The sequence below is a fragment of the Amycolatopsis decaplanina DSM 44594 genome (assembly GCF_000342005.1).
GTDB lineage: Bacteria > Actinomycetota > Actinomycetes > Mycobacteriales > Pseudonocardiaceae > Amycolatopsis > Amycolatopsis decaplanina.
This window is the reverse complement of sequence record NZ_AOHO01000076.1, coordinates 1-57,671: the sequence shown is the minus strand read 5'-3', so window position 1 is coordinate 57,671 and position 57,671 is coordinate 1. Positions and strand designations below refer to the sequence as shown.

Genomic DNA, 57,671 nt, shown 5'->3' with positions numbered 1-57,671 from the left:
GTGAGCAGACCTCGCCCGTTCGCCTCGTCCAAGCCACGCAGCAGGTTGGTGGAGTTGCCGCTGGTGGACAGGCCGACCGCGATGTCGAGCGGCTTCGCGAAGGCGGCGATCTGCCGGGCGAACACCACGTCGAAGCCGATGTCGTTGCTCAGCGCGGTGATCACCGCGATGTCGTTGGTGAGGCCGAAGGCGGGCAGCGGGGGAGGGGTACCGCCGGGCCCGCTCGCCGGACTGAGGAAGAGGCTGGCCAAGTCCTGTGCGTCGGTCGAACTGCCACCGTTGCCGAACGCCAGCAGGCGCCCGCCACCGGTGAATCGGCGTGCCATCGCGCCGGCGCACTCCAGCAGCCGGCTCCCGTCGCGAGCGAACATCGACTCCCGCAGCGCGACGATCTCGCGCGCTTTGTCCACAGTGGACCGGCGGATCTGGTCGAGCACGGAGTCGGCGTCGGACGAATCCGAGTACAGGAAAGGGTAGAGCGACCTCACGTCCTCGGCGGGTGGAGGGGAGGCCGTATCGTCGGTCCGCTTCACCGGGTACCCGTCCCCACGACCGCGATCGCTTCGCCGGCGTGCACCAGGATGGTGTCGCCGACCTCGGCGTTGACCAGCGCGACGCTCACTTGTTCTTCGCGGCCGGCGGCCGTGCGGACGACGGCGTAACAGTCGTCCAGCAGGCCGAGAACGGTGACGGGGACCGCGGAGTCGGAACAGGTCACGCAGACGTCGTCACGGCATTCGGGGACGTTCACGCCGTCGCCTCCTGCGCGAGCACACCAGGATGTTCGAAGAAAACGTGAACCAACTCCCAGAGAATGTGGTACATCGTCACGTGCACTTCCTTGACCACCCTGGGGTCCGCCGACGCGGCGATCAGCACGTGGTCGGCGGCTCGGCGGGCCGCGATGGCGCCACCGCGGTCACCGGTCAGCGCCACGGTCAACAGGCCCAGGTCGCGGGCCTGCTCGAGCCCGCGCACCACGTTGACGCAGTCGCCGTCGGTGGACAGACCGAGCGCGATGTCCAGAGGTTCCGCCAGGAACCGGATCTGGTGCGCGAAGACTTCGGCCAGCCCTTCCCGGTTGGCGATCCCGGTGAGCGTGGCGACATCCGACGTCAGGGAAAGGGCGGGTAAGGCCCGTTTGCCGACTATGACGGGGTGCACGAACTCGACCGCGACATGCTGAGCGTCGGTGCTCGGGCCACCGTTGCCGAAGACCAGGAGCTTCCCGCCTCGCTGGAAGCGGGTCGCCATGCTGTGGCAGGTGCGCGCGATGTCCTCGGCATGCTCGGCGAGATCATTCAAGGGTCGGATACGACGATCGGCCAATGCGTCGAGGACATCGGCACCGCCGGAACGCGACAATTCTGTCACGATCGGATTCCTTATGGGGTTTCAGGACAGGCAGTCGGTCATATGTGGTGACGAATTCACCGGTGATGCAGATGTACTTCGCGCCGAAGATCCATTCTTTCGAGACAGATGCACGCCTTAGCTGTCCGCCGCGATGCTGAACGCCCGATCGCCGCGCCGATACGGGCGCGCGATGATCCTCGCCCTCGGAAATACGCTACAGCCTGGCGCCGGCCAATTCACTCGGACACCTTTGTCCAGCGGGAACGAGGCACCAGTGTTCGCTGACCACGGTGATACGTCAATGGTACATCTCGGTGACACGATTCACTGGATCGGGCATTTCTTCGGTCGGTGGATCTTGTAACGGCCGCGGTCGCCGGATCAGCTCAGCGGTGGCTGGCCGAAACGTTCTCGCAGACGGCGCAGGTCACGCATCCGCGGCTCGGTCTCGCCGCCCACCCATCGTCCGACGGTCTTCACCGAGACTCCGAGCTGCCGGGCCGCGGCCTCCTGGGTGAGCCCTTCCCTGCGCAGCACATCGGCCATCCACTCGGAGAAGGTCGCCGACTGTCCGAAAGGTGCCGTCTTCGCCTGTGGTGGTGGCATCGTGGCCTCCAGTTCGGCCACCTCGGCGAGAGTGGGCTCGCCCGGCTGTCCGGACTGCGAATGCAGGACGTCGACCTCGACGTGCTCCGGGAAGATCCGGAAGGAGATCTGGATCGTGCCGGTCGGGCCGGCGGCGTCGAGCAATGCGCGGAAGACCGTCTGGCCCACTTCGCGGTTGTCTTCGTCGGTGAGTGGCGACTCCGCGAGTGAATGACGGACGAATTCACGGATCTCGGGAATCGACGACGGGCGGGCCGGGAAGATCTTGGAGAGCACGACGACCGGAAGCAGCTCAATGGGCGTCTTCAGGTCTGCGAAATCCGAAACTTCCACGTGTAACCCGCCCGTCTGCCGAGTCCGGCCAGCGTACAGGGGCACGGGTACCCGCCAAAAGGCGGACAGGGCAACCGGGTAGGACAGTTATGTCCGGCGGGGTACCCGGGGTGTCCTTGCTGTCGCATAAGGACGGGGGCTACCGTGATACCGGCCGGAAACCGGAAGCCGATCTTTTCAAGGTCGTTATTCCTTGCCGCTTCTCGGGTCGGCATGTCTGTCTTTCACCCTGCCCGCCGGTTGTTCGTCCATTTCGAATGTGGTCGAACCTTTCGCAAGGAGGTAATCATCCATGACCACGGCCGACACGGCAGTGGGAACCCCGGAGCCGGAGTCGGCCGACGAGCAGGTGGTGCACATCCTCTGGATGAACGGCGGTCTCGGTTGTGACGGCGACTCCGTCGCGCTGACCGCCGCGACCCAGCCGAGCATCGAGGACATCATGCTCGGCGCGTTACCCGGTTTGCCCAGGGTCGAGGTGCACTGGCCGCTGATCGATTTCGAATCCGGTCCGGAAACGGGCGCCGACACGTTCATCGAGTGGTGGCACAAGGCCGACCGTGGCGAGCTCGATCCCTTCGTGCTGGTCGTCGAGGGATCGATCCCGAACGAGGCGATCAAGACCGAGGGCTACTGGTGCGGGTTCGGCAACGACCCGGCGACCGGCCAGCCGATGACCACGAGCGAATGGCTGGATCGTCTGGCCCCCAAGGCTTTGGTGGTCCTCGCGGTGGGCACCTGCGCGACCTATGGCGGCATCCATGCGATGGCGGGTAACCCGACCGGCGCGATGGGTGTGCCGGACTACCTCGGGTGGGAGTGGCGGTCCAAGGCGGGGATCCCGATCGTGTGCGTTCCCGGCTGCCCGACTCATCCGGACAACCTCTCGGAGACCATTCTCTACCTGCTGTTCCAGGCCGCCGGGCAGTCGCCGATGATCCCACTCGACGAGGCCTTGCGCCCGAAGTGGCTGTTCGGCGCCACTGTCCACGAGGGCTGCGACAGGGCGGGTTACTACGAGCAGGGCGAATTCGCCACCGATTACGGCTCGTCGAAGTGCCTCGTGAAGCTCGGCTGCTGGGGTCCGGTGGTCAAGTGCAACGTTCCCAAACGCGGCTGGATCAACGGCGTCGGCGGCTGCCCGAACGTCGGCGGCATCTGCATCGCCTGCACCATGCCCGGTTTCCCGGACAAGTTCATGCCGTTCATGGACGAACCGCCCGGGGCGAAGGTGTCCGCCGCGGCGACCACCGCCTACGGGACGGTCATCCGTGCCCTGCGCGGCTTCACGAAGAGGACGGCCGACGAGGAACCGAAATGGCGGCACAAGGGCAATTCACTGACCAGCGGCTACAAATCCAACTGGTGAACGGAGCGAGGACCCATCGATGGCAGACACGCGGAACCCCGGCTTGGTGGAGATGGCGTGGGATCCGATCACCCGGATCGTCGGCAGCCTCGGCATCTACACGAAGATCGACTTCGCGAAGAAGAAGGTCGTCGAGTGTCACAGCACCTCGTCGATCTTCCGGGGCTACAGCATCTTCATGAAGGGCAAGGATCCTCGCGACGCACACTTCATCACCAGCCGGATCTGCGGGATCTGCGGCGACAACCACGCCACCTGCTCGGTCTACACCCAGAACATGGCCTACGGCGTACGCCCGCCGCATCTCGGCGAATGGATCATCAACCTCGGCGAGGCCGCCGAGTACATGTTCGACCACAACATCTTCCAGGAGAACCTGGTCGGGGTTGACTACTGCGAGCGGATGGTCGCCGAGACCAACCCCGGGGTGCTGGAACTGGCCAACCGCACCGAAGCGCCGCACGCCTCGGAACACGGGATGCGCACCATCGGCGACATCATGCGGTCGTTGAACCCGCTGCAGGGCGAGTTCTACCGGGAGGCGCTGCACGTCTCGCGCTACACCAGGGAGATGTTCTGCCTGATGGAGGGGCGGCACGTGCATCCGTCCACGCTGTATCCCGGCGGGGTCGGCACGGTGGCGACGGTGCAGTTGTTCACCGACTACCTGACCCGGCTGATGCGCTATGTCGAGTTCATGAAGAAGGTCGTGCCGATGCACGACGACCTGTTCGACTTCTTCTACGAGGCATTGCCCGGCTACGAAGAGGTCGGCAGGCGGCGCATCCTTCTCGGCTGCTGGGGCAGCCTCAACGATCCTGCCCACTGCGACTTCACCTACGAGAACATGGAGAGCTGGGGCCGGAAGATGTTCGTCACCCCGGGCGTGGTGGTGGACGGCAAGCTCGTCACCACCAGCCTGGTCGACATCAACCTCGGCATCCGCATCCTGCTCGGTCACTCGTTCTACGAGGACTGGGAGGACCAGGAGATGTTCGTCCGGCGCGACCCGCTCGGCAATCCGGTCGACCGGCGCCATCCGTGGAACCAGCACACCATCCCGCGGCCCGCCAAGCGCGACTTCGACGACAAGTATTCGTGGACCATGTCGCCGCGCTGGTTCGACGGCACCGATCATCTGGCACTGGACACCGGCGGCGGACCGCTCGCGAGGCTGTGGGTGACCGCCCTCGCCGGACTGGTCGACACCGACTACGTCAAGTCGACCGGACACAGCGTGCGGATCAATCTGCCGCGAACGTCGCTCAAGCCCGCGGTGAGCTTCGAGTGGAAGATTCCACAGTGGAGCAACGCGCTGGAGCGCAACCGCGCGCGGAGCTACTTCCAGGCCTACGCGGCGGGCCTCGCCCTGCATTTCGCGGAGAAGGCACTGGCGGAGATCCGTGGCGGGAACACCAGCACCTGGGAGAAGTTCACCGTTCCCGACGAGGCGGCCAGCTGCGGGTTCACCGAAGCCGTGCGTGGCGCTCTCTCGCACCACATGGTGATCAAGGGCGGCAAGATCGCCAACTACCACCCGTATCCGCCGACACCGTGGAACGGCAGTGTGCGCGACACCTACGGCACCCCGGGGCCGTACGAGGACGCGGTGCAGAACACCCCGATCTTCGAGGAGAATCCGCCCGAGAATTTCAAGGGCATCGACATCATGCGAGCGGTGCGGAGCTTCGATCCGTGTCTGCCGTGTGGCGTGCACATGTCGGTCGGAACCGGCAAAGAGATCACGAAGTACCACACGCCCCACGCCTTCAACGCCGAATACCAGGAGTGATGACCGGATGTCGAAAACGGCCGACATCGTCGGTGACCGGATGGAAAGAATGCTTCGTGAGCTGCCGGAAGGTCGCGGCAAACAGATCACGGAAGAGCTGATCCGGCTGGTGGTCGGCATGTACGGCGAAGGGCTCGAGCGGGTCGCCGTCCTGCTGGCCGAGCACGACCGCGACACCCTCCTTCGGTTGGCCGACGACGATCTGGTCGGCAGCCTGCTGCTTCTGCACGACCTGCATCCGGTCGACGTCGACACCAGGATCCAGCGGGCGCTGGACCGGGTCCGGCCTTATCTCGGCTCGCATGCGGGCGGGGTCGAATATCTCGGAGTCGACGGCGACGGGGTCGCCCGGCTCCGGCTGGAAGGCAACTGTCAGGGATGCCCATCCTCGTCACTGACGGTCAAGATGGCGATCGAAGGCGCGATCGAGCAGGCCGCGCCCGAGATCACCGGAGTGGAAGTCGCCGGCGTCCCCGCACCGGATCCGGACCCCGTCACGGTGCTCCAGGTCGGCATGGGGCCGCCCGACGGGTGGCACGCACCCGAACCGTCCGGTGGCACCGCGAGCTCCGGCTGGAGTGTCCTGCCCGACCTCGGGCCGCCGGCCGGCCGCCCGGTGAGCGTGCCGGTCGAGGGGCTCACCGTGCTGGTCTGCTCGGTGCGTGGAACCCTCTACGCCTACCGAGATGCTTGCGCCGCCTGTGGATCTTCCCTCGGTGAGTCCACCATAGATGGAGAGGTGCTCAGCTGTGCGGGCTGTGGTGCGCGGTTCGACGTGCGGCTCGCCGGCAAGGGAGTCGACGACGGAGGGCTGCGTCTCGATCCGTTGCCGCTGCTCTCGGACAGCGAAGGAGTGCGGGTCGCGGTGCCGAAGGCGGTGTCGTCGTGACCCGGCGAGCCGGCTTGCGGCGCTTCGTCGGTCCCGCCGAGGTCGCACCGGCGTCGCCGCGCCCGTCGCATCCGGTCCAGGACGGCTGCGAGTTGTGCGCACAGCCGACCGGGGCTTGGCACGGTCATGTCGTGGACACCGAGCATCGCTCGATCCTGTGCACCTGCCGTGCCTGTTTCCTGCTCTTCACCAGCCCGGAAGCAGGTGGTGGCAGATATCGGGCGGTGCCGGACCGCTATCTGCACGACGACGAACGCCCGTTGACCAAAGCCGAATGGGAAGGCCTCGGCATCCCGGTGGGAGCGGCGTTCCTGTTACGCGGCGACGGTGGGACGACGGCGTTCTACCCCAGCCCGGCGGGCGCGACCGAATGCCTGCTGAACCTGGAGGCACTGGCCGAGCTGGCGGCGGCGCATCCCTTGCTGGCCGCGGCCGAACCCGAGGTCGAGGCGATCCTGATCCACGCCACCGAGGATCAGGTCGAGGCCTACCTCGTCCCGGTGGACGTCTGCTACCGCCTGGTCGGCACGGTGCGGATGTACTGGAAGGGCTTCGACGGCGGCCAGGAGGCGCACGAGCACATCGACGGGTTCTTCGCGGGAGTCCGCTCCGCCGCCCGGCGGTTCGGCGTGGAGGGATGAGCCGTGGCTGAGCTGGTCTTCGACTGTATCGGTGCCGAGCCCGAGCGCTACGGTGTCGTACCGAGCCTGACCCTGCGGCTGCGGATCACCGAGACCAGCGGCGAGCGGGTGGAAGCGATCGCGCTGCGCTGCCAGATCCGGATCGAACCGCACCGGCGGCGCTACTCGGCGGAGGAGGCCGAGCAGTTGCGCGACCTGTTCGGGGACACCTCGCGGTGGGCGGAGACGGTGAAGCCGATGCAGTTCATCACGGTGTCCGCCATGGTTCCGCGATTCACCGGGAACACGACGGTCGACCTGCCGGTGCCGGTCACCTACGACCTGGAGATCGCGTCGACCAAGTACTTCAACTCGGTCTCCGACGGCGTGATCCCGTTGCTGTTGCTGTTCAGCGGCACCGTTTTCGGCATCAGTGACGGCCGGTTGTCGGTGCGGCAGGTGCCGTGGAGCAAGGAGGCGTCCTACGAACTGCCGGTGAAGGTCTGGCGGGAGACCGTCGACCTGCATTTCCCCGGCAGCGCTTGGCTGCGTATCGACAGGGAGACACTCGCGGCGTTGCAGCGCTACAAATCGCGGCACGCGCTGCCCACCTGGGACGGCACGGTGGCCGCATTGCTGGACGATGCCGCTCTCGGGCACAAGGAATCGCGGGAGGGGACATGAGAACGCCCACCGGACTGCCGGAAGGCGAAAAGAGGGCGCCGGGCATGACTGTGCTCGGCTACATCTTCATGGCGGTACTGGCGATGACGGCCGCCGTGGCGCTCGTACTCCTGGTGCTCTTCCTCCCGGACATCAGGCGGTACCTGACGATCAGGAAGATGTGATCCCCGCGCGATCCCTCGCGGCGGCGACGGCGGCCTGACCGAGGCTGATGCCGCCGTCGTTCGCCGGCACGCGGGTGTGGGTGAGTACCCGGAAACCGTTCTCGTGCAACAGGTCCACCGTCCGGTCGAGCAGAAGCAGGTTCTGGAAGACGCCACCCGAGATGGCCACCGTGTCCACTCCTGTCCCTTCGCGCAGCGACACGCAGCAGCGCGCGATCACCTCGGCCATCCCGTTGTGGAACCGCGCGGAGACCACCGCCGGGGGAACACCCCGAAGCACGTCCTCGGCGACCGCGCGGACCAGGTCCGCCCCGGCGACCACCAGCGGACCCGCCCCGGATACGCTCACCGGGTAGGCATCCCGTTCGCCCGCGTCCGCCAGTTGTTCCAGTTCGATCGCGGCCTGTCCCTCGTAGTGGACGGTGTCGCGGATACCGAGCACGGCCGATACCGCGTCGAACAGCCGCCCCGCGCTAGAGGTCAGTGGTGACGCCATCCGGCGTCTGGCGAGTGCGATCACGGTGGCCCACGTGGTGGCGTTGCGGCCCGAGACGGCCAAGTTCGTCGGCGGACAGCCGTCGAAGGCCTGGTCGAGGTACGCCGCGGCCATCCGCCACGGCTGCCTGATCGCCGTCGTCCCCCCGGGCATGGGCACCGGCGCCAGGTGGCCGACCCTTGCGTATGTCGTCAGGTCGGCGAGCAGGAATTCCCCGCCCCAGATCGTGCCGTCGTCCCCGAAGCCGGTGCCGTCGAAGGCGACGCCGAGAACCGGTCCCTCTTCGCCGTTGTCGATGAGGCACGACGCGATGTGCGCGTGGTGATGCTGTACCCCGACGAGTTCGACGCCGGAGTGTTCGGCCAGGTCCGAAGCGTGTTTGGTGGAGAGGTATTCCGGGTGCAGGTCGTGCGCGACCAGTGCGGGATCGATGTCGAACAATCGTCTGAAGTGGACTATTCCTTCCGTGAACGACCGTAGTGTCTCGAAGTTCTCCAGATCACCGATGTGCTGGGAGATGACCGCAAAGCGGTCTTTGACCAGGCAGAAGGTGTTCTTCAATTCCGCGCCGCAGGCGAGCAGGGGTCGTGGCGCGGTCCACGGCAACGTCACGGGTTCCGGGACGAATCCGCGAGAGCGCCGCAGCACCGATTCCCGGCCGCGCCATGGCCGCACCACGGAGTCGTCGGTGCGGATATGGATCGGCCGGTCGTGGGTCAGGAACGCGTCGGCGATCCCGCCGAGCCGGGCGAAGGCGTCGGCGTCGGTGTAGGCGATCGGCTCTTCGGAGACGTTGCCGCTGGTGAGCACGATCGGAGCGGCGACCGCCGCGAGCAGGAGATGGTGCAGCGGGGAATAGGGGAGAAGGAGACCGAGCTGCCGGGTCCCCGGCGCGACGGCCGCCGCGACCGGCGCGTCCGCGAGCCGGGGAAGAAGCACGATCGGGCGTCGCCTGCTCGTGAGCGACTCACGCCCGGCGGTGTCCACTTCGCACAAGGTCCTCGCATCGTCCACATCGGACACCATCACGGCGAAAGGCTTGTCCTCACGGTGTTTGCGCTTCCGCAGGAGGGCGGTGGCCCGCTCGTCCGCCGCGAGGACAGCCAGGTGCTGACCGCCGATCCCTTTGATCGCCAGCACCCGACCTTCCCGAAGGAGCGCGGCCGCCGCCGCGATCGGGTCGCCGGGAACCTCGCGCCCGGCCGTGTCCCGCAGCCGCAACCGCGGGCCGCAGTCCGCGCAGCAGGTCGGCTGCGCGTGGAAGCGGCGATCAGCCGGGTCGTGATACTCCGCGGCGCAAACGGTGCACAGTCCGAAACCGGCCATCGTGGTCAGGGGCCGGTCGTAGGGCACGTCGCGCACGATGGTGAAGCGCGGGCCGCAGTTGGTGCAGTTGATGAAGGGGTAGCCGAAGCGGCGGTCGCCGGTGTCGCCCAGTTCGCGGAGGCAGTCGTCGCAGACGGCGCTGTCCGCGGCGACGAGTGCCCGCTTGCCTCCACCGGGGTCGCTGGGCACGATGCTGAATCCACGCCCGTCGTTCGGCGCCGTCTCCACCGAGGTCACCCGTTCGACCGCGGCGAGCGGGGGAGCGTCACGGCGCAGGGCGACCAAGAACGCCTCGATGTCCGCGGCCGGCCCCTCCACCTCGACGAACACGCCGTCGACGTCGTTGCCGACATGACCGGCCAGGCCGAGCCGCGTGGCGAGACCGTGGACGAAGGGCCGGAACCCGACGCCTTGAACGATCCCTTCGATCCGCACGGCACGCCGTGTTCGCGTCTCCACGCCGATCAGTGTTCACCCCGATCGGTGAAGTCGCAGCCGTCTTCACCCGGGTGCCTCACCGCCGCCGCGAACACGGTGTCCTCCCGGTCCGGGCGGCACCGGACAGAACTGTCCGTCGCATGGGACACGAATGGTTCAGGTCCGGAAGCCCCGGTTTTCGCTCCCGGCCCGGCCGGGTTTCTCCGCACCTGTCCCGGCATGGCCAGTTCGATGGTGCAGCCGCCGGGGTCCGAGCTGATGTCGAGCCACTCGCAGACCTGTTCGGCCATCCGCAGGTTGTTGTCCAGCCGATTCGTGTTCCGGTGTCCTGAGTCAGGGAATCGCTGGAGGTCGAGCGGCTGGTCACAGCGCATCGTGCACACCACGCGGCCCGCGACGGGCCGCACCCACACGGCCGCCCGGTCGATGCCGTGGTTGAGCAGGCTGGCGAGCACCGCGCCGACGGCGACGTCGAACATCGCCGAGGTGCTCTCCGTGCGCAGTATCGGGATGGCCTTTTCCAGTACGTATCGCCGCACGGAGACCAGATCCCCTGCGAACCTGAACATGTCGGCGGCGCGGCCCGGCGAAGTCTCGGCCCGGGTGAACTCTTCGGGAACCATGAACTGCGCGGATGGCTTCGCGCTGCATCCCACCACGCATTCCGGATGGACCCGGTGGGCGTCTTCGACTATGCCCGCTTCGACGACCCTGGTGTCGTAGGGGCAGATCATCCAGATCTCGGTGTCGGCCAGTGACATGGTGAGACTCGCCTCCATCCGTAGCCATGCGGCTACTTCTCGTCGGGATCGGCCTCCCCACGCCGGCTCGGCGATGATGCGTACCGGGCCTGGGGGCGCGTCGGACCGGTGGCGTGTCCAGCGGTCGCGGAGTGCGTCTGCCCACTGCGACGGCCGGCGGCCGAAGGTCGCCGCCTCGGTGTACTCGATTCGGTCGGCGTCGACGCCCAGTGCGGCCCGCAGCAGGTCAAGGTTGCCCGCGGTCGTGACGGCCAGCACCGGCTCTCTCCGGCGTAGCCCGTCCTCGGCGAAGGGCACGGCCATGGCGAGGAACTCCGCATCGCTGCCGTAGATGCAGCCCTGGTGCCGAAAAGGTTTCTTCATCGGGCCCCCTTTCTGGGCTGGTCGGCCCGCCCCGTGGTCCGCCCGTAACGGTGGGCGTGCGAGCGAGTGGGCATGAGGTGGCTCTTGAACGTCGATCGCATGGTGTGTCGTCCTCGGTCGGTCCTTCGGGACGAACGGAGACTACCCAGATGGAAGTATTCGAATATGGCATTGGAATCGATTTCACCCGTTCGGCCGACCGAGTCCAATCCGGGTGACCGAATTCGACGTTATCGGCCGGGTCGCGCCGAGGGCGGCCCATTTATGTCCGACGTGTCCGCAGTCGTGATTCTGGTGGTCAAAGACGTTGGGACACCGTTGTTCGTCGCCCTGGAGCTGGGCAAACCCGATTCGTCGCGCCGTAGGGGACAGTCATGGTCCAGTTGTGTCCGGAAGCGGGAATTGTCATGGACACTTCTGTTCTGTGAGAATCGAGTCGGGCGTGGGCTCTTTTGTCTGGCGCAGCCGGTGCCGTCGAATATCGCTTTTGTGTGGCTCGCGGGAAAAGCTGGACGCCGCGCGAAACCAGCGAACCGAAACACTCACGACGCTCGCGCCGGAAACCTTCACCGCAGAGGTGCCGGTCACGACACCTCTGTCCTGCCCCTCGATGACGAGCGACGTGTCCGGCACTTCCCGTCCGAACCGCGACCATGGCGACCGCGGCCCGCGCTCCGGGAGCCGAGCTCGCCGAACGCTCCTGGCTCGGCCGGTGCGAGCGCCCTCGGCAGGGAATCAAATCAGGTCATCGGGCGCTTGCACGTCCTGTGAAGAAGATTGGATTCCTGTCGTTCGGCCACTGGTCGGCGAGCGCGCACTCCGAGACCCGGTCCGCCGCCGACTTCCTGCACCAGTCGATCGATCTGGCGGTCGCGGCCGAGGAGCTCGGCGTGGACGGCGCGTACTTCCGTGTGCACCACTTCGCGCGCCAGGCGGGCAGCCCGTTCCCGTTGCTGTCGGCGATCGGCGCCCGCACCTCGAAGATCGAGATCGGCACCGGCGTGATCGACATGCGCTACGAGAACCCGATGTACATGGCCGAGGAAGCCGGCGCCGCCGACCTCATCTCCGGGGGCAGGCTCCAGCTCGGGGTCAGCAGGGGATCCCCGGAGCAGGTGATCGACGGCTGGCGTTACTTCGGTTACGGCCCGGCCGAGGGACAGACCGCGGCGGACATGGCCCGGCAACGCACCGAGGTCTTCCTCGAGTTGCTCGACGGGAAGGGTTTCGCGCAGCCGAACCCGCGGCCGATGTTCGCCAATCCGCCGGGGCTGCTGAGGCTCGAGCCGTACTCGGAGGGGCTGCGCGAGCGGATCTGGTGGGGTTCCAGTTCGAACGCGACCGCCGTGTGGGCGGCGGAGCAGGGCATGAATCTGCAGAGTTCCACGCTCAAGGACGACGAGACGGGGGAGCCGCTGCACGTCCAGCAGCGCAAGCAGATCGAGGCCTACCGTGAAGCCTGGAAGGAGGCCGGTCACAAGCGTGAGCCGCGGGTGTCGGTCAGCCGCAGCATCTTCGCGTTGATCAACGACCTGGACCGTGCCTATTTCGGCCGCGATCGCGACTCGCGGGACCAGGTCGGCATGATCGACGAGACGACCAGGGCGATCTTCGGGCGTTCGTACGCCGCCGAGCCGGACGAGCTGGTGCGGGCGCTCAAGGAGGACGAGGCGATCGAGGCCGCGGACACAGTGTTGCTGACCATCCCGAACCAGCTCGGTGTCGAGTACAACGCGCACGTGCTGCAAAGCATCCTCACGCACGTGGCGCCGGAGCTCGGGTGGCGCTGAGAATGCGCGATTCGGCGGATGGGCCGGGGCGCCCGGCTGGATAGGATCGGGACGTCCCCGGCCGTCGGAGGGTCCCATGAGACTGCCCCGATCCCGCTTTCTGCCCGGCTTGATCCTGGTGTTCTGCCTGGTTCTGCCGCCGGCCGCGCAGGCAAACGCTCCCGCACCGCTCGGCGGCGGGAGCGTGCTGCAGAGCAGCGCCGCGTCCCGGTGCACGGCCGGATTCGCCGCCGTCGCGGGGAAGATCGGCTACCTGATCGCGAGCTCCGCCTGCGGCGGACCAGGCGACACCGTCCACAGCGCGGGCCGCGTGGTCGGGGTGGTCGTGGCCGCCCAGTTCCCGCCGAACGGCGCCATCGTCATCCGGGTGACCAACACGACCGACTGGCGGCTGGTGGGATCGATCCCGCCCACCGACAGCCGGGTGACGATCACCGGTTCGGTCGAAGCCCCGGTCGGCACGTCGGTGTGCAAGCACGGCGCGACCACCGGCTGGCGGTGCGGGATCATCCAGGCGAAGAATCAGACGATCACCTTTCCCGAGGGAACGCTGACCGGCTTGACCCGGACCTCGGTCTGCGCCGAGCCGGGCGACAACGGCGGGCCGTTCGTCAGTGGGACACAGGCGCAGGGGGTGCTGATCGGAGGCAGCGGGAACTGCTCCAGCGGCGGCTCCACCTACTTCCTCCCGGTCAACCGCGTCCTGTCGGCCTATGGGCTGACGATCCTCACCGGAACCTCCTGACCGGCGTCAGCACGGCAGGACCCTTGGATACGAGGGAAGGTAGTGCCGCGCTCGTGAGTGGTGAGGACGGTTCTAACCGTCCTCACCACTCACGAGGCTTGGGCTAACTGAAGATCACCGAACGCAGGAGAAGTCTGTCCGAGCCTCGGCCGCCGTGGGGGCGAAGCGAATAGTAGGAATCGCTCGAGCAGTCGTCGTCCAAGAACACCACCGCCGTCGAGTCGGTGTCGTTGCGCGGGCGGAACGCGTCGACGTCCCAGTCGGCTATTTCGGGAATCTCGATGCATTCGCCGCTGGGCGGGTCCACCAGGGTGCCGACCTGGATCTCTTCGTCTTCGTCGTAGTAGCGGTAGGTGAATTCGCCTTCGGCCGCGGAGGCTGTCGCAGGGATCGTGAAACACAGGGCGACGGCACTGGCCACGGCGAGAAAAACGGTGCGTGTACGCATGGGACGTGTCCTTTCCGGGTGTCGGGCTCTTCGACGTTAGGACGATGATCAACATGTCCGATAGGTCCCAGGGTCAGGTCCACTCGAGGGAGTGGACCGATCCCGGCCGGTGATCGATAGTGAGGGGCATGTACACCGGCAACCCCGACGTCCCCGACGACGTCTTCGCTGACGTTCTCGGCCAGATCAACGATTTCGTGCGCACTCGTGTGATGCCTCGTGAGCTCGAGATCATGAATACGGACGCCATTCCGGCCGATCTGCGGACACAGGCCGCGGAGATGGGCTTGTTCGGGTACGCGATCCCGCAGGAGTGGGGTGGGCTCGGCCTCGACCTGGTCCAGGACGTCGAGGTCGCGATGGCGCTGGGGTACACGTCACTGGCGTTGCGGTCGATGTTCGGCACGAACAACGGGATCGCCGGGCAGGTGCTGGTCGGGTTCGGGACCAAGGAGCAGCGGGCTCGGTGGTTGCCGGGAATCGCGTCGGGGGAGGTCGTCGCGTCGTTCGCGCTCACCGAGCCCGGCGCGGGATCGAACCCGGCCGGTCTGCGGACCAGCGCGAAGCGGGACGGTGACGGCTGGGTGATCGACGGCGGCAAGCAGTTCATCACCAACGCCACCGAGGCCGGATTGTTCGTCGTGTTCGCCCGTACGAAGCCCGTGTCGGAGGCCGGGACGGGGATCGCGGTGTTCCTCGTGCCCGCCGACGCGCCCGGCATCACAGTCGGGGCGAAGGACGCGAAGATGGGGCAGGAGGGTTCGCGTACCGCGGATGTCACGTTCTCGCAGGTCAGGGTCGGGCCGGAGGCGTTGGTCGGCGGGGACGGCGACGTCGGCTACAAGGCGGCGATGACGTCGCTGGCCCGCGGCCGGATCCACATGGCGGGTCTGGCGGTCGGTGCGGCGCAGCGGGCGTTGGACGAGTCGGTCGCCTACGCCGCCACGGCGACGCAGGGTGGGACACCGATCGGGGATTTCCAGCTGGTGCAGGCGATGCTCGCCGATCAGCAGACCGGCGTGCTCGCCGGACGCGCGCTGGCCCGTGAGGCGGCGCGGTCGTATGTGACGGGGGAGGACAGGCGGATCGCGCCGTCGGCGGCGAAGCTGTTCTGTACCGAGATGGCGGGCAAGGCCGCGGATCTGGCGGTGCAGGTCCACGGAGGAAGCGGCTACCTGCGCGAGGTCGCGGTGGAACGCATCTACCGGGACGTCAGGCTGATGCGGCTGTACGAGGGCACGAGTGAGATCCAGCGCTTGATCATCGGTGGTGGTCTGGTGCGGGCCGAGAAGAAGAAAGCATGACCCGGCCGCTCGAAGGGGTCATCGTCGTCGCCATCGAACAGGCCGTCGCCGCGCCGCTGGCCACTCGCAGCCTCGCCGATCTCGGCGCGCGGGTGATCAAGGTCGAGCGCGTCGACGGCGGGGATTTCGCGCGGTCCTACGACCACGCCGTGCACGGCAGCGGCGCGCATTTCGTCTGGCTCAACCGAGGCAAGGAGTCGCTCGCCGTCGACCTCAAGACCGCCGAGGGCCGTGACGTGGTCCGCCGGCTGGTCGCCAAAGCCGACGTGTTCGTGCAGAACCTCGCGCCCGGCGCGGCGGAGCGGCTCGGTTTCGGTGATCTGCGGGCGGATCACCCGGAGCTGATCGTGGTGAACCTGTCCGGGTTCGGCACCGGTGGGCCGATGGAACAGCGCAAGGCCTACGACATGCTGATCCAGGCCGAGGCCGGGCTCATCGCGATCACCGGTACGCCGGACGCTCCGGCGAAGACCGGGATCCCGGCCGCCGACATCGCCTCGGGCATGTATTGCGCGCAGGCGGTGCTGGCGGGGTTGCTGCGCCGCTGGCGCACCGGCGAGGGCGCGACGATCGAGGTCTCGATGCTGGAGGCCATCGTCGAATGGATGGGGTACGCGCTCAACACCCGGATGTACGCCGGAACAGAGCCCGAGCGGATGGGACTGAGCCACAGTTCGATCGCGCCGTACGACGCCTTCCCCACCCGCGACGGCCAGATGCTCATCGGCGTCCAGAACGACACCGGCTGGCGCACGCTCGTCACCGACGTCCTCGACGCGCCCGAGCTCGCCGACGACCCACGCTTCACCACCAACGTGCAACGCGTGGCCCATCGCGCGGAATGCGACGCGGCCGTCGCCGCCCGGACGTCGCGGTGGTCCGCCAGTGAACTCGACGAACGGCTCGCCGCGGCCGGCGTTCCCGCCGCCCGGCTCAAGGACGTCGGCCAGGTCGCCGATCACCCCCAGTTGCGGGCCCGCGATCGCTGGCGCGAGGTCGGCACCGAATTCGCCCGGATCGACGCGCTGCTGCCGCCGGTGACCTTCGCCGATTTCGAGGCGTGCATGGGCGACGTCCCGGCGCTGGGAGAGCACACGCACGCCTTGCTCGTCGAGTCCGGAGTGGACGCCGACGAATACCTTCGCCGCGGTATCGCCCGCTGAATTCCGGGCGCGCCACTGGAGGAACTCCAGGTTTACGATCAAGATCATGCGATTCGCCATCAAGACTTCGCCGCAGGACACCGTTTGGTCCGACATGCTCGCCGTCTGGCAGGCCGCCGACGAGATCGAACTCTTCGAATCCGGTTGGACCTTCGATCACTTCTATCCCATTTTCTCGGATTCGACCGGTCCGTGCCTGGAAGGGTGGGTGACCCTCACCGCGCTCGCGCAGGCCACGAAACGGCTCCGGCTGGGCACCTTGGTCAGTGGGATCCACTACCGCCACCCCGCGCTCCTCGCGAACATGGCCGCGACACTGGACATCGTTTCCGGCGGCCGCCTGGAGATCGGGATCGGTGCGGGCTGGAACGAAGAGGAATCCGGCGCGTACGGCATGGAACTCGGCACCATCAAGGAACGCAGTGACAGGTTCGAGGAAGCCTGCGAGGTCCTCGTCGGTCTGCTGACCCAGGAGACCACCACCTTCCAGGGCGAGCACTACCGGCTGACCGACGCCCGCTGTGAACCGAAGGGCGTGCAGAAGCCGCATCCGCCGATCTGCATCGGCGGCAGCGGCGAGAAGCGGACCCTGCGCACGGCCGCGAAATACGCCCAGCACTGGAACTTCGTCGGTGGCACGCCGGAGGAGTTCGCGCACAAGCGTGCGGTGCTGCACCGGCACTGCGCGGACATCGGGCGGGACCCGGGCGAGATCACCTTGTCCTCGCATGTGCGCCTCGGCACGGACGGTGACTACGCCAAGGTCGGCGCGGAGGCCGAAGCCCTCGGCGAAGCGGGTCTCGACCTGGCGATCATCTACCTGCCGCCGCCGCACACCCCCGCCGTGCTGGATCCGCTGGCGAAGGCGCTCGAACCGCTGCGCTGAGGTCTCGAAGGCCGGCCGGGGAGCGACGGCCGTTGCGGAACCGGCCGGTCTCGCTATACGGTGACAGAACTAGAACAGGTTACAGTTCTGCACGGTGGGCGGACCGAGGAGCGGACATGGCGAACAGGGCTGCGCGCGGCGACGAGGCCGACTACGTGGTCGTCGGATCGGGCAGCTCGGGGGCCGCGATCGCGGGCAGGCTGGCGGAGTCCGGGGCCAGCGTGATCGTGCTCGAGGCGGGGAAGACCGACGAGCGGCTGCTCGTCAAGAAGCCGGGGCTGGTCGGCCCGATGCACGCGGTGCCCCAGCTCAAGAAGCCCTTCGACTGGGGCTACTACTCGGTGCCGCAGAAACACGTTCTCGATCGCCGGATGCCGGTGCCGCGCGGCAAGGTGGTCGGCGGCTCCAGTTCCATCAACGGCATGGTCTACGTGCGCGGCAACCGCGCCAACTTCGACTCCTGGGCCGCCGAGGGCAACAAGGGCTGGGACGCCGACAGCGTCAACGCCGCGTACAAGCGGTTGGAGGACTTCGAGGACGGCGAGAGCGAGTTCCGGGGCGCGGGCGGGCCGATCCGGGTCACCCGCAACAAGACCCCGCAGGAAGGCACGCTGCAGTTCCTCCAGGCGACCGCCGACGCGATCGGCTGCGAGATCCTCGACGACTACAACGCGGGGTCGCAGGAGGGCGTCAGCCGGATGCAGCAGAACGCCGCCGACGGCCTGCGCTACAGCGCCTCGCGCGGCTACATCCACCATCTCGCGCCCGCCACGCTGCAGGTCCGATCCGGGGTGCTGGCGAAGAAGGTGCTCATCGAGAACGGCCGTGCCGCCGGCGTCGAAGTCGTCGACGCGAACGGGGGACGGCGCATCCTGCGCGCGGGCAAGGAGGTCATCCTCTCGGCGGGCTTCGTCGGCTCCGCGCAGCTGCTGATGCTGTCCGGGATCGGCCACGCCGAGCACCTGAAGGAGCACGGCATCGACGTCGTCGCGGACCTGCCGGTCGGCGACAACCTGCACGACCACATGTTCCACGCGCTGACGTTCCGCGCGTCGTCGAGCAAGAACAAGGGCACGCCGCCGTACTTCGCACGCGGCCTCGTCAGCGAACTGATGCGGCCCGGGACGACGTTCCTGGCGAACTCGGTCTTCGAGGCGGTCGCCTTCCTCAAGACCTCCCAAGCCGCCGAGGTCCCCGACCTCCAGCTGCACCTCCTGCCGTGGGCATACGTGACGCCCAACCAGGACGCGCCGATCCGGCACGACGTCGACAAGCGGCCCGCGCTCACCGTGCTGACCACGCTGATCTACCCGAAGAGCCGCGGCACGCTGCGCCTCGCTTCGGCCGATCCCACGGCGGCGCCGCTGATCGACTTCCAGTACCTGTCCGACCCGGCCGACCTCGAGGTGCTCGGGGAGGGTTCGGAGATGGTCCGCGAGATCTTCGCGTCGGGGGCGTTCAACGGCTCGATCAAGGAAGAGCTCCACCCGGGCAAGGCGCTGCGGGGCCAGGAGCTGCGCGACGCGATCCTGAACCGCGCGACCTCGGTCTACCACGGCGTCGGCACCTGCCGGATGGGCGTCGACGAACTCGCGGTCGTCGGTCCCGATCTCAAGGTCCGCGGCGTGGAGGGCCTGCGGGTCTGCGACGCCTCGATCATGCCGTCGATCACCGGCGGCAACACCAACGCGCCCGCCATCATGATCGGCGAGATGGGCGCGCGGCTTGTCTTGTCGGACAACTGACGGAAAGAGGGCCATGACCGTCACACCGCTCGCGCTCACTCGTCCGGCGTCGGTGACCGACGCGTTCCTTCAGCGGCTCGCCGCCCGCGTGCCGGGCTCGTCCGGCGCGACCTGGAAGCTCGCCGAGGTCTACACCGGCGACGTGCTCGTCGAACTACCCCAGTCGACCCCCGCCGACATCGAGCAGGCGTTCACCACGGCGCGCGCCGCGCAGACGGAATGGGCGGCCACACCGCTCAAGCGGCGGCTGGAGGTGTTCAAACGGGCGCACACGCTCTTCGTCGGCAACGCGCCGGCCGTCACCGACCTCATCCAGGTCGAGAGCGGCAAGAACCGGCGGATGGCGATCGAGGAGACCTGCGACCCGGCGATGGTGATGAGCCATTACCTCACGCGGGCCGCCAAACTGCTGGCGCCGGCCAAACGCGGCGGGCCGGTCCCGTTCCTGACGACGTCGACCGAGGTCCGGCAGCCCAAGGGCGTGGTCGGGATCATCGCGCCGTGGAACTTCCCTTTCGCCACCGGGATTTCCGACGCCGTCCCGGCGTTGATGGCCGGGAACGCGGTGGTGCTGAAACCCGACAACAAGACCGCGCTCTCCCCGCTGTACGGCGTCGAGCTGCTGGAGCGGGCCGGGCTGCCGAAGGGCCTGTTCCAGGTGGTGTGCGGCGAGGGCCCGGACGTCGGCCCGACCCTTATCGACCAGGCGAATTACGTGATGTTCACGGGTTCCACGGCCACCGGCCGGGTGATCGGCGAACGGGCGGGCCGCAACCTCATCGGCTGCTGCCTCGAACTCGGCGGCAAGAACCCGATGATCGTGCTCGAAGACGCCGACCTCGACGAGACCGTGCAGGGCGCGATCTTCGGCGCTTTCGGCAACACCGGGCAGATCTGCATGCACATCGAGCGGATCTATCTGCCGGAATCCCGCTACGACGAGTTCAAGAACGCGTACGTGGCCAAGACCAAGGCGCTCGACGTCCGGGCCGCCTACGACTTCGGCCCCGACATGGGTTCGCTCGTCTCCGTCGACCACATGAGCCGGGTCAAATCGCACGTCGACGACGCCGTCGCCAAGGGGGCGACCGTCCTTTGTGGAGGAAAGCCCCGGCCCGACCTCGGTCCGGCGTTCTTCGAACCGACGATCCTCGAAGGCGTCACGAAGGACATGCTCTGCGGTGTCACCGAAACCTTCGGACCCGTTGTCGCACTGCACAAGTACCGCACTGTCGACGAGGCCGTCGCGCTCGCCAACGACACCGAGTACGGCCTCAACGCCTCGGTCTGGGGCGGCGACGTCGGCGCCGCGCGTGCCGTGGCCGCGCGGATCGAGTCCGGCAACGTCAACATCAACGACATCCTGGCCACCGCGTACGCCGCGAAGGGGACACCGTCCGGCGGTGTCAAGAATTCGGGCGTCGGCGCCCGCCACGGGGACCAGGGCCTGCTCAAGTACACCGACGTCAAGAACGTGGCGGTGCTCAAGAAGCAGGTCATGGGTCCCCGCGGCGGCCAGACCTACGAGAAGTACGTCGAGGGGATGCTGTCCGGCCTGAAACTCATGCGGCGCCTCCGCATCCGCTAGGCGTCGTCGGTGTGCTGCGGAGCGGCCAGCACACAGGCGATGCTGAGCACGCACATGCCGATCAGCAGGCCGATCGCCGGCCAGATGCTGCCCGTCGCCTGGAACAGCAGGGTCGACACCAACGGCGAGAGACCGCCGAAGAGCGCGCCCGCCAGCTGATAGGACAGCGAGATGCTGGTGTACCGCGCCCGCGGACGGAACATCTGCGACAGGATCGCGGCGATCGGGCTGTAGGTCGCCGTCATCGCCAGGCGCATCGCCACGAACGCCGCGATGATCAGCACCGCGTTTCCGGTCGACAGCACGAGGAACTGTGGTGCCGCGAGTACGGCGACGCCGACGAGACCGATCGCGACCACCCGCACCCTGCCGAAGCGGTCACCGAGCCAGGCGGCGCCGAAGCTCACGGCCAGTTCCACGAACGCGGCGATGGTGAGCGCGTTGAGTACGAGCGATTCGGAGACGCCGACGGCCGGATCGGTCGCGTACGCCGTAGCGAAAGTGGTGACGAGGTAGTAGCCGCCGACCGCGACGGGCAGCACGCAGATGCCCAGCAGGATCGGTTTCCAGTTCGTCCGCACCGCGTACAGGATGGGCACGCCGGTCTCTTCGGTGCTGTCCTCGAAGACCGGTGACTCCTCGACCTTCAAGCGCACGAGGAGGCCGACGCCGATGAGCAACGCGGACGCGAAGAAGGGGATCCGCCAGCCCCAGTCGGCGAGCATTTCAGGGCCGCCGGTGCTCAGCAGGCTGAACAGGCCGGTGGCCAGCAGCGCACCCGCCGGGTTTCCTGCCTGCGCGAAGGCGCCGTAGAAGGTCTTCTTGTCCGGCGGCGCGTGTTCGACGGCCATGAGCACGGCGCCGCCCCACTCACCGCCGACGGCGAGTCCTTGGACGAACCTGAGCACCACGAGCAGGATGGGCGCCCACGTCCCTATCCGGTCATACCCGGGCAGACAGCCGACGAGGAAGGTCGCCGCGCCCATCATGGTGAGGGTCACCACGAGCGCGGTCTTGCGGCCGACCCGGTCGCCGATGTGCCCGAACACGATGCCGCCGAGCGGCCGGGCGAAGAACCCGACGGCGTACGTCGCGAAGGCCGCCGCGACGCCGGTCAGCCGGTCGCCGGTTTCGGGGAAGAACACGGTGCCGAAGACGAGGCTCGCGGCCGTGGCGTAGATGTAGAAGTCGTACCACTCGATCGTGGTGCCGACGAAGGCCGCGAGCCCGGCGCGGCGGGCCCGGCGGAGCGACTGCGCGCTTTCGCGGACGTCGTTGGTCATCGGGCCACCTCGCCGTCGATCCAGGTTTCCAGCACACCGATGCCCGCGATCCGGCTCGGGTCGCAGGTGAGGGGATTCTCGCCGAGCAGCACGAAGTCGGCGCGTTTGCCGGGGGTGATCGAGCCGAGGTCGCGGTCACGGCCGAGCACCCGGGCGCCGGCGATCGTATGCGCGGCGACGGCCGACCGGACGTCGATCAGCAGGTCGTCGCCGCCGAGCCGGTGGCCGCGCCGGGTCGTCCTGGTCACCGCTGTCTGGATGGCTTCGAGCGGGTTCGGTTCCGCGACCGGGGCGTCCGAGCTCAACGTGACCGGTACACCCGCCGCCTGGAACTCGCCGAGGGGATTGAATCGCTCGCCGGGGGTGCCGACGGCGTCGGTGACGCCTTCGCCCCAGTTGTAGTAGTGCTGGGGCTGGTTGACCGGGTGGACACCGAGCGCGGCCATGCGCCTGATCTGTTCCGGGGACGGCAGTCCGCAGTGCTCGATTCGGTGACGGGCGTCCGGCCGGGGATTTCGCCGCTGCGCGTCTTCGATGGCGTCGAGCACCATGGCGATCGCGTCGGGGGACTGGGCGTGGGTCGCGGTCTGGAGCCCGGCCTCGTGCGCCTTGCCGATCAGCGCGGAGTAGTCCTTCGGGTCGTGGTACAGCTGTCCGGTGCGGCACGGGTCGCCGACGTAGCCGTCTGGGAAGTACGCGGTCCACCCGCCGAGCGTGCCGTCGGCGTAGAACTTGATACCCGCGAACGCGAGGCGGGTGGTGCCGAAAGCGCCGTGGAGGCCCATTTCCAGGGCCTGGTCGAGCAGGTGGGACAGCAGGTACATGTGCACGCGCGTCTTGAGCAGCCCGGCTTCGTCCAGCCGCAGGTACATGTCGAATTCGCGGCGCGTGACCTGGGCGTCGCCGATCGCGGTCACCCCCGCGGCGAGGAACTTCTCCTGCGCGGCGGCCAGCTGCCGCGCGTGCTCCTCCGGCTCGTCCTCGAGGTGGAAGTTCGGCCCGTGCCGCCCGACCTTCACGCCGGTGACCCCGGTGAGGATGTTGCACGCCGCGTCCGAGAGCTCCCCGGTGAGCTCGCCGTGCTCGTCACGGAAGAAGACCCCGCCGTCGGGATCCGGGGTGTCACGGGTGACTCCGTTGCGACGCAACGTGAAGCTGTTCACCACGCCGCCGTGCCCGCTGGCGTTCATGAGGTAGACCTCGCGGTCTTCGGCGACCGCGTCGAGTTCCTCCTTGCGGGGATGGCGTTTCTCGGCGAGGTTGCGGTGCTCGTAGCCGTACCCGCGGACGGGCCTGCCCGCCGGGGTGTGCCGCGCCGCCTCACGCAGCAGCGCGACGATCTCGGGGATGGTCGAGGCCCGCTCGGGACCGCAGTCCACCCAGGTCATCATCTGCCCGTACATCAGGGGATGCGCGTGCGGGTCGACGAAACCCGGCAGGAGCGTGCCCGGCAGCCGCCGCACCTCCGGCTTCGGGCGGCCGAGCCCGGCCGCCCGGGCACGGCACTCGTCCACCGAGCCGACCGCGGCGATCTCCTCGCCGAACACGAGCACCGCGGCGGCGCCTTCGGTGGCGTCGTCGACGGTCACCAGCTCGTCGGGAAGCAAGATCGTCGCTGTCGCGTCGAGGACTGAACGATCGAGGGGCAACAGGCGCATCGCGCGGACTCCTGGGGTTCGACGGTGAAGTGGGGCGAAGGTAAGCGACGAAAACGGCGGGCGCAATCAGATCGCTCGTGTACGGACGGTGTTCACGATCGATATGCACGCGACCATGGACATAACGCGTTATATCTGCTGCCATTGGCGCTATCTGGTCGGTGATATGGTGCATTTCGCCGTCGGAAATTCAGCGGAGGGAAACCGTCGTGGACGACGCGTTGGTCGCGGCTTTGCGCACGGACGGCCGGATGAGCGTGGCCGATCTGGCCAGGCGCGTCGGCGCTTCACGGTCGGCCGTGTCGGCCCGGCTGGAGCAGCTGAAGGCCGACGGTTCGCTCAGCGTGGTCGCGGCGGTCCACCCCGAGTTTCTCGGCTTGACCGCGTATGCGCACCTCGCGATCCGCACCTCGGGCCGCTCGCAGGCGACGACGGACGCCATCGCGGCGCTGCCCGCCGCCGCGTTCGTTTCGGCGGTGAGCGGGGAGTACCAGACCGTCGCCGAACTGCGCCTGCCCGACTCCCCGGCGCTCTACCGCACGGTGGCGGACATCCGCGGCCTGCCGGAGGTGGAACAGGTCAACACCCTCGTCTACGTGGATGTGGTCAAAGGCCTGTTCATGCCGGGCCGTCCGCTGCCGACCTGGCTGCGGCTGGACGACCGCGATCTCGCGATCATGTTGCGACTCCAGGCCGACGGCCGGGAGGGTTACGCGCGCATCGCCGAGCACGTCGGGCTGTCGCCCTCGGCTACCCGAACGCGTGTGCGCTTCCTCGTGGAGCACGACGTCATCCGGATCGCGCCGGTGCTCAGCCGCGCCCGTCCGGACGCCGGCCTGGTCTGCGGGATCGGCCTGAACGTGCGGGGCTCCGGGGACTCCGTGACCGCCGCGCTCGCCGCCCGCGACGACACCGAGTTCCTCGCCAGGACCATCGGCCGGTTCGACGTCGTCGCCACCATCGCGGCGCAGTCCGCCCGTGCCCTCGACTGGACACTCGAAGAGATCAGTGGCAGGCCCGACGTCGTGACCGCGGAGACGTGGGTGCATCTCCGCATCGCCAAAGAACGGTACGAGTGGCCGTTGCCGACGGCGGAAGAGCTTGCGCGGCGTTAGGCGTTGTCCGGCAAGGCTTTCCGGATCTCGCTCTTGAGCACCTCGACCGCCCCGCGGTGTTCCCCGGCGGGCGCGGTGCTGCCTGAGTGGAGCTGGACCACGGTGGTGATCTGCTCAGTCCGATGGGCTCCTGGTGCGGAGCCCATCGAACCGATTCGTCTAATCGGTGGCGCAGCTTCGGTTCGGAGTTCCGGTGAGTGTGTCCTCGGGTGGTCGTGAGTGGTAAGAACGGTTAGAACCGTCCTTACCACTCACGAGCCCCACCGCGGTCCGCCGCTCAGGTCGAGGGATGCATGGATAAGGGCCGCGAAAGTGGCCTCTTACCATGGATTAGAATCCCGAATCACCTGACTGTGAAGGTGGCTTCTCTCGGAGAGAGAGGCATACGCGCCGTCGATGCCTCCTTCGCAATTGGACATCAATTACTTCGCTGTACTGGCCAATAAGGCGTTTGCTGGGGCGGCAACAATAAGCATCCATTGTCTCGAAGGCGTGAAAGTTGGGGCGTATTCACGGCATATCCAGAAAGTATTTTGACTATGAAGATCGCGCTTCGCGGTACGGCTGCGATCACTTCCTGTGTTCTCGCCGCCGGCCTTGTTCTGACCGGTGGTGGCCAGGCGGTGGCCAGTGTGCGGGCGGCTAATGGTGAATGTCCCGAGGATCACCTGTGCGCCTACGACGAAGAAGAGTACGTCGGTGACATGGGTAAAATCAATAAGAGTGACCCGGATATGACGGATGAACCAGAGTGCGATGTGTTCGTCCACCGTGTCGAGTCGATTTTCAACAATAGTGACGTCACGGTCTGCGTGTACAGCAAAAGAGGTTCAGGGGAGTGAAGGGTGTTGTGCCCCCAGGCGAAGACTTCGGAGACATCGAAAATCTCGATCCTGCGCTCAAGCATCACATTTACTCGGTCAAGTTCGGTTGCTGACACGGTGTTCTGAGATGGTGGCCGACCTCCACGCTCGTCTGGCCCGGGGTGCGCCTTCCCGAACCCGAGACGGCTCCCGACTCCACCCAGGGAATCGAGCTGAGCCGGTTGACTGCCTTGCTTCAGACGTGGCGGGGACATGACTGGCGGGCAAGGGAAATCCGCTGCGACACGATTCCCCACTACAGGCCCGGATCGATGGTCTGGACATCGGGTTCTGGCACGTACGCTCACCTGAGCGCATGGTCGTGCCTTCGTTGCCGGACTTCGGCTTCAGAGAACGGCCCCGCGAGCGGGCCGGCGCCCTGGGCGGACCGCTTCCGCCTGGGCCGACCTGATGACGGCGCTCGGGTATCGGCGTTTCGGGGCCCACGGCGGGGATTGGTGTGCCTGCGTGAGCACGGAACTGGCGCGGCTGGTGCCCGAACGTGTCGAGGGCTTGCACTTGACGATGCGTTCGGCGTCGCCGCTGCCGGAGGACCGAACGGCGCCGAGCCCGGCGAACCACGGATGCCTGGCGGACCGGCATCGATGCTTCGAGTGCCCGCTGGTACTGGGAGGCGATGCGCTGGGTGCCGCGCGGCGCGGAGGAGGAGAACGACCGGCCGGTGACCGCGGCGGTCACTTCCCGGGACTGGAGCAGCCGGACCCGCTGGTGTCCGAGATCAGGGAGGCGTTCCGGGACCTCCCGCAAAACGGTTAAAAACGCCAGACCTTCGGAGGGATACACCGGGAATGGCTGCTCCTATCGTCGGAAATCGACCGAAAACCGGTGAGGAGCCGCCTGATGAAACTCGTGCGCATGATGGGGCTGGCCGTGCTGACGGCCTCCGCGTTGGTGTTGTCGATGACGGCGGCGTCCGCGCACGACCCCGAGACGGCGGAGGGACAGGCGGCGGCCCGGACCTTCATGGCCGACCACATCCCGGCGGAGCGGCACACCGTCACCGGCACCGCCGCGGGTGTTCCCTGCGTCAACGGCAAAGCCGACAAATACCCGTGCAAGAACGTCGACCTGCTCAGCGTGCTTCCCTTGTCGGGTCTCGGCGGCGGGAACGGCAACGACATCTGGGGCTGGACCGATCCTTCGTCCGGCAAGGAATACGCCATCGTCGGGCGGACCAACGGCACCGCCTTCGTCGACCTGAGCGTCCCGACCTCGCCGAAGTTCCTGGGCAACCTGCCGTCCAACGGCGGCAGCAGCTCGTGGCGGGACATGAAGGTGTACAAGAACCACGCGTTCATCGTGGCCGACTTCATCACCGGGCACGGGATGCAGGTGTTCGATCTGACCAGGCTGCGCACCGTCACCACACCGCAGACCTTCACCGCCGACGCGCTGTACCGGGAATTCGGTCCCGCGCACAACATCGCGATCAACGAGGAGACCGGTTTCGCTTACGCGATCGGCTCCAACACGTGCAGTGGCGGACCGCATATCGTCAACATCCAGAACCCGAAGGCGCCGGCCAAGGCGGGCTGTGTTTCGCAGGACGGCTACACCCACGACACGCAGTGCGTCGTCTACCGTGGACCGGACGCGGCCTACAGCGGCAAGGAGATCTGCTTCAACGCCAACGAGGACACGCTGACCATCGTCGACGTCACCGACAAGGCCCGGCCGGTCCAGATCTCGCGCAAGGGCTACTCGGGCGCGCAGTATTCGCACCAGGGCTGGCTGACCGGCGACCAGCGCTACTTCCTGCTGGACGACGAACTGGACGAGTCGCGCGGCACCGACAAGCGCACCAAGACCTACGTCTGGGACCTGGCCAAGCTGTCCGCCCCCGTGCACACCGGCGTCTACAGTTCGCCCGCCACCGCGATCGACCACAACCAGTACATCAAGGGCCAGTACTCCTACCAGGCGAACTACCAGGCGGGCCTGCGCATCCTGGACGTCAGCGGGGTCGCTTCGGCGCGGTTGTCCGAGGTCGGCTACTTCGACATCTACCCGGCGGGCAACGCGGCGAACTTCAACGGCGCGTGGAGCAACTACCCGTACTTCTCCAGCGGCATCGTCATCGTGAACGGCATCGAGCAGGGCCTGGTCGTGGTGAAGCCGAACCTCGGCGGGAACTGACCGGGGGCAGGGCGTGCGCAAACCCCGGTTCACGGATTGGCTGTTCCTCGCGCTGGCCTTGGTGATCGGAACGGCCGCCGTGTTCGTGGCACTCCGGCCGACACCCGGCTCCGCGCATTCGGCTCACCAGCAGCCCGTCGTGACGGCGGATCTGCTGCCCGCCGCGCACAGCGACGGGTTGTCGGAGGCGGAAAGCGGCTACCGGTTCGAGCGGGTCACCACGCCCGCCGTCCGGGGCCCCGAGGTGCCGGTCGCGTTCCGGATCCTCGGCCCCGACGGACGGCCGGTCACCCGTTTCCTGGACAACCAGACCAAACAGATGCATTTCTTCGCCGTGCGCGACGACATGAACGTCTTCCAGCACGTGCATCCGACGCTGGACGGGGACACCTGGCACACGAGCCTCGCGCTGACCGACGGTGGTGCCTACCGGATGTTCGCCGAATTCGTCCCGCTCGACACGAAGGACGCGAAGCATCCGGTGGTGCTCGGTGTCCCGTTCACCGTGCCCGGTGACACCACTTTCGTACCGGTGCCCGCTCCGGCGGGCGACACCGTGACACCCACGGGATACCGGGTGGCGCGGGTGGACGGGGCGGCGCGGATCCCGTCGATGCGGGCGCAGGTTCTCCGGTTCGCCATCCGCGGCCCCGACGGCGCGCTCGTCACCGCGGTCGACCCCCATCTGGGTGCCAACGGCCATATGACCGGTTTTCACACCATGCTGTTGTCGGCCACGCACCTGCATCCGGTCCAGCCGCTCGGCGCGGCGCTGGCCGACGGTGAACTGACCTTCCACTCCCTGTTTTCCGAACGCGGGGAGTACCGGCTGTTCCTCGAATTCTCACACGGTGGGCGGGTGCACACGGCCGCCATCACGGTCGCGGTGGACTGACGGGAACGACCTCCGCGATCTTCGGCGCCGCGCCTCCCGGCGACCAGAGGAGCCGGACTTTGCCGGTCACGACGCCTTCGGCGGGCAGTTCCGTGTAGCCGCCCGACATCCTGCCGATCGTGCGCCAGCCCCCATCCGGGTCCGCGATCTGGACGTCGGCGCCCGCACCGGCTTCAGCCGCCAGGACGACGACCTTGCCCAGCGGCTTCGGCGTGGCGGCCGTGACGACGAGCGCGTCGCCGGGCATCGGCGTCGAAGCCGCCGTGTAGAGCGAATCGGCGTTGTTGTCCGCGGCGGCGGCCAGGTTCGACCCCGCCGGGGTACCGGTGACCGTGTACCTGGGACTGTCCGGTGTGGACACCGTGAACTCCCGGACCACGACCCAGAAGGGTTGAGGACCGGTCGTGCGCACGCGGACGAACCTGGCCTCGGCGCCTTCGGGGAGATCGGCCGAGATCACCGGCTCAGTGACCGTCTTCACCGTCGTCCACCGCGTTCCGTCGGCGGAGTATTCCAGCACACCGTTGTGGACGAAGTCGTCCGGGCTGGTCGGCTTGCCCATCGCGATGTCCACATGGGACACCCGCTGCGCGGTGCCGAGGTCGACGCCGATGGAGTCACCGACCCGTGGTGCCCAATCGCTCCAGTAGTAGGTCTCGGGGTCGCCGTCGACCATCCGGGCGGGAACGTTGTCGGTATAGGTACCCAGCGAGGTCGTCGGCCGCGGCCGGATCCCCGGCAGGCCGAACCAGCGGTCGGCGGTGGCCAGCGCGCTGTCGAGGAACGGCACGCAGACGGCCGTGCAGGTGCTCGGGTTACGCGGCCCCCGCGAGGTCGGGACGCGGATCGCCTGTGCCTGCTTCAGCGCGGCGACGAGTTCCCCGCGTTCCGCCCATGCCTTCGCGCCGTCGCCGTCGAACTGGGCCAGCAGCATTTTCACGGCGTGCCCGCCGGCCTGACCGTAGAGGCCGACCTGGTCGAGCCACGGCCCGGCTTCGGCGAGGAATTTCGGGTTCGAGGCCATCCCGCGTCGCAGGTCTTCGGGATCGGACGCCATCGAGGTCAGATAGCGATCCAGTTTCGCGGCCGCGTCCCACGGGTTCTTCTTCTCCAGCGCGGTCCAGAAGGCGGCCAGTAACGGGCGCAGCACCGGTGAATCCAGATCCGGCTTCCCGGTCTCGAGGCGGACGAGCAGACTCGAATAGTTGTTCTCCGCGAACACCTTCAGCGCCGGAGCGGCGGGTCCGCCGAGATCGGCGATGGCGGCGAGCCACGACTTGTCGGGGTCGTACCGGCCCGGGTTCCACAGGAAGTCACCGGAGGTGAACTCGGCGATCTTGGAGGCCTCGGCCTGCACCATCGGATTCGCGGTGATCCCGGACAGGAACTTCGCGATCCCGGGCTCGCGGCCGATGTACGGGCCGAGCAGCAGGCGTTCGGTGATGTAGTCGTTGACCGGGTAGTTGTCCCAGATCAGAATGTCGTGTCCGAACACCTCTTTCGCCTGGCGGGCCTGCTTTTCGGTGATCTGCCCGGCGATCACGCCGACACCGGTCCACTCGACGATCACCGCCTTGTCGAGCTGGGTGCGCAGCGCGGTCTTGTACGGGGAGTCGGCGAGGTCGTAGTACTCGGTCGGGACGGTTTGCAGCCGTTCGACACCGGGATGCGTGGCGATGAAGTCCTGCTGCACCCGGTTGAGCAGGAACGATTGCGCCGCGCCCGCGGCCGCGCCACCGGTGCCGAACTTCGCCGCGTCGGCGTCGCAGTTCCAGCGGGTGTAGGAGATGTCGTCGAGCGGGATCGCGAACGACCGCACCCCGATCTCCCACAGCGACTGGAATTTCGTGACCAGTGCGGTCTTGTCGGCGTCCGAGGAGTAGCACACGGAGAGGCCGGGGGAGAGGGCGTAGGTGAACTCGACGTGGTTCGCCGCCGCGCGGCTCACCAGTTGCGAGAGCGGCGTGAGCTGTTCGGGCGGGTACTGGTCGCGCCAGCGGGCGCGCAGGAACGGGTCGTCCTTGGGGGAGTAGACGTACATGTTCTGCTTGGTGCGGCCGTAGAAGTCCAGCTGTGCCAGCCGATCGGCGTGCGACCAGGGTGCGCCGTAGAAGCCTTCGATCACGCCGCGCAGTGGTGCCGCCGGCCAGTCACGCATGCCGAACGCGCGGCTCTTGCCGGAAGCGAAGAGCTGCCGGAGCGAGTGCGCGGCGTAGAACGTCCCCGAAGTGTCCACACCGGACAGTGCGATCACGCCGCGGTCGGCGGCGAGGACGTATCCGCCGGGGGACAGGCCTTCCGGTCCGTCGAGGCGGAGCGCGGCGAGCGCGAAGGCGGTCGCCTTGCTCTCGGTGGGACCGCCGACGAAGACGACGAGCCCGCCCTTGCCGCGTTCCCGGTCGACGGCGGCCTGATCGCTGTCAGTGATCTTGACGATCGTGCTCGCACCCGCCGAGCGAAGGACCTGGTCCACGACGGCGAGCGCGGACGGATCGGTGCCTGCTCCGGCGACTTCGACGACGGTCCGCGGGATGGTCACCTGACCCGGTCGCGGCGTCACCTGCTGGGGTGTCGGCCATACCTGCGCCAGTGGCGGGGACGAGCCGGCGGCCGCGTTCGCCGGCGCGGGGACGGCCACCGCCACCGTGGTCACGAGCACCATGACCGGAATGAGTCGGAGTACCCATCGGAAGGACATCGGCGGCCCCCAAAATCGTCGATCAACGACGTTCTGTGAGCAAGGAAACACCCAATGCGATGATGGGGGCTAGGTCGGTCTGGGTGATTTTCCGACAGGACCTACGGCTCCTCGGCCAACGCGGCCGCGGTGAGGGTGAGATGCCGGGTCAGTGCCTCGGCCGCCGCGTCGGCGTCGCGGGCCAGTTCGCTCGCGGTCCACATCCGGTCGAAGGTCTCCAGCCGGAGGTCGGCGAGGAGTGGAAGGCGTTTCGCCCACGCGCGGGCGCTGAACACGACAGAATGTCCCCGTGCGGATCATCCTCGTAGCGGTCGCCCTCGTCCTGCTCGGTGTCACCGGTTGCCAGGGAGGGGTTTCAGGCCAAGCCGAGCCTGAAGGCGACAGTTTCGCGATCAAGGACGGATCCAGGTTGCGGTTCCGGCCGGTCCTGGCCGAGCTGCCGCCTGGCCCCGCGACAGGCTCGGCGACGAACCGTCAGAGCACGGATCCCGCCGAACAGCAGGCCGCCGCGGCGGCCCTGGACTGCTCACGGGGACCGGATCCGCTGGACGGCCGTGACGACCCGGCGCTCCCGTTGGTCAGCTGTGACCGCGTGCAGGGCACGAAGTACCTGCTCGGCCCGGCCTTCCTCACCGGAGCCGACCTCAGCCGGGCGAACGCTCGGCTCGATTCGCAGTCGGGCGGCCCGCTCGTCGGGCTCAGTTTCACCGACGCGGGTGCGCGGACGTGGGCCGACTGGACCGCGGCGAACGTCGGCAAACAGGTCGCGATGGTGCTGAAGAGCCGGGTGCTGACCGCGCCGATGATCCAGTCGGCCATCACCGGCGGGGAAACCCAGATCACCGGCAAGTTCACCATGTCCGACGCCCGTCAGTTGGCGCGCGACATCGCCGGCGGCTGAGCCGGCCTTTGCGAGTACATGATGGCCCCCTTCCTTGCGCCTAGCGCAAGGAAGGGGGCCATCATGTACTTCGCCACCCTGACTTGACACCTTTGACTTTCGGCTCAATAAGTGTCGTTCTAACGACACTTACCACTCACGACACGTCGCGTGCCCCGGTCCCGCGTGGAATACGATCACCGCACCCGACGTTTGAGCGTTCAACTACTTGAGGAGTTGGACATGGGTTACGAGATCCTGGGCACCCCGCAGGAGCCGACCTTCGGCCTGGACACGTTCGGCGACGTCGAGAACGGCGCGGACGGCCAGCCGGTGAGCCAGGCCGAGGCCATCCGCCAGGTCGTGGCCGAGGGCGTCCTCGCCGACCAGGTGGGCGTGGACTACTTCGGTGTCGGAGAACATCACCGCGCGGAGATGGCGGTGTCGTCGCCGGACGTCGTGCTGGCCGCGATCGCGGGCCGGACCGACCGGATCAGGCTGGGCACGGCGGTCACGGTGCTCAGCTCGGACGACCCGGTGCGGGTGTACGAGCGGTTCGCCACGCTGGACGCCGTTTCCCGGGGACGGGCCGAGGTCACGCTCGGCCGGGGCTCGTTCACCGAGTCGTTCCCGCTGTTCGGCTATTCGCTGGAGGACTACGAAGCGCTGTTCGCCGAGAAGCTCGACCTGTTCACGCATTTGCAGGAGGAGAAACCGGTCGACTGGTCCGGCACCGTCCGTCCCGCGCTGGAGGGCGCGCAGGCCTTCCCGGTCACCGAAGCGGGCAGCCTGCCCGCCTGGGTCGGGGTCGGCGGCACCCCGCAGTCGGTGGTCCGCGCGGCCGCATACGGCCTGCCGCTGGTGATGGCCGTGATCGGCGGGTCGCCGGAGCGGTTCACCCCGCTCGCGGACCTGTACCGGCGCGCGTTGAAGGAGGCGGGACACCAGGAGCTACCGATCTCGATGCACAGCCCGGGCCACGTCGCCGAGACCGACGAGCTGGCCGTCGCCCAGCATTTCTCGCACCACCAGGCCGCTTTCGCCAAGATCGGTGCCGAACGGGGCTGGGGCCCGATGTCCCGGGCCGACTACGACGTCATGGCCGGGCCGCGCGGTGCGTTGTTCATCGGCTCTCCCGAGACAGTGGCGCAGAAAATCGCCTGGGCGGTGCGGACCCTCGGTCTGTCGCGGTTCCAGCTCAAGTACAGCGTCGGCGCGCTTCCGCACGAGCAGCGCCTGAACTCGATCCGTCTTTACGGCGAGCAGGTCGTCCCGCGGGTGAAGGAGCTGCTCGGCTAGCCTCGAAGCCGTGGTGTTCGATTCCGAGCGATTCGACCTTCAGCCCTACATCGGTTTCGACATGTCCCGCTATGTCCGGCGGACGTATTGCAGCTGGGAGGATTCCGACTGGGAGTCGCTGCTCGTCCAGCGGTTCGAACACGTTCCGGTCGCCGAGGACATGCGGCTGCCCGCCGTCGCGGATCTGCATCTGGTCCTGCCGCTCTCGGGGCGGGCGGTGATGGAGACCCGCGGCGACGGCCGGTGGAACCGTCACCAGTGGAGGCCGGGACGGCTCGAACTCGCCGTTCCCGGCAGGCCGCTGCTGCGCCGGTATCGAGGTGACGAATCGATGCGCAGCCTGCAGGTGCACATCCCGGGCACCATGGTGGAGTCGGTCGCCGCGCGGCTGGGCGGCCGCGCGGTGGACCACGAGGCGATGGCGGCGTCCGTGGCAGGGGGAGATCCGCTGCTCGACGAACTGGTCCGGGCGGCCGGGAACGCGAGGGAGGACGACGACCTCTACGCCGAATCCGCGGCCGCCTTCCTCACCGTGCACCTGCTCACCCGCCACGCGCGGAAACCGAAACCACCGCGCGCGGGCCGGGAAGACCACAGGGTCCGTGCGGCCGTGGCGATGATGCGCGACAGGCTGGCCGAACCGCTCAGCGTCGCCGAAATCGCCGGGGAAGTACATCTGAGCGTCTACCACTTCATCCGGGTCTTCAAGGAGAAGACCGGCGAGACACCACACCGTTTCCTCGCCGGGCTCCGGATCGAGGAGGCGCGAAGGCTGCTGCGCGACACCGATCTCCCGATTGCCCGGATCGCGAGCAGATGCGGGTTCGCCACTCCCGGCGCCTTGTCGGCCGCTTTCCTCAAGCACACCGGATCGCGCCCCTCGGAGTACCGCAATTCCTGATCGCCGCCCCGCAATCCGGCGCATGGTGACCCCGTCCGCCCGTTCCTAGGGTGAGGCGTGTGAGTAGTTCTGGAATGCAGTCGTACGACGTCACCGCCGAATCGTCGGCGCCGCCCGCCGCAATCTGGGCACTGTTGGTGGACGCCCGCAGCTGGCCGGTCTGGTCGCGGGTGGGTTCCCTGGAAGTCGCCGCGTCGCAGGGACTTTCCGCCGACGGATGCGACGGGGTCGGCGCGGTCCGTGCCTTCCGTACCGGCAAGACGGTCACCAAGGAACGGATCACCGCCCTCGACCCCGAAAGACGGTTCGCCTACGAGGGTGTGGACGTGCCCGTGATGATCGACTATCAGGCGGCTGTCGATCTGTGTGAAACGCCCAGCGGTGGGACACGGATCCGTTGGCACGGAACGTATCGCGTGGGCCGGGGCAGCGCGTGGATCTTCCGGTGGTACCTCCGCCGCTTCATGCGGGACATGGCGACCGGGCTCGCCGGCCACGCCGGCGGCCCGGTCCGGAGGCCATGACGGCGAATCAGTGCCGGGCGGCGCCTTCGCGGTGGAAGCCCGCGATCATCGCCTCGGTGCTCGGCGGGTTGAAGGGCTGCCCGAGGGTGCGCATGAGCGAGTTCACGCTGGGGCGGTACATCCCGGTCTTGCAGTAGCGGGATCCCTCGAAGACGCCGACCGTGCCGCCGTCGGGGGAGGGCTTGCCGAGCCAGGTGTACCACTTGGCCCGGCGGTCCCGCATCTGCGCGGCCGTGAGCGTGGAAGCGTTGGGCTCCCGGGGTTCACGGGTGTCGCAAGTGCCGTAGTCGTACTCGTCGGCGAGCCCGCCGATGGAGTGCCCGAGTTCGTGGGCGACGATCTGGCTGGCCTGGATGTTGCCGCCCGAAGAGGTCGCGACCCCGCCGCCGGCGCCGCCGTACTTCGTGGTGTTCGCCAGCATGATGACCTGATCGACGTCCGGCGCGGCCGCGGCGTACTGGTTCGCCTTGGTTTCGTTGACGCACAACAGCCGTTCGATGCCGCCGCACCAGAAGTACGAGCCCAGCGCGGTGTTGCGCCGCACCCCCTGGGTCGGATCGTTCGTGATGCCGGACTGGGCGGAGACGACGTCGACCTGCCAGAGGTTGAACTGCTTGCGGTAGCTCTTGTACGGCTCGATGGCGAAGAGCGCCGCGATGCTGGAGCGGACGTGCTGCGAGTACGTGCCCAGCTGCGAGGAGGTGTAGCCGTCGCCGACGAACACGAGGTCGAAGGTGGTCTCGCTGGGGCCGTTGATTTCGATCGGGGTCACCGCGGCGGCACCGGCGATCTGCTGTGGCGCGGCGGTCCGGTCCGAAACAGGCCGGGAGACCTCCACCCGGGCGATGGTTCCTCCGGGTTCGAAGGCCTCCATCGATGTCGTGAATCGGGGGGCCGCCGACGCCGTCGCGGGAACGAGTCCGGCGACGAGGATGGCGGTCAGCGCGAACATGAGACAGACGCGTCGCATGCGTACTCCTTGCGGGGAGGGGGAGAAGGGGGAGGGGCAGAGAGGAGTACGAAAAACGATCCCGACTTTCGACGGCTTCCGGCACATCCCAAGTGGCCATAAGGTCCGCGTGATGGACGTCGAGTTACGTCACCTGCGAGTGGTGTGCGCCGTCGCCGACGCGGGCAGCATCACGCGCGCGGCGATCGGCATCGGGAGCACCCAGCCCGCGTTGACCGCCGCCGTGCAACGGATCGAGCGCGCGTTCGGCGGAACCTTGTTCGTCCGAGGCCGGGACGGGGTCTTCCCGACGGCGTTCGGCGAACGCGTGCTCGTCCGCGCGCGGGCCGTCCTCGCCGCGGCGGACACGATGCACCGGGACGCGGCGCGTTTCCTGGCGGAAGGCGAGAAACGTCCTGTCGCGCTGGGTGGGATCGGTGGTTCGATGGTCGTCGAGCTGGCGGACCGGCTCGGTGATTCCGGCCGGGGGCAAGCGGTTTCGGTGACCACCGAGTTCTCGCCCTTGCGGCTGCTGGATCTCGTGGCGGGTGGGCAACTCGACGCGGCCGTCGTCGCCGACTATCCCGGTCACGTCCTGCCGCGGGCCCCGGGAGTGGAATCGCGGCCGCTGGCCACGCAACCGGTGTTCGTGGCGATCGCCGCCGACCATCCGGCCGCGCGCCGCGCCGAGATCGCCCTCGCCGACCTCGCCGGGGAACGGTGGGTACTCGGGCCCTCCGACGGCGCAGGCTGGCCGGAGTGCTTCGAGGAAGCCTGTACTCAGGCGGGATTCCGGCCGCAGGTCGCGCACCGGAGCACGGAGTTGCGGCCCCTGCAACGCCTGATCGCGGCGGGCCGGGCGATTTCCCCGTGCCAGGTGACCTTTCCTGCCGCACCCGGGATCGTCATCCGTTCCCTCGCGGGGGATCCGCTGTGGATGCGGTACCTGATCGCCTGGAGCACCGAAGGTGCCTTCGGCGGGGACAGCGACGCCTTGATCGCCGCGGCCGAGGCGGCCTACCGGTCTGATACCGATAGCAGCCACCCCTATCGCCACTGGCTCGCCCGCCGCGGCGAACCGGCAGGCGGACGGCGTGCCATCGGGTGACACCTGGTCGGGGAATTCCCCTTGTCGGGCGGGGGGTCCTAGCCTCGGATCACCTCATCGACGAAGGGTAAGAAATTGCGTCTGCGCGCCCTGCTGGCCGCTGCTGTCCTGACCATCACCACCGCTCCGGCCGCGCTCGCCGCGCCGGACGTCGCCCATGGCACCGATGTCCCACCAGGGCAATTCGGGTTCGTCGCCAAGATCGCGATGACGAAGATCCCACGCCCGGACGGCTCGACCTACAGCAGTTACTGCACGGGTGCGCTGATCGCGCCCGGCTGGGTCGTCACCACCGGGCACTGCTTCCACGACGCGCACCGCAAGCGGGTCGCGGGCAAGGTGCCGTATCCGACGACGGTGACATTGGGCCTTGTGGACGAGGCGATCGAATCAGGCGTTGCTCGCAAGGCGACCGAGGTGCTCCAGGCGAAGGAGAACGACGTCGCCCTGATCAAGCTGGACACCCCGGTGACGACGGTGACCCCGCTGACGGTGAACCGCGTGCTCCCGAAGGTCGGCCAGCAGCTGACCTTGGCGGGCTGGGGCAGCCTGACCGCCAAGAATCCCGCTCCGGCCACCCGGATGCAGCAAGGCACCGTCCAGGTGGCGACAGTGGCCCCGACGACGATCGGTGTCCGCGGCGCCGCGCCGTCGATCACGACCAGTGCCTGCACGTACGACTCGGGTGCACCGTACTTCGTCCCGGGAGGCAAGAGCGGCGCCTTGGTCTCGCTGGAGGCCGCCGGGCCGGACTGCCCGCACGCGGGGATCGAGACGACCTCCCGCGCGGACGTCATCGCGGACTGGATCGCCACCCAGACGGGCTAACGGGCCGTTTCGGCCGATGGCGGACCGGGTAGTGGCGTGAGCAGGAGGTAGTTGCGATGACGAATGCTCGAATGACCGCGCCTCCGGCGCCGCCGAACCCCATGCCGCCGGATCCCGGAGTCCCCGATCCCGGTATTCCCGAACCGGTGCCGGACCCGGGCAGGCCAGAGCCGGTCCCGGACCCCGGGGTGCCCGAACGGGTCCCCGATCCGGGACCGGACCGCCCGCCGCGGGAACCCGGGAGTCCGCCGGAATCCCAGCCGGGACCGGCCGGATTCAGAGGGTGAACGCGAGCCAGAGCGCGAGCCAGGCGCAGGCCGCGATCGCGACGACGACCGCGAACACCCGCAGGCCGGCGGTGGCGATCCGCAGCGACGCGGTGCCGGTGTGGTGCCGGTGATTCCCCATGATTCCGCCCTCCTTTCAAGATCACCTTCCGCTCTCGGCGCGTTCGCCGCAGCGGGGAGGGTCTACCCGGGTGACCCCATCCGGGTGAGCGCGGGATGTCAGAGCCAGCTGTTGTGCGCGGCGAAGACCCCCAGCTGGAACCGGCTGGAGACGCCCGCGCGGTCCATCAGGTTTTCGAGATAGCGGAACAGGGTGCGTCTGCTGACGCCGAGTTCGGCGGCGATCTCGTCGTCCTTGCGCCCGGCGGCGAGCAGGAGCAGCAGTTCTCGTTCGACCGGACGGATCGGCTGGTCGGACGCCCGTCCTCGCCGGTCGAGCGGAAGCGCGGCCGCCCACGAGGTTTCGAACAGCCCCTCCAGCGCGGAGAAGAGGCTGCAGGGGCGCACGATGACGATGGACTGGTTGCGATCGGCTTCGCGGATGGTCAGCGCGATGGTGGCCGCACGGTCGTCGAAGAGTGTCAGCTTCACCGGGAGTTCGGGCAGCAGACGTGCCTGCTCACCGGCTCGCAGGCACGGCAGGATGTTCGCGGCGAGATAGCCGGGATCGCCGAGTGACGCTCCACTGTAGACACAGCGGTAGGTGATCCCGCGCCGTAGTTGTTCCTCCTCAAGGAGATTCCGGCGGCCGCCGGTGAAATAGGGAGGGGAGTCGAGACGGCGCACCTGATGCCGCACCGTGGTCGCGAGGTGCTGCAGCCGGGGGATGATGGCGTCGCCGGTGACCACTTCGAGCAGATCCTGCGCGTTCGGCATCCCCGAATGCGCTCGCCGGAAGGCGCGGTACGCGGTCTGGACCGCGAGCCGCGCATCATGCAGTTCGGCCTGCCGTCGCGTGGTCAGCGCGGTCAGCGCCTCACTGGGGTTCGCGGGGAGGTATTCGGCCCCGTCCACTCCGGCCGACACCGCGAGCCCGGCGTCGGCCAGTTCTTTCAGCGCGAGCTGGACGGTCTCCGCGTCGTCCTCCCGCCAGGCCAGTTCCCGGGCGGTGACGGGTGCGCTCTCGAGCATCCGCCGGTAGATCCGGGCGGCGGTCTCGCCGAGGCCCAGCCTGATCAGCTGCGCGCCGAGCGCGTCCTGGGGAGTCACCGGTGTCACGACCTAGACGCCCGAGGTGTCGCGGATCCAGGTTCGGTTCGCCGAGATACTGGTGTGCGTCGAGCTGTCCACCTTGTTGCCGGCGATGTGCACGCCGACCTGCTTGCCGCCGACGAAGACCGGTCCGCCGGAGTCGCCGCCGTTGGTCAGCCCGTCGCCCCGGCGGGCCTTGATCAGTCCACTCCCGACACTGGTCACCGTCATCCGGGCGACCTTGAGGTAGCGCTGCAGATCGCCGTCTTCGTTGTAGCCCCAGCCATAAACGTATTCGGTGTCGCCGACGGCGACAGAGGTGCCGAGGGAGGCATACGTCGTGCTCACCGAGCGGTCGAGTTTCAGCAGCGCGATGTCGGCGCCGCTGGAGGGCGTGTGGATATCGGCTACCACGGCGTACGTTCCGGCCCGGTGGTCGACGTCGCCCACTCGGACGGAGTAGTCGGCGCCGGGTTCGTCGATGCAGTGCTGTGCGGTGAGCACCCAGCGGGCGCTGATGATCGACCCGGAGCACCACTGCTCGCCGTTCTGCTCGATCATGGCCGCCCACGGGCCGGACTGGGCGTATTCGCCGTCGATGATGGGGGCGGCGCCGGCGGCGGGCGCGATCGTCGTGAGCCCGGCCGCGCACAGCAGAGCGGTGAGAAGACCTCGGATACGCATGGGTGCCTTCCAAAGCAGGGGAAACAGGGAAAGGTAATGAGAAATCGACGGGTCACCCGTTTTATGGCCGTGGCGGAATCGCCAGGGATCGCCCGGCCGGATCCGCTACCGGTTTTCCCATGCTAGGCAGGCGGATACGGCCGTTGATAGCGACTAAAGACGGGAGAAGGCCGCGCCGGACGGCACCGGACCCGGGCTTTCGGCACGGGAGTGCCGATGGCACCGATGTGTCACCGCGCGATCATCGACGACGGCGTTTCCCGGAAGGCCTGGTATCGAGCAGTTCCTCGGCGAGCAGGATGGCCCGGTCCGACAGCGTGGTGGACAACCGTTCCACCGAATCGCCGATCCGGCTCGCTTCCCGGCGCACGCCTTCACCGACCGGCTTGCTGTGCCGGTCGGCCATTCCCGCGAGCCTGCTCCCGGAGAGCAGCACCAGATCGGCGACCCGCTCGCCCAGTTCGGTCAGCCGGTTCGCCGTCCTGCCCGCGCGGCGCGCCACGAGGTCTTCGGTCTCCCGCCGCAGCTCCCGGACGGCGGTCCTCGACTCGGTCGTCGTCCCGGTGAGCGCCGACTTCAGGGTTTTCGTCACGTCCATCAGGGATCGACCTCCACGCGGCTAGCCTGCGTTTGAGCGTACATCTGTACACCGTGTCTGCGGAATACGTATCTACGACTTTCCTTGCAGCGCGGGAAAGAAGCAGAAGCTGTTCGAGTTTGGAGAACGCTCGTAAGCAAAGAGGGTGCTGCTGCTGTCCAGGGCTTGACCGAGAGGCGCTTTCGCCGGGGCTAGAAGTCGCAAAATTTCTGAAACATGTCAACTTCTTGCATTTCATCTCCGGGTTGTTGCATGCTCGTACGGCTCTGGCTCCCTCCCCGCCGTCTCAAAGAAGAGAAGACGCCATGACACGTATGAGCCTGTCCCGGATCGTCGTCGGGTTCCTGGTCACGGGGCTTTCAGTCGCCGGACTCTCCCTCGCTTCCGCCGCGAGCGGGCCACCCCCGGATCCCGCCGCCCCACCCGGTTCCGCCGCGCTCGCCGAGGTGCCGTTGACCCGCACGGTGTCGGCGAGCAGCGCGCTGCCCGGCTATCCCGTCGCGAACGCCGTCGACGGGAACCAGGAGAGCTATTGGGAATCCGCCGGCAACGCGTTCCCGCAGTGGATCCAGGCCGACCTCGGGACGGCCAAATCCCTTTCGCGGATCGTGCTGAAACTGCCGTCGGGCTGGGAATCCCGAACCCAGACGCTGGTCGTGCGCGGAAGCACCGACGGCACGGCGTTCACCGACCTCGCCGCGTCGGCCGGCTACTCGTTCGCTCCCGGCGCCAACACGGTCACGATCCCGATGACCGCGTCGGCCCGCTACGTGCGACTGCAGGTCACCGCGAACACGCGGTGGCCTGCCGCGCAGCTTTCGGAGTTCGAGCTGTACGGGCCGGACACCGGTGACACACAGGCGCCGAGCGCGCCCGCGAACCTCGCGCTGACCGAGCCCGCCACCGGCCAGATCCGGCTGACTTGGGCGGCCTCGGCGGACAACGTCGGGGTCACCGGCTACACCGTCTACCGCGACGGCACGCCGGTCACGACGGTCGCCGGCACGACGTTCACCGAGACCAGGCCCACCGGGACCCGGGTCGAGTACTTCGTGCGGGCGAAGGACGCGGCGGGCAACGAATCCGGCGACAGCAACCACGCCGTGCGCTCCGGGACGAGCGCGGGCGCGAATCTGGCGGCGGGCAAACCGATCGAGGCGACTTCGGCGGTCCATTCGTTCGTCGCGGCCAACGCCAACGACAACGACACCGCCACGTACTGGGAATCCGCCGCGGGCTATCCGAACTCGCTGACGGTGAAGCTCGGGGTCGACGCGGACGTCGACTCGGTCGCGGTGAAGCTCAACCCGGACGCGATCTGGGGCGCGCGGACGCAGAACTTCGAGATCCTCGGCCGCGCGCAGGGCTCCACCGCGTTCACCACCCTGTCGGCACGAGCCGACCACCGGTTCGATCCGGCCACCGAGCAGAACTCCGTGGTCATCCCGGTCAGCGGACGCGCTTCGGACGTGCGCCTCCAGTTCTTCGCCAACTCCGGTGCCCCCGGCGGTCAGGTCGCGGAGTTCCAGGTGATCGGCACCCCGGCCCCGAATCCGGACCTCGTCGTCACCGGCACGACCTGGACGCCGTCGAATCCGACCGAGAGCAGCAGCCTCGCCGTGTCGGCGACGGTGAAGAACACCGGCACCGCGAACGCGGCCGCCACGACAGTGAACGTCAGCCTCGGCGGCACCGTCGTCGGCGACGCGGCGGTCGGGCCGCTCGCCTCCGGCGAGTCCGCCACGGTGACCGTCGACGCGGGAACGCGGCCACAGGGCACGTACACCGTGGCCGCCACCGCCGACCCGGCGGGCACGGTGGCCGAGCAGAACGAAACCAACAACACCTACACCTCGCCGATCCCGTTGGTCGTCGCGCAGTCACCGGGGCCGGACCTCGAGGTCACCGGCATCACCTCGAACCCGCCCAGCCCGGCGGCCGGTTCGGCGGTGTCCTTCACCGTCGCGGTGCACAATCGCGGTACGAGTAGCGCGGGCGCTTCGGTGACGAGGCTGGCCGTCGGCGGTGCCACGCTGACCGGCGCCACCGGTGCGATCGAGGCGGGTGCCACCGCGAAAGTCGCGATCTCAGGCACGTGGACCGCCGTCAACGGTGGCGCGACCCTGACCGCGACGGCCGACGCGACCGGAACGGTCACGGAGACCAACGAGTCCAACAACAGCCTTTCGCGGACGATCGTCGTGGGCCGCGGCGCCGCGGCCCCGTACGTCGAGTACGAGGCGGAAGCCGCGCAGTACCAAGGACAACTGCTGGAGGCCGACCCGCTGCGCACCTTCGGCCACACGAACTTCGCGACCGAGTCCTCCGGCCGCAAATCCGTGCGGCTGGCGAATCAAGGGCAGTACGTGGAGTTCACGTCGGCGAACCAGGCGAACTCGATCGTCGTGCGCAACTCCATCCCCGACGCCCCCGGCGGCGGCGGGCAGGACGCGACGATCAGCCTGTACGTCAACGGCACGTTCGCGCAGAAGCTGACGCTGTCGTCGAAGCACAGCTGGCTCTACGGCAGCACCGACGACCCCGAAGGGCTGACCAACACCCCGCAGGCCGACGCGCGGCGGCTGTTCGACGAGTCGCACGCGCTGCTGGCCCGGTCGTACCCGCCGGGCACGAAGTTCAAGCTGCAGCGGGACAGCGGTGACAACGCGGCGTTCTACATCGTCGATCTCATCGACCTTGAGCAAGTCGCCCCGGCGTCGGAAAAGCCCGCGAACTGCACGTCGATCACGGAGTACGGCGCGGTGCCGAACGACGGGAACGACGATTCGACCGCGATCCAGCGCGCGGTGACCGACGATCAGAACGGCGTGATCGGCTGTGTCTGGATCCCGGCGGGGCAGTGGCGGCAGGAGAAGAAGATCCTGACCGACGACCCGAACGTGCCCAACGGCGGCGGCCAGTACAACCAGATCGGCATCTCCGACGTGACGATCCGCGGCGCGGGCATGTGGCATTCGCAGCTGTACTCGCTGATCGAGCCGCAGAACGCGGGCGGCATCAACCATCCGCACGAGGGTAATTTCGGGTTCGACATCGACAAGAACACGCAGATCTCCGACATCGCCATCTTCGGCTCCGGCCGGATCCGCGGCGGGGACGGCGGTGCGGAAGGCGGCGTCGGTCTCAACGGCCGGTTCGGTACCGGCACGAAGATCTCGAACGTGTGGATCGAGCACGCCAACGTCGGTGTGTGGGTCGGCAGGGACTACAGCAACCTCCCGGCGCTCTGGGGGCCGGGTGACGGCCTCGAGTTCAGCGGCATGCGGATCCGGAACACCTACGCCGACGGCATCAACTTCACCAACGGCACCCGGAATTCGAAGGTGTTCGACTCGTCGTTCCGCACCACCGGTGACGACTCGCTCGCGGTGTGGGCGAACCAGTACGTCAAGGACCCTTCACTGGACATCGCGCACGACAACGTGTTCGCCAACAACACGATCCAGCTCCCGTGGCGTGCCAACGGGATCGCGATCTACGGTGGCTACGGCAACAAGATCGAGAACAACATCGTCCACGACACGATGAACTACCCGGGCATCATGCTGGCGACGGACCACGATCCGCTGCCGTTCTCCGGGGAGACGCTCATCGCGAACAACGCCCTGTACCGCTGCGGCGGCGTGTTCTGGGGCGAGCAGCAGGAGTTCGGCGCGATCACGTTCTTCGCGCAGGGCAAGGACATTCCCGGGGTCGTCCTGCGGGACACGGAGATCCACGACTCGACCTACGACGGTGTCCAGTTCAAGACGGGCGGCGGTGTGGTGACCGCGGCCCTCAGCGGCGTCAAGATCGACAAGTCGAACAACGGGGCGGGCATCCTCGCGATGAGCGGCGCTCGCGGCAGCGCGACCTTGACGAACGTGACGATCACGAACTCCGCGGGCGGCGACATCGTCCGTGAACCGGGGTCGCAGTTCGTGATCAACGGCGGACCGGTTCCGGCGGTGGTCTCGCCGGGTCGCCGCGGCACGAGGTAGGCGGAAGCGGTTCGGGGGCCGGAGCGGGAAACCACTCCGGCCCCTTTCACGTCCGGGGGCTCGATCCCGCGACGGCCAGCCGGAGCGGAGGCCCGGCTTCCTCGATGGCGGCGGAACAGGAGTTCTCGTACGCGGGGTCGGCTCCGTCGCAGGAGACCGCCTCAAGAAGAGTCCGAGGAGTTTGACAAAGCGGAACACTGCTCCGTATGTTTGTGGAACAGTGCTCCGTTTATGCGGCGCCGTTTACCCAAGGGAAGAGTCACCATGAGCACGCCAGTAATCTCGATCGCCCCGGTGCGGCTGCCGGCTCCGGATCGGGCCGTGGACCTGGAGCTGCGGATCTCCGCGCCGACGACCGGAAGCGAGCTGCCGATCATCCTGCTTTCGCACGGCCAGGGTCCTTCGAACCATCTCTCGTCGTTGAACGGCTACGCCCCGCTCGTGAACTACTGGGCGGCGCACGGCTTTGTTGTCATCCAGCCGACCCACCTGAGCTCGCGGACGCTGAACCTGCCGCCCGGCGACCCGGAAGCGCCGCTGTACCAACGGTCCAGGGCCGAGGACATGATCCGGATCCTCGACCGGCTCGACGAGATCGAGGACGTCGTCCCGCATCTGCGCGGCAGGCTGGACCGGGGCAAGGTCGCCGTGGCCGGGCACTCGATGGGCGGGCACACCGCGAGCCTCCTGCTGGGCGCGCGCTACACCGACCCCCGCAGTGGGGAAGAAGTGAACCTCGCCGAGCCCCGGATCTCGGCGGGTGTCCTGCTCGCCGCGCCCGGGCGTGGTGGCGACGCCGTCACCGAATTCGTGGCCGAGAACTACCCCTTCTTCCTCAGCACGGACTTCTCCGCGATGGCGACACCCGCGCTCGTCGTCGCCGGGGACAAAGACGCCTCCACTCATCTGACGGTTCGAGGCCCGGAGTGGCACACCGACCCGTATTTTCTTGCGCCGGGCCGCAAGGCCCTGCTCACCCTGTTCGACGCGGAGCACGGGCTCGGCGGGGTGTCCGGCTACGACGTCGCCGAGACGACGGACGAAAATGTGGAACGCGTGGCCGCGGTGCGGCACCTCACCTGGGCCTACCTTCGCTCCGCGCTCTACCCGGAGGACATCGCCTGGCAGGTGGCGTGCGAGAAACTGGCCGCGGCGCCGGATCCGCTCGCCCGGGTCGAGTCGAAGTAGTCCAGCGCACCGCTGGTTCGACGGTGAGCGTTCCCGCGTCCGTCTCCAGGACGGCGGGTGGCCGAGCGCGATCCCACACACGCCGTGGAGCGCGCCGGATCGGATCAGCTGGGTGAGCTGGCGGTCGATCTGACCGAGGCCCATCGTCCGCTCGGCTTCGAGGAACAGGAAACCGTGGATCCCCGCCAGGCCGCAGTGTTGCCAGAGCGCCAGGTGCAGGGCGGTGATGTCCCGGAAAGCCGGCGGGGGAGACGGGACGACGCGATCACCGGGCCGGTGGCGCCGGCGCCACCAGGGCGCTGCGCGAGCCTGTCACGCGATGACCGTGTCAGGGCAACGGAATCTCCGCCCACACCGTTTTGAACCCCGCGCCGGTGTCCACGCCCCACCGCGTGCTGATCGCCTCGACCAGCGCCAGTCCTCGCCCATGGGGGCTCGTCGGGTCTCTTTTGGTCACGCGGTGCGGCCGCAGGCGCGGACGGCGGTCGTCGACTTCGACGCGGACGACGTCCCGGCCCGAGGGGACGGATACCCTGAGCTCGGCGACGCCGTCCGCGTGTTCGTGCGCGTTGGTGACCAGTTCCGTGGTCAGCAGCTCGGTGTCCGCGATGGTGGCGCGGCCGACCTTGCTCAGCCGCTCTCGCAGCCAGGCCCGGATTTCTCCCAGTGGCGGGGCGATGCCGGTGGGGAATTCGTAAGCCTGTCGTGTTCTCGTGATACCCACGCGTTCTCCTTAGCGGGTTTCCCAGCTGGCCAAGAGCATGGGCGCAGGGAGGGAGTACCCAAGGAGTGCGGGGTTCACACGCGGGAGTGCCCGGCGATCGCGGTGACCCTGATCTCGCCCCGCATGTTCGGCGCGCCGAGGGTAGGAGTTCACGGCGATGACGTCGCGCCAGGTGGCGCCTGCGGTAGTTCCGCGCGGGGGTCGTGAGTGGCAAAGAGGGTTAGAACGCTCTTTACCACGACCCCGTGTGAAGTGGCCAGGTCGCTGTGGCGAGCCCGCTCCCGCCGCCAAAACTGCGGACGCCGAGCAAGCAGGGTCACGCTCGCCCAGAGGTCTCGCCGTGATCTCGATCTATCGTCGGCGTTGCGACATTCGGTGAATGTTCACCGGTGAAGGCAGCGCGAAATCGGGTTTCCGTGCGGTGAAGTGATCACGGAAAAGGTGGGAATCCCGGTCCTTCCTCATGCTGGTGAGTGAGCGGCGCCGGAGCTCTTCCCGCTCCACGGCGTAACGCGGTCATGGTCCGCGTAGCCCGGATTCGCGGTAACAGCCCCGTTGGGCGCCTTGACACGGGGCGTTCCGGGTGACATCCGTGGCCGGCGCTAACGAATTGCGGATCTTTCCGTTTCTTCAGGAAGCCCACAGGAATTCCGGCTCCGGCCGGGTCTCGAAAGGGAAGTCCATGTCACGAAGACCACTGCTCGTCGTCCTGACCGCCGTCACGGCTATGTTCGCGTCCACCGCGGTCGCCGCCGCGGCCCCGCCGGGAGTCGACCCGGCCACGGTCGATCTCACCCTCGACGCGGGGCAGAGCACGACCGTGACCAAGAACGTGACGACCTCGGCCGTACCGCCGAATCCCGACCTCGTCCTGCTCGCGGACACGACGGGCAGCATGGGCGGGCCGATCGGCAACGTGCGGTCGAACGCCAGTGCCATCACCGGTGACGTGCTCGCCGCTCAGCCGACCGCGCAGTTCGGCGTCGCCGAGTACAAGGACTTCACCGATTCGGTGCCGTTCAAGGTCAACCAGGGCATCACGGGTGACACGACCGCCGTCCAGGCGGGGATCGACCAGTGGGCGGCCGCGGGCGGCGGGGACACACCGGAGGCGAACCTGAACGCGCTTTACCAGCTGGCCACTGGCGCGGTCGCCTTCCGCCCGGACGGCACCCGCATCATCGCGTGGTTCGGTGACGCGCCGTCGCACGATCCGAGCGGCGGGCACACACTTGCCCAGACCATCGCGGCGCTGCAGGCGGCGAAGATCCGTGTGGTCGCCGTCAACGTCGGTGGTCTCGACGCCACAGGACAGGCCTCCGCCATCACCTCGGCCACAGGCGGTGTACTGCTGAACAACGTCCCGGCCGGTCAGGTCTCGCAGGCCATTCTGGACGGCATCAAGTCCATCGAGGTCACGGTGACCCCGAAGGTGACCAGCTGCGACCCGCAGCTCACCGTGACCAACGACCCCGGCAGCATCAAGGTGACCAGTGGCGAGGTCGCCACGTTCACCGAGACGATCACGGCGGCGGCCGGCGCCGCTCCCGGCACCTATCAGTGCGTCGTCGACTACCAGATCGACGGGGTTTCGCGGGGGTACATCGAAACCACGACCGTGCGCGTGCTCGGCTTGAGCATCAACGACGTGACGGTCAACGAGGGCTCCGGGGGCGCGCAGGTGCCGGCGACGTTCACGGTGTCGCTGCTCGGCGGTCCCAGCCCGAATCCGGTGACGGTCCAGTACGCGACCGCCAACGGCACCGCGACCGCGCCCGCCGACTACGCGGCGGCGAGCGGGACGGTCACGTTCGCCCCCGGCCAGACGGCCAAGCCGGTGACCGTCCTGGTCGACCCGGACACCGTCGACGAGCAGGACGAGACGTTCACGGTGAATCTCTCGGCCCCGTCGGGCGCCGGTCTCCTCGACGCGACCGGTGTCGGCACGATCGTCGACGACGACCGTGATGGCGTCTTCTCCTGCACCGGCACCGCGGCGAACGTCCTCGGCGTGACCGCGGCGCAGGCCAACCCGGCGAATCTGCCTTGTGCCGACGACAGCCGCACCGTCGCCGCCGCGACGCTCAACGCCGGCCTGATCAAGGTGGAGACCAAGGTGCTGGCGGCGTCGACCGATCTCACTCCGGACGACCAGTCGGCGGCTCCGGCCGCGGGAGATCGCGCGCTGGCGTCGGCCAAGATCGACAAGACGGTGATCAGCACGCTCGGGCTGACCGTCGAACTCGGCGTGATCCAGTCGCAGGCGACGGCGACCTGTCAGTCGTCGCCGGGCGGACTCGCCCCGGTCCTGGCGGGCAGTTCGAACGTCGCCTCGCTGAAGATCAACGGTGAGTCGATCACGGTGGGCTCGGCGCCGATGACCATCCCGCTGGTCATCGGCTCGCTGAAGCTCAACGGCCAGACCGTGGCGAACGGCGTCGTGACGCAGCAGGCCGTCGCGCTGGACACCGCGCTCGCGAAGATCGTGCTCGCGGAGTCCCAGGCCGACGTGCACGGAACCTCGGCGCATCCGGCGGGCAACCCCTGCCGTCGCTGAGCCGCTGAACCCCGCCGGGACGGACGGATCCTCGTCCGTCCCGGCGGGGCAGGCCGTCCGTTGGATCAGGGGAGGGCTTTCACCGCGGCAGCGGTGGCCTCGGCGAGGAGCTTGTTGTCGATCTTGGCGTCCTTGTCCGGCCGGTCGGTCAGCACCGAGATGACGATCGGTGCCCGGTTCGGCGGCCACACGACCCCGATGTCGTTACGCGTGCCGTAGGCGGCCGTGCCGGTCTTGTCGGCGACCGGCCAGCCGGGCAGCCCGGCGCGGATGTTCTGATCGCCGGTGGTGTTGGCGCGCATCATGTCGACCAGGATCTTGCGTTTGTCCTCGGGGAGGGCGTCGCCGAGGGCGAAGGCGCGCAGGCTCACGGCGAGGGCGCGGGGTGTGCTGGTGTCCCGGTTGTCCCCGGGCGCGGTGTCGTTGAGTGCGGGTTCGATCCGGTCGGCGTGGCTCGTGGTGTCGCCGATCCCGCGGAACACCGCGTTGAGTCCTTCGGGGCCGCCGAGTTCGCGGAAGAGCAGGTTCCCGCCGGTGTTGTCGCTGTACCGGAGGGTCGCGTCCATGACGGCGCGCAGCGGCATGCCCGTCGCCACGTGCTTCTCGGTGACCGGCGAATCGGCGACCACGTCCTTTCGGCCGTAGGTCACCGTGCGGTCCAGGTCGGCGACCGGTGTCCGCTGCAGGACACCGCCGGCGCTGAACACCTTGTGTGTCGAGGCGTAGGCGAAGCGTTCTTCGGCGCGGAAGGCGACCTCGCGGCCGGTCGCGGTGTCCACCGCGTACACCCCGAGCCGGGCGCCGAAGGTGCGTTCGAGCCGTTCGAAGTCGGCTCGTCCGGTCGACACGGCCGGGGAGGCGGCGGGCGGCTGAGCCGGTGCGGGCGTGGAACACGCGGTGAGTGACGCGACCGAGAGCGCCAGCAGGGCGGCCCACCGGCGAGAAGTGACGGACACGGTGATTCCTTTCAAGATCGTTCGATGTCCGCAGTCTGTCCAGCGCCGGTCATGCTGTCCAAGACACGAATGACCTTTTTCATGCGAAATCCGCATAGTATGTGGCCGTGGACCTGATCGGGAGCTGCCGGGCGTTCGTGAGCGTGAGTGAGGCCGGGACCTTCACCGCGGGAGCCGCGATCGCGCGCATCCCCCAACCGGTGGCGAGCCGCCGGATCGCCGCGCTGGAACGGCATTTCGGCGAGCGGCTGTTCGACCGCTCCACGCGCCGCGCCGTGCTCACCCCGTTCGGCCGGGACATGCTGCCGTCGGCGAAACGGCTGGTGGCGTTGGCCGACGCCATGGAACACGACGCGCAGCGCGCGAAACTGCGGCCGATGCGGCTGGCGATGCCGGAAACCTGCACCGTCCGCGAGCTCGCCGAACTCGACGCGGCGGCACGAGCGCTGGACGTCTTCCTGGAGTTCCGGCAGGCGCCGCCGCGGGAGCGGGCGGAACTCGTGCGCACGCAGGAGGTCCGCGCGGCGCTCACAGCCGTCCCCGCCGAAGAGGGCACTTGGAAGGTGCCGCTCGGGCTGGCGGGCGGAGGCAGGTCGCGGGCGGGCGTCCTCCATCTGGAAACGCTGCGTGTCGGCCGGTCCGGTGGTTCGCCTCGCCGGGTCTGGATCCAGCCCGAGGACGACGTCCCGCATCTCCGCGACCGCCTCTTCCGTATCCGTGACTCGGTGGGACTGCGGCCCGCGCAGGTGTCCGTCGCCGATTCGCTCACCGCGGCCGCCGCTGCCGTGTTCGGTTCGGAGGATCTGCTGCTGTGCTCGACGGCCCAGGCCGCCGAGCTCGGCTTGACCTGGCGCCCCATCGGCGAGATCCGGCTCGCGCGTGGTTTCGAGGTCACGGCGGGGCCCGGCGAGGACGCGCAGCGGTTCCGGGCACGATTGTGGCCGGACATCGCCCGGTGTCTCGGCGCGGAGGAGACGGCATGAACACGGAAACGCTGCTGTCGCGGCTGCGCGCCGAACTGGACGACGGCGGCCTGCGGGGTTCGTTCCTCGTGCGCGACCTGCGGACCGGATACGAGGTCGGGATCGACCCGGACCTGGAGTTCCCGAGCGCCTCGCTGGTGAAGATCCCGCTCGCCGCGGCGACCCTGGAGCGGATCCGCCGGGGCGAACTGGACGGCTCGGCTCCGATCGACGTCGAGCCGGGGCGGGCCACCGCGCCGGGGCCGACCGGGCTGACACGGTTCCGGCATCCGGCCAGGGTGGCGATCGACGACCTGCTCTACCTGACGATGGCCATCAGCGACGAGACCGCCGCGGACACGCTCTTCTCGCTGACACCTCCCGCCGAGGTCACCAGGATGACGCGCGAATGGGGCGTTTCCGGGATCACCGCGCGGCATCCGGCCGCGAACCTCAGCGACACGCCCGCCGAACGCTTCGACCCCACTGATGTCCACCTCGCGCACGCGCTCGCGATCAACGCGGGCACCGCCGGACAAGGCCACCCCGTTCCGCAGCTCGACATCACGCGCGCGAGTTCCGGTTCGGCCCGCGCGTTCGTGAACCTGCTCGAAGCACTGTGGAAACCGTCCAAAGTGGACGAAGAGGTGGCGGCGCGGGTGCGTGAGCTGATGGGACTCAACCTGCTGCGTCAACGGCTGAGCCCCGATTTCGTCTCCGACGCCACGAAATGGTCGTCGAAGACGGGCACCGTGCTGAACTTGCGACACGAGGCCGGGGTGGTCGAACACGCCGATGGCGGGATGTTCGCGATCGCCGCGATGACTGGGTCGCGGGTGCCCGCGGCGATCCAGCCGGAGGCCGAAGTGCTGATGGCCCGCGTGGCGCGGGCGCTGCGGGATCACCTGCGCGAGGGGTGACGCTGGACACGGCGCCCGCGTCGTCAGCCCCGAGGAAATCAGCCCGGCCGACCTCGATTCCTGTGACCTCGTGGGTTTCGGCTCGGGAATCTTCACCATGGACTTCCATCCGCGCCTGCGCCGGTTCGTCCAGGAGCTGCCGGAGAAGCAGCGGCGGAAGGCGTTCGTGTTCACCACGAGCGGGCTGCCCGAACCGCGGTTCCGGCGAGAACCGCCCCGGCGCGGCCGATCTCGAAGCGGCGCGACGATTCGCCGAAGGCCTCGGCGGTTGATCGAGCCCCGCGTGGGGCACTCGATGGCCCTAGGAAGGGAGTGTCGATGAGCGCGGGAACCCTGGCGGTGTTCGCCGGTGTGGTCATGATCGCCTACATGATCCCCGGCCCGGACTGGATGGTGATCCTTCGCCATTCCGCGCGGAGCCGCCCGGCGGGATTCGTGGCGGCGGCCGGTGTGCAGTGCGGCCTCGCCGTGCACATGACCGCCGCGGCGTTCGGTGTTTCGGCGGCGTTGCTGCACAGCGCCGCCGTCTTCACCGTGCTCAAGATCGTCGGCGCGGCGTATCTCGTCTATCTCGGTGCGCAGGCGCTGTGGAGGTCCTGGCGCGGTTCCAGGGCGTCCGACGTCGAAGAACCCTTGCCTGAACGGGTGTTCCGTCAGGCATTCCTGTCCAATGTGCTCAATCCCAAGGCCGCCTTGTTCTTCGTGAGCGTGCTGCCGCAGTTCGTCGACCGTGAGGCCGCCGTGGCGCCGCAGGTGCTGATCCTCGGCCTGCTCGACATCGGCCTGGGGGCCCTGTGGTGGGGGCTGTTCGTGTTGCTCACCGCCCGGCTGTCGGGTCTCATGCGCCGGAGTGGTCCGCGCAAGGTGCTCGACCGGGTCACCGGCACCGCGCTCGTCGGACTCGGTGGCGCGCTGGTGGCCACGAGCTGATCACCGCGTTTGCGGGTCGTCCGACGCGGGTATCAGCGGCTCGTGCTCGACCAATCGTACTTTCCGGAACTTCGGGAACAACGTCTCGTCGTCGACTACGACGACGCCGACGACCCGGTTCTGCTCCGCCCCGACGGATCCCCGATCGACACCTGGCGGGAGAACTACCCGTACTCGACGCGCATGTCGCGCGAAGAATACGACGTGGTGAAACGGTCTCTGCAGATCGAACTACTGAAACTGCAGTACTGGATCAAGGACACCGGCGGCCGCATGGTGATCCTGTTCGAAGGACGTGACGCCGCGGGCAAGGGCGGCACCATCAAGCGGTTCACCGAACACCTCAACCCGCGCGGCGCGCGAGTGGTGGCGCTGAGCAAGCCCACCGAACGCGAGCAGGGAGAGTGGTACTTCCAGCGCTACGTGAACCACCTGCCCACCGAAGGCGAAATCGTGCTGTTCGACCGATCCTGGTACAACCGCGCCGGCGTCGAACGGGTGATGGGGTACTGCACGGACGAACAGTACGAACGCTTCATGCGGCAGGCGCCGACGTTCGAGCGGATGCTCGTCGACGACGGGATCATCCTGGTCAAACTGTGGTTCTCGGTGTCGAAATCCGAGCAGCGCACCCGGTTCCTCATCCGGCAGGTCGACCCGGTGCGGCAATGGAAACTGAGCCCCAACGACCTCAAGTCGCTCGACCGCTGGGACGCCTACACCGAGGCGAAGGTCGCGATGTTCCGGTCCACCGACACGGAGATCGCGCCGTGGACGGTGGTCAAGAGCAATGACAAGAAACGTGCGCGCGTCGAGGCGATGCGTAGCGTGCTCGCTCGCGTGGACTACGCAGACAAGGACGAGGACACCGTCGGCGAGCCGGATCTGAAGGTGATCGGCGCGGCGGCGACCCTGCTGGAGGAAGGGGAGGACGAGGCGTCACTCAGTCCGACCCCGATCGCGCCGTTGCCGGAGCCCGATCACGGGCCGGGTCTGCATCCGGAATCGCCGTCGTGAGTGGTGAGTCGCGTTAGTACGGACTGGTATTCGCCTAACTGCTGCTGACCTGCGCGGGGGCGACGATTTCCAGCGGGTATCGGGACCGTCTATGAAGGAATCAGGACACTCGACGTCCCAATTCCTTCATAGACACGAGTTGCCCCTCCCGGACCATGATCAACGGAAGATCCGGGACACTCAACGTCCCCCATCCTCCGTTGATCAAGGCTGTGCCACTCAGACCCGGCGGCCGACACCCCACGGCACCAAGGCGGGGTCGGGTCCAGTAGGTAAGCGAATACCGGTCCGCCAGAACGTCACTCGCCACTCACGACCCGACCGCGCCTCGCCCAGTTCCCGAGCGAGGGGCGGCGAAGGACATCTCGTTCGCCGGATATCGGCGGCACGGCTGGTCCGGTCCCGGCTGATCGCGCGGTGTCGAGATCCCGTCATGTCGGGTTTCCGCCATCTCCGGGCCGTGTGGGGAACCTGATCACCGGTCTTTACTTCACGTACGAACGTCGGGGGGCTCCTGTCGAAAGGGATCATGGTGATCAGTAGTACGAGAAAGACGCGGAGAGGCACGGTGGCCGTGGTCGCCGGTGCGTTCCTGGCCTCGGGCCTGGTGCTGGCTCCCGCCGCGGGTGCGGCTCCCGCGGTCAAGGCCGAGCCGGACACCGCGGTGCTCGCCGGTGCGCTGACCAAGCAGGCCGTGGCCTGGGGCGAGTGCTCGTTCCCCTCCGTCGCGCCGGCGACGGAAGCTGAGCTGAAGAAGGTCAAGGGCCTGGCCTGCGCCACCGTCCAGGTGCCGCGTGACTGGCACAACCCGCAGGACGGCAACACCATCGGCGTCCGCGTCTCCAAGACCGCGACCGCCTACCCCGGCACCGGCAGGCAGGGCATCGCCCTGGTCAACCCGGGCGGACCCGGCGGTGAGGGCCTGCCGTGGGGCGCCGCGATGGCGATGCGCAGCCCCGTGCTCGCCTCGCAATACGACTTCGTCGGTTTCGATCCGCGCGGTGTCGGCCAGAGCACCCCGCTGACCTGCAGCTACACCGTCCCGGACAGCACGGACCAGAACGTGATCAGCCGGGCGAAGGTCGAGGGCTGCCTGAAGAACCCGCTGACGAAGTTCATCACCACCGAGCAGACCGCTTACGACATGGACTTCATCCGGGTGCTGCTCGGGGAGAAGAAGACCAGCTACATCGGTTACTCGTACGGCACCTGGCTCGGCACCTGGTACGCCACCACCTTCCCGAGCAAGGCGCACCGGTTCCTGCTCGACTCCTCGACCGACGCGAGCCGTTCGACGCTGGAGAAGACCTGGGACCTGCAGCCGCGCAGCCGTGACCGCCAGTTCCAGGAGGCGCTGCTGCCCTACGTCGCGCGCAACGACGCCAAGTACAAAGCCGGCACCGACCCGCTCGAGATCCGCCGCAACTGGGAGAAGGCGGGCGGCACCCGGGAGTTCGCGGGCATGCTCTACGCCGCGTGGTTCATCATCCCGGCGATGTACGACACCACCCAGTACCCGTCGGCGGCCTCCATGGTGGCCGCGCTGGCGAAGGGACCGGCGCCTACCGGGACCGACGCGGAGAAACTGGAGCAGGTCGTCGCGAAGGCTCTCGCCACTCCCGGCCTGACCGACGCGAACAAGGCGTTCCTGAACAAGGCGAAGGGCAACGCGCTCGAGGCCATCGCGAAGAAGGACTCGGTCGAGCGCAAGGCCTCCTACCAGGGTGGCGCCGAGGTCGAGACCTGGGACGCCGCGTTCGAGGCGATCCGCTGCCAGGACGGCCAGTGGAACCAGAACCTGCACTACTGGACCTACTGGCAGGCCGACCTGACCGTGAACGCGCCCTTCATCGCGCCGATCATGGCCCTCTCGGGCGCGCCACTGTGCGCGTTCTGGCCGACCACCAACGCCAAGCCCGCGCCGGACCAGAAGACGTTCCCGAAGCTGCTGATCGCGCAGACCGAACTCGACGCTGCCACCCCGTACGAAGGCGCGCTCGCCACCGCGAACGGCCTGCCCGGCGCCAAGATGATCAGTGTCGACAACGAAGGCAGCCACGGGATCTTCCCGTACAACACCGATTGCGTCGACGACCCGATCGTCGCCTACTTCCAGACCGGACTCACGCCGAAGAAGAAGTTCACCGGCTGCCAGGGCCTGCCCCTGCCGGGTGAGGACAAGACGGTCGAGGTCGGCGGCAACCTCGGGCACGACGGGAAGATCAAGATCAAGATGATCACGCCCCAGGTGCGCAAGGCGAACGAGATCGTCCGTGAGCTGCTCGAAGGCACCGCCACGCCGGAAGCCGACGAGAAGGGCATGCCTGCCAACGCCTAGTCCCCGGCGTAGTCGAACAGAGGCTCCCGCGAGCCCGATCCGGTTCGCGGGGGCCTCTTCGGCGTGCTTCCGGCGGGATCTGTGACCCGTTCGTTATCGGTTCAGCCGCACGATCCCGCCGCTTTCCCCCTCAAGATCAGTGAGCGGTCACAGCGATGCCGCGACCTGTGACATCGATGTCACGCCGATCGATCCTGGGGTGGGGGAGGAGAAGCGTCATGCTCGCCGAGTCGCGAGGCCTGTCGGTGGAGGCCGAGCAGCTGTACCGGGCTCTGCTGGACGGGTGTCCGATCACGCCCGGCGCCGAGCTGGCCGAACTGGAGCGGTTCGGCCTGGTCCGGTCCGGCGCGTCCGGGGTCGAAGTGTGCCCGCCGCGCGCGGCGCTGTCGGCGTTCGCCGCGCAGCACGAAGCCGCGGCCATCCGCGCGCGGGAAGTGGCCGAAGTGCTCGGCGCCGCCTACTCCCTGCGGACGGGCCGGGACGCGGACTTCGTCGAGGTGCTACGCAGCCGGGACGAGGTGATCGCCACCTTCGAGGCCATGCAGACGCAGGCGGGTGTGGACATCGTTGCATTGGATCCGGGGTCGTACATGAGCCCGAAAGCCGAGGTGAGCACGGTGCAGCCGGGTTCGATGGCACGCGGCATCGCGTACCGCGTCGTCTACGACTCGTCCGTGCTGCAGGACGACGACGGATTCGCCCAGGTGCAGTCGAGTATCGCCCTCGGGGAGCAGGCCAGGGTTTTCCCCAGGTTGCCGCTGAAGCTGGTGATCGCCGACAGCAACCGGGCGCTGATCGCCGTCCCGAACTCCGACGCCGGTGACGTGCTGGCCCTGCTGATCCATCCGTCGATGCTGCTGAGCGCGTTGATCGAGTTGTTCGCATCGTTCTGGCGGATGGCCGTGCCGGTGCGGGCGGGCGGTCCGGACGACGCGGAAGCGGCGCAGGAACCGACCGTCGCCACTCGCCGTCTGCTCGCGCTGCTGAGCGGAGGCCTGACCGACGAGGCGATCGCGCGAGAGCTCGGCATCAGTGAGCGCACTGTGCTCCGGCGGATCAGCCGCCTGCAGCAACTGCTGGGCGCGCAGACCCGGTTCCAGCTGGGAGCGCAGGCGTCGCGCCAGGGCTGGCTTTGAGTTTTATGGCGGGAGCGTGCAGGGGAGGACGAGCGGAATTGTCACGTGGGAGTGGGGTCGGGGTTTCGTGAGTGGTAATGACGGTTAGTACTCCAGCCGGACTTCGTGATGTCGCTGGTGGGCTGCCTGAAGACAGGTGCGGCCACCAGTTGATCATG

General features: G+C 68.1%; 52 protein-coding genes and 1 pseudogene (1 of these 53 running past the window's edge). 35 read left to right on the top strand and 18 right to left on the bottom strand.

The genetic code is table 11. The annotated features are described in order from the left end of the window. The 4 genes from H074_RS33890 to H074_RS33875 form a co-directional block, all read right to left on the bottom strand. On the bottom strand, window positions 1-488 hold the 5' portion of the coding sequence (locus tag H074_RS33890; RefSeq protein WP_039924058.1) for a D-sedoheptulose-7-phosphate isomerase. The gene continues 172 nt to the left of window position 1, outside the view; the window shows 488 of its 660 coding nt (coding positions 1-488); its start codon is at window positions 486-488; the stop codon falls past the left edge of the window. Window positions 489-529: 41 nt separating this feature from the next. Further along, window positions 530-751, bottom strand: a complete 222-nt coding sequence (locus H074_RS33885; RefSeq protein ID WP_007034611.1) for a HypC/HybG/HupF family hydrogenase formation chaperone — start codon at window positions 749-751, stop codon at window positions 530-532. Then, a complete protein-coding gene (locus H074_RS33880) occupies window positions 748-1,365 on the bottom strand; it encodes a D-sedoheptulose-7-phosphate isomerase (RefSeq protein ID WP_007034610.1) in 618 nt (205 codons plus the stop codon). Before H074_RS33880 ends, H074_RS33885 begins: the two co-directional genes overlap by 4 nt. A gap of 372 nt (window positions 1,366-1,737) precedes the next feature. Further along, complete coding sequence (locus H074_RS33875) at window positions 1,738-2,295, bottom strand: helix-turn-helix domain-containing protein (RefSeq protein ID WP_007034609.1); 558 nt, start codon at window positions 2,293-2,295, stop codon at window positions 1,738-1,740. A 292-nt stretch (window positions 2,296-2,587) separates the two neighbouring features. Between H074_RS33875 and H074_RS33870 the strand changes: the two genes are divergently transcribed. The 6 genes from H074_RS33870 to H074_RS41185 are packed head-to-tail and all read left to right on the top strand — an operon-like array spanning window position 2,588 to window position 7,813. Continuing rightward, window positions 2,588-3,664 carry an NADH-quinone oxidoreductase subunit B family protein gene (locus H074_RS33870; protein WP_007034608.1) on the top strand — a complete coding sequence of 359 codons (1,077 nt, stop codon included), beginning with the start codon at window positions 2,588-2,590 and terminating at the stop codon, window positions 3,662-3,664. 19 nt (window positions 3,665-3,683) lie between these two features. Further along, window positions 3,684-5,456 carry a nickel-dependent hydrogenase large subunit gene (locus H074_RS33865; protein ID WP_007034607.1) on the top strand — a complete coding sequence of 591 codons (1,773 nt, stop codon included), beginning with the start codon at window positions 3,684-3,686 and terminating at the stop codon, window positions 5,454-5,456. 7 nt (window positions 5,457-5,463) lie between these two features. After that, a complete protein-coding gene (locus H074_RS33860) occupies window positions 5,464-6,345 on the top strand; it encodes a NifU family protein (protein ID WP_007034606.1) in 882 nt (293 codons plus the stop codon). Continuing rightward, complete coding sequence (locus H074_RS33855) at window positions 6,342-6,986, top strand: DUF5947 family protein (RefSeq protein WP_007034605.1); 645 nt, start codon at window positions 6,342-6,344, stop codon at window positions 6,984-6,986. Before H074_RS33860 ends, H074_RS33855 begins: the two co-directional genes overlap by 4 nt. 3 nt (window positions 6,987-6,989) lie before the next feature. Continuing rightward, on the top strand, window positions 6,990-7,649 hold the full coding sequence (locus tag H074_RS33850) for a DUF6084 family protein (RefSeq protein ID WP_007034604.1): 660 nt from the start codon (window positions 6,990-6,992) through the stop codon (window positions 7,647-7,649). Then, window positions 7,646-7,813, top strand: coding sequence for a DUF6893 family small protein (locus tag H074_RS41185; RefSeq protein WP_167333189.1), 168 nt, complete (start codon window positions 7,646-7,648; stop codon window positions 7,811-7,813). The genes H074_RS33850 and H074_RS41185 overlap by 4 nt, the downstream gene beginning before the upstream one ends. Here the strand turns inward: H074_RS41185 and hypF are convergent. Then, window positions 7,800-10,094: a carbamoyltransferase HypF gene (hypF, locus tag H074_RS33845; protein ID WP_039924038.1), complete on the bottom strand. Its 2,295-nt coding sequence runs from the start codon at window positions 10,092-10,094 to the stop codon at window positions 7,800-7,802. The two genes, H074_RS41185 and hypF, sit on opposite strands and share 14 nt — an antisense overlap. A 5-nt stretch (window positions 10,095-10,099) precedes the next feature. Continuing rightward, the gene (locus tag H074_RS33840) at window positions 10,100-11,197 is read right to left on the bottom strand and encodes an MEDS domain-containing protein (protein WP_007034602.1); all 1,098 of its coding nucleotides are present in this window, start codon (window positions 11,195-11,197) and stop codon (window positions 10,100-10,102) included. A 767-nt stretch (window positions 11,198-11,964) separates the two neighbouring features. Between H074_RS33840 and H074_RS33835 the strand changes: the two genes are divergently transcribed. Together H074_RS33835 and H074_RS33830 are read left to right on the top strand one after the other, a co-directional pair. Then, a complete protein-coding gene (locus H074_RS33835) occupies window positions 11,965-12,987 on the top strand; it encodes an LLM class flavin-dependent oxidoreductase (protein ID WP_007034601.1) in 1,023 nt (340 codons plus the stop codon). A 76-nt stretch (window positions 12,988-13,063) separates the two neighbouring features. Then, window positions 13,064-13,732 carry a S1 family peptidase gene (locus H074_RS33830; protein ID WP_007034600.1) on the top strand — a complete coding sequence of 223 codons (669 nt, stop codon included), beginning with the start codon at window positions 13,064-13,066 and terminating at the stop codon, window positions 13,730-13,732. Window positions 13,733-13,835: 103 nt separating this feature from the next. On the opposite strand, the gene H074_RS33825 is transcribed toward H074_RS33830, so the two are convergent. Further along, a complete protein-coding gene (locus H074_RS33825) occupies window positions 13,836-14,180 on the bottom strand; it encodes a hypothetical protein (protein WP_007034599.1) in 345 nt (114 codons plus the stop codon). A gap of 128 nt (window positions 14,181-14,308) precedes the next feature. Between H074_RS33825 and H074_RS33820 the strand changes: the two genes are divergently transcribed. The 5 genes from H074_RS33820 to H074_RS33800 all read left to right on the top strand — a co-directional run bounded on the left by H074_RS33820 (window position 14,309) and on the right by H074_RS33800 (window position 20,866). Beyond that, window positions 14,309-15,484, top strand: coding sequence for an acyl-CoA dehydrogenase family protein (locus tag H074_RS33820; RefSeq protein WP_007034598.1), 1,176 nt, complete (start codon window positions 14,309-14,311; stop codon window positions 15,482-15,484). Beyond that, a complete protein-coding gene (locus H074_RS33815) occupies window positions 15,481-16,647 on the top strand; it encodes a CaiB/BaiF CoA transferase family protein (RefSeq protein WP_007034597.1) in 1,167 nt (388 codons plus the stop codon). The genes H074_RS33820 and H074_RS33815 overlap by 4 nt, the downstream gene beginning before the upstream one ends. A gap of 46 nt (window positions 16,648-16,693) precedes the next feature. After that, on the top strand, window positions 16,694-17,533 hold the full coding sequence (locus H074_RS33810) for an LLM class F420-dependent oxidoreductase (RefSeq protein WP_007034596.1): 840 nt from the start codon (window positions 16,694-16,696) through the stop codon (window positions 17,531-17,533). Window positions 17,534-17,649: 116 nt separating this feature from the next. Then, window positions 17,650-19,278: a GMC family oxidoreductase gene (locus H074_RS33805; RefSeq protein ID WP_007034595.1), complete on the top strand. Its 1,629-nt coding sequence runs from the start codon at window positions 17,650-17,652 to the stop codon at window positions 19,276-19,278. Between the two features lie 13 nt (window positions 19,279-19,291). Continuing rightward, window positions 19,292-20,866 (top strand): succinic semialdehyde dehydrogenase, encoded by a 1,575-nt coding sequence (locus H074_RS33800; RefSeq protein WP_007034594.1) that lies wholly within the window; start codon window positions 19,292-19,294, stop codon window positions 20,864-20,866. Here H074_RS33800 and H074_RS33795 read toward each other — a convergent pair. Both H074_RS33795 and H074_RS33790 read right to left on the bottom strand, forming a co-directional pair. Continuing rightward, window positions 20,863-22,149: an MFS transporter gene (locus tag H074_RS33795; RefSeq protein ID WP_007034593.1), complete on the bottom strand. Its 1,287-nt coding sequence runs from the start codon at window positions 22,147-22,149 to the stop codon at window positions 20,863-20,865. The genes H074_RS33800 and H074_RS33795 overlap by 4 nt on opposite strands. Then, window positions 22,146-23,807 (bottom strand): amidohydrolase, encoded by a 1,662-nt coding sequence (locus H074_RS33790; protein WP_007034592.1) that lies wholly within the window; start codon window positions 23,805-23,807, stop codon window positions 22,146-22,148. Before H074_RS33790 ends, H074_RS33795 begins: the two co-directional genes overlap by 4 nt. A gap of 209 nt (window positions 23,808-24,016) precedes the next feature. Here H074_RS33790 and H074_RS33785 point away from each other — a divergent pair, with 209 nt between their 5' ends. From H074_RS33785 to H074_RS33770, 5 genes are all read left to right on the top strand, one after another. Further along, window positions 24,017-24,922, top strand: coding sequence for an Lrp/AsnC family transcriptional regulator (locus tag H074_RS33785; RefSeq protein ID WP_007034591.1), 906 nt, complete (start codon window positions 24,017-24,019; stop codon window positions 24,920-24,922). 539 nt (window positions 24,923-25,461) lie between these two features. Next, window positions 25,462-25,764 (top strand): peptidase inhibitor family I36 protein, encoded by a 303-nt coding sequence (locus H074_RS39715; RefSeq protein WP_007034590.1) that lies wholly within the window; start codon window positions 25,462-25,464, stop codon window positions 25,762-25,764. A gap of 489 nt (window positions 25,765-26,253) precedes the next feature. After that, complete coding sequence (locus tag H074_RS41800) at window positions 26,254-26,562, top strand: hypothetical protein (protein ID WP_007034589.1); 309 nt, start codon at window positions 26,254-26,256, stop codon at window positions 26,560-26,562. Window positions 26,563-26,646: 84 nt separating this feature from the next. After that, window positions 26,647-27,942 (top strand): choice-of-anchor B family protein, encoded by a 1,296-nt coding sequence (locus H074_RS33775; protein WP_007034588.1) that lies wholly within the window; start codon window positions 26,647-26,649, stop codon window positions 27,940-27,942. Window positions 27,943-27,955: 13 nt separating this feature from the next. Next, window positions 27,956-28,837 carry a hypothetical protein gene (locus tag H074_RS33770; protein WP_007034587.1) on the top strand — a complete coding sequence of 294 codons (882 nt, stop codon included), beginning with the start codon at window positions 27,956-27,958 and terminating at the stop codon, window positions 28,835-28,837. On the opposite strand, the gene H074_RS33765 is transcribed toward H074_RS33770, so the two are convergent. Both H074_RS33765 and H074_RS41795 read right to left on the bottom strand, forming a co-directional pair. After that, the gene (locus tag H074_RS33765; RefSeq protein ID WP_235096947.1) at window positions 28,818-31,499 is read right to left on the bottom strand and encodes a glycoside hydrolase family 84 protein; all 2,682 of its coding nucleotides are present in this window, start codon (window positions 31,497-31,499) and stop codon (window positions 28,818-28,820) included. The genes H074_RS33770 and H074_RS33765 overlap by 20 nt on opposite strands. Window positions 31,500-31,636: 137 nt before the next feature. Next, a pseudogene (locus H074_RS41795) lies at window positions 31,637-31,756 on the bottom strand (GntR family transcriptional regulator); the annotation flags it as partial. Window positions 31,757-31,824: 68 nt separating this feature from the next. Between H074_RS41795 and H074_RS33760 the strand changes: the two are divergent. From H074_RS33760 to H074_RS33745, 4 genes are all read left to right on the top strand, one after another. After that, window positions 31,825-32,436, top strand: a complete 612-nt coding sequence (locus H074_RS33760) for a SecDF P1 head subdomain-containing protein (RefSeq protein WP_007034584.1) — start codon at window positions 31,825-31,827, stop codon at window positions 32,434-32,436. 222 nt (window positions 32,437-32,658) lie between these two features. Next, complete coding sequence (locus tag H074_RS33755; RefSeq protein WP_007034583.1) at window positions 32,659-33,714, top strand: LLM class flavin-dependent oxidoreductase; 1,056 nt, start codon at window positions 32,659-32,661, stop codon at window positions 33,712-33,714. 10 nt (window positions 33,715-33,724) lie between these two features. Beyond that, the gene (locus H074_RS33750; RefSeq protein WP_007034582.1) at window positions 33,725-34,615 is read left to right on the top strand and encodes an AraC family transcriptional regulator; all 891 of its coding nucleotides are present in this window, start codon (window positions 33,725-33,727) and stop codon (window positions 34,613-34,615) included. Between the two features lie 74 nt (window positions 34,616-34,689). Further along, window positions 34,690-35,139, top strand: a complete 450-nt coding sequence (locus tag H074_RS33745) for an SRPBCC family protein (protein ID WP_007034581.1) — start codon at window positions 34,690-34,692, stop codon at window positions 35,137-35,139. A gap of 7 nt (window positions 35,140-35,146) precedes the next feature. On the opposite strand, the gene H074_RS33740 is transcribed toward H074_RS33745, so the two are convergent. Continuing rightward, window positions 35,147-36,109 carry a M64 family metallopeptidase gene (locus H074_RS33740; RefSeq protein WP_007034580.1) on the bottom strand — a complete coding sequence of 321 codons (963 nt, stop codon included), beginning with the start codon at window positions 36,107-36,109 and terminating at the stop codon, window positions 35,147-35,149. Window positions 36,110-36,221: 112 nt separating this feature from the next. Between H074_RS33740 and H074_RS33735 the strand changes: the two genes are divergently transcribed. From H074_RS33735 to H074_RS40485, 3 genes are all read left to right on the top strand, one after another. Continuing rightward, the gene (locus H074_RS33735; protein WP_039924046.1) at window positions 36,222-37,196 is read left to right on the top strand and encodes a LysR family transcriptional regulator; all 975 of its coding nucleotides are present in this window, start codon (window positions 36,222-36,224) and stop codon (window positions 37,194-37,196) included. 75 nt (window positions 37,197-37,271) lie between these two features. Next, window positions 37,272-38,024 (top strand): trypsin-like serine protease, encoded by a 753-nt coding sequence (locus tag H074_RS33730; RefSeq protein WP_007034578.1) that lies wholly within the window; start codon window positions 37,272-37,274, stop codon window positions 38,022-38,024. Between the two features lie 56 nt (window positions 38,025-38,080). Then, a complete protein-coding gene (locus tag H074_RS40485; protein WP_083920539.1) occupies window positions 38,081-38,311 on the top strand; it encodes a hypothetical protein in 231 nt (76 codons plus the stop codon). On the opposite strand, the gene H074_RS42140 is transcribed toward H074_RS40485, so the two are convergent. From H074_RS42140 to H074_RS33715, 4 genes are all read right to left on the bottom strand, one after another. Continuing rightward, window positions 38,301-38,432: a hypothetical protein gene (locus tag H074_RS42140; protein ID WP_255355316.1), complete on the bottom strand. Its 132-nt coding sequence runs from the start codon at window positions 38,430-38,432 to the stop codon at window positions 38,301-38,303. The two genes, H074_RS40485 and H074_RS42140, sit on opposite strands and share 11 nt — an antisense overlap. 98 nt (window positions 38,433-38,530) lie before the next feature. After that, window positions 38,531-39,520, bottom strand: a complete 990-nt coding sequence (locus tag H074_RS33725) for a LuxR C-terminal-related transcriptional regulator (protein WP_007034577.1) — start codon at window positions 39,518-39,520, stop codon at window positions 38,531-38,533. Window positions 39,521-39,532: 12 nt separating this feature from the next. Then, on the bottom strand, window positions 39,533-40,186 hold the full coding sequence (locus H074_RS33720; RefSeq protein ID WP_007034576.1) for a S1 family peptidase: 654 nt from the start codon (window positions 40,184-40,186) through the stop codon (window positions 39,533-39,535). A gap of 241 nt (window positions 40,187-40,427) precedes the next feature. Beyond that, window positions 40,428-40,784: a hypothetical protein gene (locus H074_RS33715; RefSeq protein ID WP_007034575.1), complete on the bottom strand. Its 357-nt coding sequence runs from the start codon at window positions 40,782-40,784 to the stop codon at window positions 40,428-40,430. Between the two features lie 305 nt (window positions 40,785-41,089). On the opposite strand from H074_RS33715, the gene H074_RS33710 reads away from it, so the two are divergent. From H074_RS33710 to H074_RS40855, 3 genes are all read left to right on the top strand, one after another. Then, window positions 41,090-44,785 carry a CARDB domain-containing protein gene (locus H074_RS33710; RefSeq protein ID WP_235096946.1) on the top strand — a complete coding sequence of 1,232 codons (3,696 nt, stop codon included), beginning with the start codon at window positions 41,090-41,092 and terminating at the stop codon, window positions 44,783-44,785. A gap of 264 nt (window positions 44,786-45,049) precedes the next feature. Next, window positions 45,050-45,973 (top strand): alpha/beta hydrolase family protein, encoded by a 924-nt coding sequence (locus H074_RS33705; RefSeq protein WP_007034573.1) that lies wholly within the window; start codon window positions 45,050-45,052, stop codon window positions 45,971-45,973. A 57-nt stretch (window positions 45,974-46,030) separates the two neighbouring features. Then, window positions 46,031-46,336, top strand: a complete 306-nt coding sequence (locus H074_RS40855; protein ID WP_161630719.1) for a hypothetical protein — start codon at window positions 46,031-46,033, stop codon at window positions 46,334-46,336. On the opposite strand, the gene H074_RS33700 is transcribed toward H074_RS40855, so the two are convergent. Beyond that, entirely contained in the window at window positions 46,302-46,697 is a 396-nt protein-coding gene (locus H074_RS33700) for an ATP-binding protein (protein ID WP_007034572.1), read from the bottom strand. The two genes, H074_RS40855 and H074_RS33700, sit on opposite strands and share 35 nt — an antisense overlap. Window positions 46,698-47,379: 682 nt before the next feature. Here H074_RS33700 and H074_RS33695 point away from each other — a divergent pair. After that, window positions 47,380-49,254, top strand: a complete 1,875-nt coding sequence (locus tag H074_RS33695; protein WP_007034571.1) for a Calx-beta domain-containing protein — start codon at window positions 47,380-47,382, stop codon at window positions 49,252-49,254. A 65-nt stretch (window positions 49,255-49,319) separates the two neighbouring features. Here the strand turns inward: H074_RS33695 and bla are convergent, their stop codons facing one another. After that, on the bottom strand, window positions 49,320-50,210 hold the full coding sequence (gene bla / locus H074_RS33690; RefSeq protein ID WP_007034570.1) for a class A beta-lactamase: 891 nt from the start codon (window positions 50,208-50,210) through the stop codon (window positions 49,320-49,322). Between the two features lie 101 nt (window positions 50,211-50,311). Here bla and H074_RS33685 point away from each other — a divergent pair, with 101 nt between their 5' ends. The 6 genes from H074_RS33685 (at window position 50,312) to H074_RS33660 (ending at window position 57,513) form a co-directional block, all read left to right on the top strand. Next, complete coding sequence (locus H074_RS33685; protein ID WP_007034569.1) at window positions 50,312-51,193, top strand: LysR family transcriptional regulator; 882 nt, start codon at window positions 50,312-50,314, stop codon at window positions 51,191-51,193. Beyond that, the gene (locus tag H074_RS33680) at window positions 51,190-52,092 is read left to right on the top strand and encodes a serine hydrolase (protein WP_007034568.1); all 903 of its coding nucleotides are present in this window, start codon (window positions 51,190-51,192) and stop codon (window positions 52,090-52,092) included. The genes H074_RS33685 and H074_RS33680 overlap by 4 nt, the downstream gene beginning before the upstream one ends. Before the next feature lie 318 nt (window positions 52,093-52,410). Further along, a complete protein-coding gene (locus H074_RS33675) occupies window positions 52,411-53,022 on the top strand; it encodes a LysE family translocator (protein ID WP_007034567.1) in 612 nt (203 codons plus the stop codon). A 9-nt stretch (window positions 53,023-53,031) separates the two neighbouring features. Next, complete coding sequence (ppk2, locus tag H074_RS33670) at window positions 53,032-54,039, top strand: polyphosphate kinase 2 (protein ID WP_007034566.1); 1,008 nt, start codon at window positions 53,032-53,034, stop codon at window positions 54,037-54,039. A 568-nt stretch (window positions 54,040-54,607) separates the two neighbouring features. Continuing rightward, entirely contained in the window at window positions 54,608-56,377 is a 1,770-nt protein-coding gene (locus H074_RS33665) for an alpha/beta hydrolase (RefSeq protein ID WP_007034565.1), read from the top strand. 218 nt (window positions 56,378-56,595) lie between these two features. Then, window positions 56,596-57,513, top strand: coding sequence for a helix-turn-helix domain-containing protein (locus H074_RS33660; protein ID WP_007034564.1), 918 nt, complete (start codon window positions 56,596-56,598; stop codon window positions 57,511-57,513). Window positions 57,514-57,671: the final 158 nt, after the last annotated feature.

Bases quoted from the DNA above. Each gene is read 5' to 3' on its own strand.
- H074_RS33870 (WP_007034608.1), top strand. From the start codon at position 2,588: ATGACCACGGCCGACACGGCAGTGGGAACCCCGGAGCCGGAGTCGGCC.
- H074_RS33865 (WP_007034607.1), top strand. From the start codon at position 3,684: ATGGCAGACACGCGGAACCCCGGCTTGGTGGAGATGGCGTGGGATCCG.
- H074_RS33860 (WP_007034606.1), top strand. From the start codon at position 5,464: ATGTCGAAAACGGCCGACATCGTCGGTGACCGGATGGAAAGAATGCTT.
- H074_RS41185 (WP_167333189.1), top strand. From the start codon at position 7,646: ATGAGAACGCCCACCGGACTGCCGGAAGGCGAAAAGAGGGCGCCGGGC.
- H074_RS33840 (WP_007034602.1), bottom strand. From the start codon at position 11,197: ATGAAGAAACCTTTTCGGCACCAGGGCTGCATCTACGGCAGCGATGCG.
- H074_RS33830 (WP_007034600.1), top strand. From the start codon at position 13,064: ATGAGACTGCCCCGATCCCGCTTTCTGCCCGGCTTGATCCTGGTGTTC.
- H074_RS33825 (WP_007034599.1), bottom strand. From the start codon at position 14,180: ATGCGTACACGCACCGTTTTTCTCGCCGTGGCCAGTGCCGTCGCCCTG.
- H074_RS33820 (WP_007034598.1), top strand. From the start codon at position 14,309: ATGTACACCGGCAACCCCGACGTCCCCGACGACGTCTTCGCTGACGTT.
- H074_RS33815 (WP_007034597.1), top strand. From the start codon at position 15,481: ATGACCCGGCCGCTCGAAGGGGTCATCGTCGTCGCCATCGAACAGGCC.
- H074_RS33810 (WP_007034596.1), top strand. From the start codon at position 16,694: ATGCGATTCGCCATCAAGACTTCGCCGCAGGACACCGTTTGGTCCGAC.
- H074_RS33805 (WP_007034595.1), top strand. From the start codon at position 17,650: ATGGCGAACAGGGCTGCGCGCGGCGACGAGGCCGACTACGTGGTCGTC.
- H074_RS33800 (WP_007034594.1), top strand. From the start codon at position 19,292: ATGACCGTCACACCGCTCGCGCTCACTCGTCCGGCGTCGGTGACCGAC.
- H074_RS33795 (WP_007034593.1), bottom strand. From the start codon at position 22,149: ATGACCAACGACGTCCGCGAAAGCGCGCAGTCGCTCCGCCGGGCCCGC.
- H074_RS33790 (WP_007034592.1), bottom strand. From the start codon at position 23,807: ATGCGCCTGTTGCCCCTCGATCGTTCAGTCCTCGACGCGACAGCGACG.
- H074_RS39715 (WP_007034590.1), top strand. From the start codon at position 25,462: ATGAAGATCGCGCTTCGCGGTACGGCTGCGATCACTTCCTGTGTTCTC.
- H074_RS33775 (WP_007034588.1), top strand. From the start codon at position 26,647: ATGAAACTCGTGCGCATGATGGGGCTGGCCGTGCTGACGGCCTCCGCG.
- H074_RS33765 (WP_235096947.1), bottom strand. From the start codon at position 31,499: ATGGTGCTCGTGACCACGGTGGCGGTGGCCGTCCCCGCGCCGGCGAAC.
- H074_RS33755 (WP_007034583.1), top strand. From the start codon at position 32,659: ATGGGTTACGAGATCCTGGGCACCCCGCAGGAGCCGACCTTCGGCCTG.
- H074_RS33745 (WP_007034581.1), top strand. From the start codon at position 34,690: ATGCAGTCGTACGACGTCACCGCCGAATCGTCGGCGCCGCCCGCCGCA.
- H074_RS33740 (WP_007034580.1), bottom strand. From the start codon at position 36,109: ATGCGACGCGTCTGTCTCATGTTCGCGCTGACCGCCATCCTCGTCGCC.
- H074_RS33735 (WP_039924046.1), top strand. From the start codon at position 36,222: ATGGACGTCGAGTTACGTCACCTGCGAGTGGTGTGCGCCGTCGCCGAC.
- H074_RS40485 (WP_083920539.1), top strand. From the start codon at position 38,081: ATGACGAATGCTCGAATGACCGCGCCTCCGGCGCCGCCGAACCCCATG.
- H074_RS42140 (WP_255355316.1), bottom strand. From the start codon at position 38,432: ATGGGGAATCACCGGCACCACACCGGCACCGCGTCGCTGCGGATCGCC.
- H074_RS33720 (WP_007034576.1), bottom strand. From the start codon at position 40,186: ATGCGTATCCGAGGTCTTCTCACCGCTCTGCTGTGCGCGGCCGGGCTC.
- H074_RS33715 (WP_007034575.1), bottom strand. From the start codon at position 40,784: ATGGACGTGACGAAAACCCTGAAGTCGGCGCTCACCGGGACGACGACC.
- H074_RS33710 (WP_235096946.1), top strand. From the start codon at position 41,090: ATGACACGTATGAGCCTGTCCCGGATCGTCGTCGGGTTCCTGGTCACG.
- H074_RS33705 (WP_007034573.1), top strand. From the start codon at position 45,050: ATGAGCACGCCAGTAATCTCGATCGCCCCGGTGCGGCTGCCGGCTCCG.
- H074_RS33695 (WP_007034571.1), top strand. From the start codon at position 47,380: ATGTCACGAAGACCACTGCTCGTCGTCCTGACCGCCGTCACGGCTATG.
- H074_RS33680 (WP_007034568.1), top strand. From the start codon at position 51,190: ATGAACACGGAAACGCTGCTGTCGCGGCTGCGCGCCGAACTGGACGAC.
- H074_RS33675 (WP_007034567.1), top strand. From the start codon at position 52,411: ATGAGCGCGGGAACCCTGGCGGTGTTCGCCGGTGTGGTCATGATCGCC.
- H074_RS33660 (WP_007034564.1), top strand. From the start codon at position 56,596: ATGCTCGCCGAGTCGCGAGGCCTGTCGGTGGAGGCCGAGCAGCTGTAC.